The 57671-nt window shown below is 41.9% G+C and carries 49 protein-coding genes and 1 other annotated feature (2 of these 50 cut by a window edge); of the genes, 4 read left to right on the top strand and 45 right to left on the bottom strand.

Annotated features, from left to right (window positions below):
- From ffh to xerS, 4 genes are all read left to right on the top strand, one after another.
- On the top strand, positions 1-1209 hold the 3' portion of the coding sequence (gene ffh / locus LIZ08_RS03085; RefSeq protein ID WP_227038251.1) for a signal recognition particle protein. Its footprint begins 363 nt before the window's first position; only the last 1209 of its 1572 coding nucleotides appear in the window; its start codon lies off the left edge, out of view; its stop codon occupies positions 1207-1209.
- A 66-nt stretch (positions 1210-1275) separates the two neighbouring features.
- A complete protein-coding gene (locus tag LIZ08_RS03090; RefSeq protein ID WP_227038252.1) occupies positions 1276-2043 on the top strand; it encodes an alpha/beta hydrolase in 768 nt (255 codons plus the stop codon).
- Between the two features lie 105 nt (positions 2044-2148).
- A complete protein-coding gene (locus LIZ08_RS03095; protein ID WP_227038253.1) occupies positions 2149-3132 on the top strand; it encodes an acetylxylan esterase in 984 nt (327 codons plus the stop codon).
- Between the two features lie 193 nt (positions 3133-3325).
- Positions 3326-4396, top strand: a complete 1071-nt coding sequence (xerS, locus tag LIZ08_RS03100) for a tyrosine recombinase XerS (protein ID WP_003001539.1) — start codon at positions 3326-3328, stop codon at positions 4394-4396.
- A gap of 87 nt (positions 4397-4483) precedes the next feature.
- Here xerS and LIZ08_RS03105 read toward each other — a convergent pair whose 3' ends face one another.
- From LIZ08_RS03105 to LIZ08_RS03325, 45 genes are all read right to left on the bottom strand, one after another.
- A complete protein-coding gene (locus LIZ08_RS03105) occupies positions 4484-5125 on the bottom strand; it encodes a hypothetical protein (protein WP_227038254.1) in 642 nt (213 codons plus the stop codon).
- 108 nt (positions 5126-5233) lie between these two features.
- Positions 5234-6223 carry a lipoate--protein ligase gene (locus LIZ08_RS03110; RefSeq protein ID WP_070465922.1) on the bottom strand — a complete coding sequence of 330 codons (990 nt, stop codon included), beginning with the start codon at positions 6221-6223 and terminating at the stop codon, positions 5234-5236.
- Between the two features lie 68 nt (positions 6224-6291).
- Positions 6292-7998: a dihydrolipoyl dehydrogenase gene (gene lpdA, locus LIZ08_RS03115; protein WP_227038255.1), complete on the bottom strand. Its 1707-nt coding sequence runs from the start codon at positions 7996-7998 to the stop codon at positions 6292-6294.
- Between the two features lie 41 nt (positions 7999-8039).
- A complete protein-coding gene (locus LIZ08_RS03120) occupies positions 8040-9083 on the bottom strand; it encodes a dihydrolipoamide acetyltransferase (protein ID WP_227038256.1) in 1044 nt (347 codons plus the stop codon).
- A 531-nt stretch (positions 9084-9614) separates the two neighbouring features.
- Positions 9615-10607, bottom strand: a complete 993-nt coding sequence (locus tag LIZ08_RS03125; RefSeq protein WP_227038257.1) for an alpha-ketoacid dehydrogenase subunit beta — start codon at positions 10605-10607, stop codon at positions 9615-9617.
- A 16-nt stretch (positions 10608-10623) separates the two neighbouring features.
- Positions 10624-11592 carry a thiamine pyrophosphate-dependent dehydrogenase E1 component subunit alpha gene (locus tag LIZ08_RS03130; RefSeq protein WP_049475000.1) on the bottom strand — a complete coding sequence of 323 codons (969 nt, stop codon included), beginning with the start codon at positions 11590-11592 and terminating at the stop codon, positions 10624-10626.
- Positions 11593-11810: 218 nt separating this feature from the next.
- Entirely contained in the window at positions 11811-12977 is a 1167-nt protein-coding gene (locus tag LIZ08_RS03135) for an ATP-grasp domain-containing protein (RefSeq protein ID WP_125826992.1), read from the bottom strand.
- Positions 12978-12998: 21 nt separating this feature from the next.
- Positions 12999-13739 carry an esterase family protein gene (locus LIZ08_RS03140; protein WP_031573207.1) on the bottom strand — a complete coding sequence of 247 codons (741 nt, stop codon included), beginning with the start codon at positions 13737-13739 and terminating at the stop codon, positions 12999-13001.
- Positions 13740-13776: 37 nt separating this feature from the next.
- Entirely contained in the window at positions 13777-14604 is an 828-nt protein-coding gene (locus LIZ08_RS03145; protein ID WP_031573204.1) for an alpha/beta hydrolase, read from the bottom strand.
- A gap of 93 nt (positions 14605-14697) precedes the next feature.
- Entirely contained in the window at positions 14698-16032 is a 1335-nt protein-coding gene (gene trmFO / locus LIZ08_RS03150; protein WP_227038258.1) for a methylenetetrahydrofolate--tRNA-(uracil(54)-C(5))-methyltransferase (FADH(2)-oxidizing) TrmFO, read from the bottom strand.
- A gap of 141 nt (positions 16033-16173) precedes the next feature.
- Positions 16174-17130 (bottom strand): hypothetical protein, encoded by a 957-nt coding sequence (locus tag LIZ08_RS03155; RefSeq protein ID WP_227038259.1) that lies wholly within the window; start codon positions 17128-17130, stop codon positions 16174-16176.
- A gap of 132 nt (positions 17131-17262) precedes the next feature.
- Complete coding sequence (locus LIZ08_RS03160) at positions 17263-17967, bottom strand: DUF3307 domain-containing protein (RefSeq protein WP_227038260.1); 705 nt, start codon at positions 17965-17967, stop codon at positions 17263-17265.
- A complete protein-coding gene (locus tag LIZ08_RS03165; RefSeq protein ID WP_227038261.1) occupies positions 17951-18628 on the bottom strand; it encodes a SatD family protein in 678 nt (225 codons plus the stop codon). The genes LIZ08_RS03160 and LIZ08_RS03165 overlap by 17 nt, the downstream gene beginning before the upstream one ends.
- 106 nt (positions 18629-18734) lie before the next feature.
- Positions 18735-20816, bottom strand: coding sequence for a type I DNA topoisomerase (gene topA, locus LIZ08_RS03170; RefSeq protein ID WP_031573190.1), 2082 nt, complete (start codon positions 20814-20816; stop codon positions 18735-18737).
- Positions 20817-20902: 86 nt separating this feature from the next.
- Positions 20903-21751, bottom strand: a complete 849-nt coding sequence (gene dprA, locus LIZ08_RS03175) for a DNA-processing protein DprA (protein WP_227038262.1) — start codon at positions 21749-21751, stop codon at positions 20903-20905.
- Positions 21752-21812: 61 nt separating this feature from the next.
- Positions 21813-22742, bottom strand: coding sequence for an ROK family protein (locus LIZ08_RS03180; RefSeq protein ID WP_129299244.1), 930 nt, complete (start codon positions 22740-22742; stop codon positions 21813-21815).
- Between the two features lie 3 nt (positions 22743-22745).
- Complete coding sequence (locus LIZ08_RS03185; protein WP_155169754.1) at positions 22746-23513, bottom strand: ribonuclease HII; 768 nt, start codon at positions 23511-23513, stop codon at positions 22746-22748.
- Complete coding sequence (gene ylqF, locus LIZ08_RS03190) at positions 23500-24351, bottom strand: ribosome biogenesis GTPase YlqF (RefSeq protein ID WP_023918177.1); 852 nt, start codon at positions 24349-24351, stop codon at positions 23500-23502. The genes LIZ08_RS03185 and ylqF overlap by 14 nt, the downstream gene beginning before the upstream one ends.
- A 113-nt stretch (positions 24352-24464) precedes the next feature.
- Positions 24465-24803: an ATP cone domain-containing protein gene (locus LIZ08_RS03195; RefSeq protein ID WP_006597242.1), complete on the bottom strand. Its 339-nt coding sequence runs from the start codon at positions 24801-24803 to the stop codon at positions 24465-24467.
- 71 nt (positions 24804-24874) lie between these two features.
- Positions 24875-25810 (bottom strand): 4-hydroxy-tetrahydrodipicolinate synthase, encoded by a 936-nt coding sequence (dapA, locus tag LIZ08_RS03200; protein WP_118228155.1) that lies wholly within the window; start codon positions 25808-25810, stop codon positions 24875-24877.
- A 139-nt stretch (positions 25811-25949) separates the two neighbouring features.
- Positions 25950-27026, bottom strand: a complete 1077-nt coding sequence (locus LIZ08_RS03205) for an aspartate-semialdehyde dehydrogenase (RefSeq protein ID WP_031573177.1) — start codon at positions 27024-27026, stop codon at positions 25950-25952.
- A 145-nt stretch (positions 27027-27171) separates the two neighbouring features.
- Positions 27172-27726, bottom strand: coding sequence for a LemA family protein (locus LIZ08_RS03210; protein ID WP_155169752.1), 555 nt, complete (start codon positions 27724-27726; stop codon positions 27172-27174).
- Positions 27723-28724, bottom strand: a complete 1002-nt coding sequence (locus LIZ08_RS03215) for a DUF3137 domain-containing protein (protein WP_155169749.1) — start codon at positions 28722-28724, stop codon at positions 27723-27725. Before LIZ08_RS03215 ends, LIZ08_RS03210 begins: the two co-directional genes overlap by 4 nt.
- 283 nt (positions 28725-29007) lie before the next feature.
- Positions 29008-29667, bottom strand: coding sequence for a DNA alkylation repair protein (locus LIZ08_RS03220; RefSeq protein WP_031573169.1), 660 nt, complete (start codon positions 29665-29667; stop codon positions 29008-29010).
- Positions 29668-29682: 15 nt separating this feature from the next.
- Positions 29683-31257 carry a cardiolipin synthase gene (gene cls / locus LIZ08_RS03225; protein WP_031573167.1) on the bottom strand — a complete coding sequence of 525 codons (1575 nt, stop codon included), beginning with the start codon at positions 31255-31257 and terminating at the stop codon, positions 29683-29685.
- Between the two features lie 129 nt (positions 31258-31386).
- A complete protein-coding gene (locus tag LIZ08_RS03230; RefSeq protein ID WP_031573164.1) occupies positions 31387-31896 on the bottom strand; it encodes a GNAT family N-acetyltransferase in 510 nt (169 codons plus the stop codon).
- Between the two features lie 145 nt (positions 31897-32041).
- Positions 32042-33820, bottom strand: coding sequence for an ABC transporter ATP-binding protein (locus LIZ08_RS03235; protein WP_031573162.1), 1779 nt, complete (start codon positions 33818-33820; stop codon positions 32042-32044).
- Positions 33821-33833: 13 nt separating this feature from the next.
- Positions 33834-35570: an ABC transporter ATP-binding protein gene (locus LIZ08_RS03240; protein ID WP_227038263.1), complete on the bottom strand. Its 1737-nt coding sequence runs from the start codon at positions 35568-35570 to the stop codon at positions 33834-33836.
- 177 nt (positions 35571-35747) lie between these two features.
- Entirely contained in the window at positions 35748-36200 is a 453-nt protein-coding gene (locus LIZ08_RS03245) for a lipoprotein (RefSeq protein ID WP_227038264.1), read from the bottom strand.
- Positions 36201-36396: 196 nt separating this feature from the next.
- Positions 36397-36840 (bottom strand): hypothetical protein, encoded by a 444-nt coding sequence (locus tag LIZ08_RS03250; protein WP_155169738.1) that lies wholly within the window; start codon positions 36838-36840, stop codon positions 36397-36399.
- Positions 36841-37089: 249 nt separating this feature from the next.
- A complete protein-coding gene (gene rplL / locus LIZ08_RS03255) occupies positions 37090-37458 on the bottom strand; it encodes a 50S ribosomal protein L7/L12 (RefSeq protein WP_003016256.1) in 369 nt (122 codons plus the stop codon).
- 73 nt (positions 37459-37531) lie between these two features.
- Positions 37532-38032 (bottom strand): 50S ribosomal protein L10, encoded by a 501-nt coding sequence (gene rplJ / locus LIZ08_RS03260; RefSeq protein WP_003001722.1) that lies wholly within the window; start codon positions 38030-38032, stop codon positions 37532-37534.
- 38 nt (positions 38033-38070) lie between these two features.
- Positions 38071-38205, bottom strand: a sequence feature (ribosomal protein L10 leader region).
- A 60-nt stretch (positions 38206-38265) separates the two neighbouring features.
- Positions 38266-39063: a formate/nitrite transporter family protein gene (locus LIZ08_RS03265; RefSeq protein ID WP_031573115.1), complete on the bottom strand. Its 798-nt coding sequence runs from the start codon at positions 39061-39063 to the stop codon at positions 38266-38268.
- Between the two features lie 158 nt (positions 39064-39221).
- Positions 39222-39926: a glucosaminidase domain-containing protein gene (locus tag LIZ08_RS03270; protein ID WP_031573113.1), complete on the bottom strand. Its 705-nt coding sequence runs from the start codon at positions 39924-39926 to the stop codon at positions 39222-39224.
- Between the two features lie 149 nt (positions 39927-40075).
- Positions 40076-40678 carry a ribosome biogenesis GTP-binding protein YihA/YsxC gene (gene yihA / locus LIZ08_RS03275; RefSeq protein ID WP_003016353.1) on the bottom strand — a complete coding sequence of 201 codons (603 nt, stop codon included), beginning with the start codon at positions 40676-40678 and terminating at the stop codon, positions 40076-40078.
- A gap of 11 nt (positions 40679-40689) precedes the next feature.
- Positions 40690-41922, bottom strand: a complete 1233-nt coding sequence (clpX, locus tag LIZ08_RS03280) for an ATP-dependent Clp protease ATP-binding subunit ClpX (protein WP_003007442.1) — start codon at positions 41920-41922, stop codon at positions 40690-40692.
- A gap of 208 nt (positions 41923-42130) precedes the next feature.
- Positions 42131-42640 carry a dihydrofolate reductase gene (locus LIZ08_RS03285; protein ID WP_003007444.1) on the bottom strand — a complete coding sequence of 170 codons (510 nt, stop codon included), beginning with the start codon at positions 42638-42640 and terminating at the stop codon, positions 42131-42133.
- A gap of 146 nt (positions 42641-42786) precedes the next feature.
- Positions 42787-50730: a CshA/CshB family fibrillar adhesin-related protein gene (locus LIZ08_RS03290; RefSeq protein WP_227038265.1), complete on the bottom strand. Its 7944-nt coding sequence runs from the start codon at positions 50728-50730 to the stop codon at positions 42787-42789.
- A 203-nt stretch (positions 50731-50933) separates the two neighbouring features.
- Positions 50934-51773, bottom strand: coding sequence for a thymidylate synthase (locus LIZ08_RS03295; RefSeq protein WP_227038266.1), 840 nt, complete (start codon positions 51771-51773; stop codon positions 50934-50936).
- A 78-nt stretch (positions 51774-51851) separates the two neighbouring features.
- The gene (locus tag LIZ08_RS03300) at positions 51852-52811 is read right to left on the bottom strand and encodes an ROK family glucokinase (RefSeq protein ID WP_031573100.1); all 960 of its coding nucleotides are present in this window, start codon (positions 52809-52811) and stop codon (positions 51852-51854) included.
- Positions 52812-52897: 86 nt separating this feature from the next.
- Positions 52898-53416, bottom strand: a complete 519-nt coding sequence (locus LIZ08_RS03305) for a hypothetical protein (RefSeq protein ID WP_003007452.1) — start codon at positions 53414-53416, stop codon at positions 52898-52900.
- Between the two features lie 9 nt (positions 53417-53425).
- Positions 53426-55294, bottom strand: a complete 1869-nt coding sequence (locus tag LIZ08_RS03310) for an ABC-F family ATP-binding cassette domain-containing protein (protein ID WP_227038267.1) — start codon at positions 55292-55294, stop codon at positions 53426-53428.
- The gene (locus LIZ08_RS03315) at positions 55291-56502 is read right to left on the bottom strand and encodes a CCA tRNA nucleotidyltransferase (protein ID WP_227038268.1); all 1212 of its coding nucleotides are present in this window, start codon (positions 56500-56502) and stop codon (positions 55291-55293) included. The genes LIZ08_RS03310 and LIZ08_RS03315 overlap by 4 nt, the downstream gene beginning before the upstream one ends.
- On the bottom strand, positions 56499-57266 hold the full coding sequence (gene dapB, locus LIZ08_RS03320) for a 4-hydroxy-tetrahydrodipicolinate reductase (protein ID WP_070466007.1): 768 nt from the start codon (positions 57264-57266) through the stop codon (positions 56499-56501). The genes LIZ08_RS03315 and dapB overlap by 4 nt, the downstream gene beginning before the upstream one ends.
- Before the next feature lie 10 nt (positions 57267-57276).
- On the bottom strand, positions 57277-57671 hold the 3' portion of the coding sequence (locus LIZ08_RS03325) for a DegV family protein (RefSeq protein WP_003007460.1). It continues 454 nt past the right edge of the window; the window shows 395 of its 849 coding nt (coding positions 455-849); its start codon lies off the right edge, out of view; it ends in the stop codon at positions 57277-57279.

Consider the following 57671-nt stretch of genomic DNA (forward strand, 5'->3'; position numbering starts at 1 on the left):
GCTAACAAATTGGTCAAGGAAGAAAACGCACGTCCTTTGATGATTGCAGCCGATATCTATCGTCCAGCAGCCATCGACCAGTTGAAGACCCTTGGTCAACAGATCAATGTTCCTGTCTTCTCACTTGGTACAGAAGTCCCTGCGGTAGAGATTGTTCGTCAAGGTTTGGAGCAGGCGAGAGCCAATCACAATGACTATGTCTTGATCGATACGGCTGGTCGTCTGCAAATCGATGAAAAACTCATGGGCGAATTGCGAGATGTCAAAGCCCTTGCTGAGCCAAACGAAATCCTCTTGGTTGTCGATGCCATGATCGGTCAAGAAGCGGCCAATGTGGCGCGTGAGTTCAATGAACAACTCGAAGTAACCGGAGTCATTTTGACCAAGATCGATGGGGATACCCGTGGTGGTGCAGCCCTTTCTGTCCGTCAGATTACTGGGAAACCAATCAAGTTCACTGGTACTGGTGAAAAAATCACTGATATCGAAACCTTCCACCCAGACCGTATGTCTGGTCGGATCCTCGGTATGGGGGATATGCTGACACTGATCGAGAAGGCTTCTCAAGAATACGATGAGAAACGCTCCCTTGAACTCGCTGAGAAGATGCGGGAAAATACCTTCGATTTCAACGATTTCATCGATCAGTTAGACCAAGTTCAAAACATGGGACCAATGGAAGATCTGCTCAAGATGCTTCCAGGGATGGCCAACAACCCAGCTATGAAGAACCTTAAGGTTGATGAACGCGAAATTGCTCGCAAACGTGCGATCGTATCATCCATGACCCCAGCTGAACGGGAAAATCCAGATCTCTTGAATCCAAGCCGTCGTCGTCGTATTGCTGCTGGATCAGGAAATACCTTTGTCGAAGTCAATAAATTCATCAAGGACTTTAACCAAGCCAAGCAGATGATGCAAGGTGTCCTCTCTGGTGATATGAACAAGATGATGAAACAAATGGGGCTCAATCCAAATAATATGCCGAAAAACATGCCTGGTGGAATGCCTGATATGTCTGCTCTTGAAGGGATGATGGGACAAGGTGGGATACCTGACTTGTCAGCTCTTGGCGGAGGCGCTGGAATGCCTGATATGAGCCAAATGTTTGGCGGTGGTCTCAAAGGAAAAGCCGGTGAATTTATGATGAAACGGGCGATGAACAAGATGGCCAAACAAATGCGCAAAAATAAGAAAAAACGGAAATAATCGTTTCTAATAAGGGCCTGGAACACACTGTTCTGGGTTCTTTTAGAAACTACTACTAGAGGAAAGATGTTAAAAAAACTATTTCAACAAGTCATTCGTTTCTTTGCAAGATTGTTTTCTTCGCACAGCAAGCCCTTTGAATTTCCAAAAGGGTCGAAGAAACCTCCGATCAGACCAATCATCCTTGTCCCTGGGAGTTCAGCCAGTATCCAGCGATTCAATGGAACCATCCGCATGCTCCATCGCTTTTCTAGAAAAAAACAGAGTCTCTTAAAAATAAAAGTCAACAAAGATGATTCTATAGAGATGGAGGGAAGACTGAATACGAAAGAGCCGAATCCGATGATTGTAATTGGCTTCGAGAACAATCGAGATGGCTACAGCAATATCAAGCAGCAAATCGAATCCCTTAAGATCGCTTTAACCTATCTTCTTGATCACTATCATTTTACAGAGTTTAAGGCAGTCGGGCATTCCAATGGGGGACTGGTTTTGACTGGTTTATTGGAAAGTGGCTTTTTAGAGAAAAAGAAGGTAACCGTCAGCAAGTTGGCTATTATTGGCAGTCCTTACCAATTCAATCAAGAAATGTTTGACGATTTTCAAAAATGGAAGCATCGCCTGGGAAAAGAAGTAGAGGTCCTTAATTTTGTCGGTAGCTTTGCTGGAAAATCAGATGGCATCGTCCCTCTTTCTAGCGCACAAGCAGCACAATCTATTTTTGACAATCAGGCCTATACAGAAGTGAATTTAAACGGTCGTAAGGCTCATCATTCAGCTTTACCCACTAATCCAGATCTAGTGAAACAATTAAGTCTATTTTTGAATCTATAATTAAATTACATAATTTCGGTTATGTAATTTTTATTTGTCTCTTGCAATCCTTAGGTAAATATGGTACATTTTTGGTAGCGATTACACATACCTAAGGAGGATTTTATGAAAGATCCTAAATTACTAGAGACAATGAAAGCATACAAGGGACGAGATGACGTTCCTGTTGATTTTGATAGCTTTTGGAATCAAGCCCTAGCAAAGATGACTGAACTGCCAGAATACAAGCTCGAAGAACGAGATTTCAGCATTCCAAATGTGATTTGTTATGAATTAACCTTTAAAGGAACCAGAAATGGCCTTGTCTATTCAAGAATGATCCTCCCAAAAACGGATCAAAAGGTTCCCGTTGTTTTCCATTTTCACGGCTATATGGGCCGTTGTTGGGATTGGTCCGACATGCTGGCTTATACAGTAGCTGGCTATGGTGTTGTGTCTATGGACGTAAGAGGGCAATCAGGCTATTCAACGGACGGAGATCGCTCACCACTTGGGAATACGGTAAAAGGACAGATTATCCGTGGAGCCGTGGAAGGTCCGGATGAGCTCTTTTATAAAGATATCTACTTAGACCTTTACCAGTTAATTGAAATTGTAGCCAACCTTCCTCAAGTAGATGACAGCAAACTTGCCAGCTACGGAGCCTCTCAAGGTGGTGCCCTGGCCCTGATTGCTGCTGGATTAAATCCCCGAATCCAACGAACAGTCGCCATTTATCCATTCTTATCGGATTTCAGACGGGTATTAGAGATCGGAAATACCAGTGAGGCCTATGACGAGCTTTTCCGTTATTTCAAGTTCCATGATCCATTCCATGAAACGGAAGATCGTTTGATGCAGACTTTGGCCTATATTGATGTGAAAAATTTTGCCCATCGTATCAAAGGACAGGTTCACATGATTACAGGTCTAGATGATGATGTCTGTTATCCTGAAACGCAGTTTGCCATTTATAATCGATTAGAAGGTCCAAAAGAGCATTTAATCATGCCAGAATATGCCCACGAAGCTATGAATGTTCAAGTCAATGATCGAATCTATAATTGGCTCTGTGGTAGCAAGATTCCATTTCGATATGTAGAAAAATAAGTTAGAAAAGAAAAACAATCAGTAAATCCATGAGATTTGCTGATTGTTTTGTGTTTAAAAGGGATCTAGTATAGAAAGGGATACAAAACAGTCCTATATAAACCCTATAACATCTTTCCGAAAAACTATAATTTTCTTGAAAAATATATCTGGCTATGCTATACTACTAGTATAGAAAGATTTGGAGAAAAACATGAAACGCGAGATCTTATTAGAACGTATCGATAAACTCAAACAAGTCATGCCCTGGTATGTATTGGAATATTACCAATCAAAATTGGCCGTTCCATACAGTTTTACAACCTTGTACGAATACTTAAAGGAATACGATCGATTTTTCACCTGGGTCTTGGAATCTGGTATATCGGATGCTGACACCATGGCCGAGATCCCCTTAGACGTTCTGGAGCACATGACCAAGAAAGACATGGAGTCCTTTATTCTTTACCTACGTGAACGTCCTCTGCTTAATGCTAACACAACTAAAAATGGAGTTTCTCAAACGACAATAAACCGTACCCTTTCTGCACTTTCCAGTCTCTATAAATACTTGACTGAGGAGGTTGAGAATGAGCAAGGGGAACCTTATTTCTACCGTAATGTCATGAAGAAGGTTGCTACCAAAAAAAAGAAAGAAACTTTGGCTGCTCGAGCTGAGAATATCAAGCAAAAACTCTTTTTAGGAGATGAAACAGAAGGTTTCCTAAACTATATCGACCAGGAGTACCCTCAAACACTCTCAAATCGCGCCTTATCCTCCTTTAATAAGAATAAAGAGCGAGATTTAGCCATTATCGCACTCCTTCTTGCCTCTGGTGTCCGTCTCTCTGAAGCAGTCAACTTGGACCTTCGTGACCTCAATCTTAAGATGATGGTCATTGACGTCACTCGAAAAGGTGGAAAACGAGACTCAGTCAATGTTGCTGCCTTTGCTAAGCCTTATCTCGAGCAATATCTTGCTATTCGAGACAAACGTTACAAGACAGAAAAGACTGATACAGCTTTATTCTTAACCTTGTATCGAGGTGTTCCAAACCGGATTGATGCTTCTAGTGTTGAAAAAATGGTGGCCAAGTATTCAGAAGACTTCAAAGTCCGCGTGACGCCCCATAAACTACGCCATACATTAGCAACGCGTCTCTATGATGCAACCAAATCACAGGTTTTGGTCAGCCACCAGCTGGGACATGCTAGCACACAAGTTACCGACTTATATACCCATATTGTCAATGACGAACAAAAGAATGCCTTGGATAGTTTATAAGATTACATAACGGAAGTTATGTAAAATGTATTCTATTAGAAAAAGAGCGTAGATTTTTATATGGAATCTTACGCTCTTTTATTCTTTCTATAAAAATTCAATCCAATAATTACGGTGTGGTTCAATAATGACTGGTTTTCCCCAAAATGATTTTAGATAAGCCAGGTTTGCAGGGGTGACCGGTCTTTTTTCACCATTGTACTTCTCTGCACTCTCTTCTGTTAAAAAGCATTTCACTGCTTCATATGGTGTTCCGTCACTCGCTATTCGATCAATTCCTAAATAAGCAATTTCATCACCGGCCTTCGGAAAATCTGTAAATAGTTTACCAATAAAATAAACCGTCTTATCTTTCATTAATTCATAAGCTTTACTATTTTCCAATCTGTTATTCGCTGCAGCGTACATAATACAAAAGCTATCCACGATATCTTTCAAAGGCATTAATTCTTCTTTACTGACTATAATTTCGTCGGGAGCAAGACCACCAATGATTAGGTTTTCATAATGTGGTTGCTGGATGACGTTATCTAAAGCCATTCCTAAAGGGATTTGGATAGCTTGATAGCCTATTGGCTCTAATTCTTGTTTTTTCATGTCAAAGTGTTCTTGTGTAATACTGACATTCAAATCATAAGGACTTGAAGGTTGTTGCTTGCTAAAAAAAGCCACTACTATACGATCTAACTGTTCAAATAAACCAAGATTTTCAACTGGAATTTTCATCATCGAATATGATCCCCTTTTTGTTCAGATTTCCTCTATATTCTACACTCATGGTATTTAAATATCAAGTTTAAGATAAAAGATATCCATGTTAAATGGATATCTTTTACTTTATTCCACCACTGCCTCAGCGATTTCCTCTGCAGTGATACCTGCAAAGTAACGACCTAGGTTAATGGTTTGAAGGGCTTTGAGGACGTCTTCACGTTCGTATTTAACGCCACGAAGAACATCTTCTACTGCTGCAACGTCTTCAATACCAAAGAAGTCACCGTAAATCTTGATGTCTTGAATTTTTGATTCAATGACATTAGCGAAGATTTCAACCTTACCGCTTGGGAATTTTGTGCCACGACGGATATTGTATTCAGGAGACTTTCCATAGTTCCAGTCCCAGGTACCAAACTTGGTTTCCTTGATACGATTGATTTCAGCCAATTCTTCATCCGAGAAGACATATTCTGTCATCTCAGGGTATTCTTTCTTCATGTAGTCCAAAAGGAGGTCACGGAACTCTTCAACCGTGATTTTTTCTGGCAATTCATCGATGATATTGGTCACACGAGCACGAACCGATTTAACCCCTTTAGACTCAAACTTGTCTTTAGACACCTTGAGAGCATTAGCAAGGACAGACAAATCCACGTCAAAGAGAAGGCATCCATGGTGCATGATCCGACCATTGATGTAAGCTTGGGCATTTCCACAGAATTTCTTGCCGTCAATCTCTAAGTCGTTACGTCCTGTAAATTCAGCCTTAACCCCAAGTTGAGCCAAGGTGTTGATCACAGGAGTTGAGAAGCTCTTGAAGTCAAAGGCTTTGTTTTCATCTTCTTTTGAAATAATGGTGTAGTTGAGGTTGTTCAAATCGTGATAAACAGCCCCACCACCACTGATCCGGCGAACCACTTCAATCCCATGCTCCCGAACATAGTCACGGTTGATTTCTTCGATGGTATTTTGGTGACGACCAACGATAATCGAAGGTTTGTTAATCCAAAGAAGGAAGATTTGATCCTCATCTAAAAGGTGTTTGAAGGCATATTCTTCCAAAGCAATATTAAAAGCAGTATCATTTGAATAATTAATAATGTATTTCATAAGATTCCTTTATATACGATAGAGACTGGTCCAGCATTTGCTGTCCAGCCATTCTATCATTTCAAATACTATTTCTTCTTAGGTGAATGAACAGCCAAGCCAAGTACATCCGCAAAGGCTTCGTACATCACTTCTGAGAAGGTTGGGTGTCCGTGGATGGTCTTGAGCATTTCTTCTACAGTGATTTCCATCTCAATGATGGTTGAAGCTTCGTTGATCAATTCAGCTGCTGCTGGACCAATGATATGAACCCCAAGAACTTCACCGTATTTCTTATCTGCAATAACTTTAACAAATCCTTGAGCCGCATCTGATGCAATGGCACGTCCGTTCGCCGCAAAGTTAAATTTACCGATTTGAACATCGTATTTTTCACGAGCTTGTTCTTCTGTCAAACCAACAGCCGCAACTTCAGGAAGTGTATAGATGGCTGCAGGAGTCAAGTTCAATTTGGCAACAGCATGGTTTCCTTTAAGGGCGTTTTCAGCTGCCACTTCACCCATACGGAAGGCAGCGTGAGCCAACATCTTGGTACCGTTGATATCACCTGGCGCATAGATACCTGGAACAGATGTTTCCATGTATTCATTGACCTTGATCCGTCCACGATCCAATTCAAAATCAACTTCACCGATTCCTTCAAGATCCGGAACACGACCGATTGAAAGAAGAGCTTTGTTGGCGATGATATCGTCTTTTCCTTCAACCTTGATACGGAGTTTTCCGTCTTCTTCAATGATTTCTTGCAGTTTTGTATCGGTCAAGATGGTCATCCCCTTGCGTTCAAGAATCAAACGAAGGTTCTTAGATACTTCCGCATCCATAGCTGGAACGATGCGGTCCATCATTTCGATGACTGTTACTTTTGAACCAAAGGTCATGAAGGCTTGACCAAGTTCGATCCCGACAACACCACCACCGATGATGACAAGGCTTTCTGGAACTTCATTCATTTCAAGAATATCGTCACTGGTCATGACAAGGGATGATTCCATACCTGGAACGTTAATCTTGCTAACTTTTGAACCACCGGCAAGGATGATTTTCTTCGTTTCAAGCAATTCAGAACCATTAACCAAGACATTCTTATCTTTCGTAATGGTACCGATACCCTTGTGAACATCCACTCCGTAGCTGCGAAGAAGTCCTGCAACACCACCGACGAGGGTATTTACGACCTTGTTCTTGGTTTCAAGAACCTTATCCATATCCACTGAGAAACTTGGATTTTCAATGATAATACCACGGTTGGCTGCATGACCAATATTTTCGATAATTTCAGCGTTGTGAAGGTAAGTCTTAGTTGGGATACATCCGCGGTTCAAACATGTTCCACCAAGTTCAGATTTCTCAACAAGAGCAACCTTACCACCTAATTGAGCTGCCTTAATAGCAGATACGTAACCAGCAGGACCACCACCGATTACTACGATATCATAAGCGTCATCGCTCTTATTGTCATCGTTTGAAGCACTTGCTGCAGTTGGTGCTGGACTCGTTTCTGGTGCTGCTGCTCCAGCGGTTGGGATGTTTTCCCCTTCTTCACCAAGGTAACCGATCACTTCTGTTACAGGAACAGTTTCTCCATCCCCTTTCAGGATAGCAATCAAGTAACCGTCTTCTTCCGCTTCCAACTCCATGCTGACTTTGTCTGTCATGATTTCAAGGAGCACTTCTCCTTCTTTTACAAATTCGCCGACTTTTTTATTCCACTGGACGATTTGTCCTTCGGTCATATCTACGCCGGCTTTTGGCATAATTACTTCTAAGGCCATTTTATTTCCCTCTTTTTCTTGTTTCTATTCTCTCTCGTTGATTAGACCAACATTGAAATCGGGTCTTCAATCAAGGCTTTCAAGTCTTTCATGAATTTGGCACCAGCCATCCCATCGACAACGCGGTGGTCAATGGTCAAGCCCAAGCTCATGATTGGACGAATGACAATTTCACCATTCACAACAACTGGTTTTTCAACCGTTGCGCTAACTCCAAGAATGGCAGAGTTTGGTTGGTTGATTATCGGTCCAAATGATTGAACACCAAACATCCCCAAGTTACTGATGGTAAAGGTTGAGTTTTGCAATTCAATTGGAGTAAGTTTACCATCCAAGGTACGTCCGATAACGTCCTTGAAGGCTACGACCAACTCTGACAAGGTCATTTTTTCTGCATTATAGACAACTGGTGTCATCAGTCCATTGTCCATTCCAACCGCCATCGCTAAGTTGACATAGTTGTGAGTAATGATGGTTTTGCCATCTTCCGTCAATGATGCATTGATGTAGGGGTGTTTCATCAAGGTCTTAACCACTGCTAAAGAAAGCAAATCTGTTACAGTGACTTTCTTGCCAGTAGCTTCCATGATTGGATCCAATACTTTCTTACGAAGGGCCAACATTTGAGACATATCAACGTCATAGTTCAAAGTAAAGGTTGGTGCTGTCAAGTAAGATTCCACCATCCGTTGAGCGATTACCTTACGCATTGGTGTCATTGGAATCCGCTCGATCTCACCATAAGGTGTCACATTATCAGGAACTTCTTCGACTTTCTCAATTTGAGCAGGTGACTTAATGGTCTCATTCTCAATATTTTCAGGAAGGAAAGCAAGGACGTCCTTCTTCATAATCTTGCCACGATGACCAGTTCCTTGGATTTCTTGCCAAGCAATATTGTGTTCTAAAGCAATTCGTTTTGCAAGTGGTGAAATGCGAACCACATTTGTGTCTTTATAGGTTTCCACGTCTTCTTTGTGGACACGACCGTTTGCGCCTGAACCAGAAACATCATAGAGGTTGATCCCAAGATCATCCGCTAATTTTCTAGCCGCAGGAGTCGCTCTTAGCTTATCATCAGCCATGACCTCTCCTATTCTATTATAAGATATCAAGGACGTAGAGGACAAAGAAAAAATAGGAGATTTACGCTGTGTTCGATGAACACAAGGAAATCTATCTTTTTTTCACAGTCCTCCGTCCGGATTCAGTTATAAGATACTAAGGGCGTTTAAAAGCGACAGAAAAATAGGAAATCGATGCAGACTTCGATGAAGTCAAGGAGATTTATCTTTTTTCCGAGCTTTTAGCCCGTGCTCTAATTTAAGATATTAAGGACGTAGAGGACAAAGAAAAAATAGGAGATTTACGCTGTGTTCGATGAACACGAGGAAATCTATCTTTTTTTCACAGTCCTCCGTCCGGATTCAATTCTACAAGCAACTTGGATACACACGTATCTCAAGTTGCTACGGTTGCCGCTATCAGGCGGTCAACCTAGTAGACTTACTAATTCGTTCGTCGAATATCATCAATTCGACTCACTCATATCGCATTTTATCAATTTCAAAATGAAAGATAAAACCACGAATATGTTACATAATTTAGGTTATGTATTATTCTTTGTTGTATGTTTTACGAATAGCATCTTTGATGCTTTCAACTGTTGGAATCATTGCATTTTCAAGGTTTTGTGCGTAAGGCATTGGCACATCTTCCCCCGCACAACGGCGGATTGGTGCATCCAAGTAATCAAATGCTTCTGATTCAGAAATAATAGCTGAAATTTCACCAATATAGCCACTTGTTTTGTGGGCATCATTGAAAAGGACTACTTTTCCTGTCTTCTTGACAGAATTAATGATGATCTCTTTATCAAGTGGAACCAAGGTACGTGGGTCTACTACTTCTACTGAGATCCCTTCTTCTGCTAATTCTTCAGCAGCTTGCATCACGCGACGAAGCATTTTTCCGTAGGTTACGACAGTGACGTCAGTTCCTTCGCGTTTGATTTCTCCGACACCAAGTGGAATCGTGTAGTCTGGATCAACTGGCACTTCCCCTTTTTGGTTGAATTCTGATTTGTATTCCAGAATGATAACGGGGTTGTTATCACGGATAGATGACTTGAGAAGTCCCTTCATATCCGCTGGCGTACCAGGAGCAACAACTTTCAAACCAGGAATATGAGTAAACCATGATTCCAAAGATTGGGAGTGTTGAGCTGCAGATCCAACTCCATTCCCAGCAGCACAGCGAATGGTCATCGGTACTTGACCTTTCCCGCCAAACATGTAGCGAGTCTTAGCAGCTTGGTTGACAATAGCATCCATGGCAATTACTGAGAAATCCATGAAGGTCATATCAACGATTGGGCGAAGTCCAGTCATGGCTGCACCAGCTGCTGCACCTGAAATTGCAGCCTCAGAAATCGGACAGTCACGGACACGTTCTGGACCAAACTCTTCCAGCATCCCTACAGAAGTCCCGAAGTCTCCACCGAACACTCCGACATCTTCTCCCATCAACAATACATTTTCGTCGCGACGCATTTCCTCAGACATAGCAAGGATAATGGTATCGCGGAAAGACATTAATTTAGTTTCCATAATTCTCTACTCCCCCTTAGTCTGCGTAAATATCTTCGAAAGCTGATTCGAGTGGAGGGAATGGGCTTTCTTCCGCAAATTTCACTGAAGCTTCCACTGCTTCTTTTACTTCTTCTTGGATCTGATCCAATTCTTCTGCGCTCGCAATCTCATTTTCAAGGAGATACTTGCGAAGGTTTTCGATTGGATCTTTCTTCTTCCACTCTTCGACTTCTTCACGGGTCCGGTATTTACCAGGGTCTGAAGATGAGTGACCAAGCCAACGATAGGTGACACTCTCGATCAAGACAGGGCCTTTACCAGAGCGGACGTGATCGACTGCCTTCTTAAATCCTTCATAGACATCAATAACGTTGTTCCCATCAGGAATAAACATTCCAGGAATGCCGTAAGCAGCACTACGCTCGTGGATATGCTGGATATTGGTCATTTTCTTGATATCAGCAGAGATTCCGTAACCGTTATTGATACAGTAGAAAATAACTGGCAGATTCCAAATCGAAGCCATATTGACCGCTTCGTGGAAGACACCTTCGTTGGTTGCTCCGTCCCCAAAGAAGCAGACGACAATCTTACCAGTCTTTTTCATTTGTTGAGTAAGGGCAGCACCTACTGCGATTCCCATACCACCACCTACGATACCGTTAGCACCAAGGTTACCCGCATCTAGGTCGGCGATATGCATAGATCCACCCTTACCTTTACAAGTTCCCGTATATTTACCAAGGATCTCAGCCATCATACCGTTAAGGTCAATACCTTTAGCAATAGCTTGTCCGTGACCACGGTGATTTGAGGTGATGAGGTCATCTTCATTTAGAGCTAACATAGCCCCAACGTTTGCAGCTTCCTCACCAACAGAAAAGTGCGTCATACCGGGCACTTTTCCTTTTTTTACTAATTGAGCAATTTTTAAGTCCATGCGACGGATTTCTTCCATCTTACGGAACATATCCAATAAGAGACTTTTATCTAATGTTGCCATCATTTCGCCTTTCTTAACATTTATTCATACTCTTTTATTCTAGCCAAAAATGAAAGCACTGTCAAAAATAATGCTCAAATGATTTCACAAACTTTATTCCTTGGAAGAAGGTTTTATAGGCTTTTTTTAATATAAATTCAATATTTCACAAACTTATTTCTCATAGTTTTACTATACATATAAAAAACCGATAGGATCCTATCCTACCGGTCGGCATCTTATGATTGGCGTTGGCCAAAGTCGTGAATCATTTGTTCTAACTCTTCACGACTAGGTGTTGTAAGCATATAGAGGTAATCTCCCTGAAGTTCTGCAAAGGCAGCAGGCATGTCTTTCTTCACACGGAATTGATCACGGTATTTGGCCAAAACTTCTTCCTCTGAAAGGACATAAGTTGCATTGGCACGGCGAGAAGTCGCCAAGCAATAAAGTGGCTCAAACTCAGAAGCTGGGAAAGGTTCTCCTGCTACGATGGCAGCATAACCACGGTACAAATCAATGGAGTGAGCATAATTGTAGACATCGATCGTAAAGCCACCTGCTGGACGATTATTGTACTCGATTGCAATATAGTCATCCCCGTCGCGGAAGAACTCGATATGGAAGAAACGCTCTTTCATTCCAAAGGCTTTGACAATCGCTTCCCCGTATTGACGCAATTTTGGATCCATCTCTTTAAGGACATAATAAGAGTTATCCATCTTGTAGAGCATCAAATCTAATGGCGTATAGGCATAGTCAAAAGTCGTTGAGAAGACAATGTTACCATCGCGATCAACCAGACCATCAAAGGTACAAATCTCGCTAGAAGTGACGAATTTCTCAAAGAAGTACTCCGTATGTCCATCCCATTCTGCCTTGAAATGATCTACATCTTCTGGTGTTTCAAGTTTAAAGGTCGCTGCTGCACCTACTCCATTGTCAGGTTTGGCAATCAATGGCAACCCGATCTTCTTCACAGCCTTGTCGATATCTTTTTCTGTTTTAACCACGGCACCCGGAACGACTGGGACTCCAGCCTTCTTGAAGAGTTTCTTCATTTCGGATTTGAACTTAGTTTTCTTCAGATCTTTTGGCTTAGCTCCGAAGACATTGAATTGCTCCCGAAGCGCCGCATCTAATTCCAACCAGTACTCGTTATGGGACTCGATGCGATCGATTGGGCCGTGTTTATAGAAGAGGAAGGCTGCTGCACGCTTCACTTCATCTAAGTCTTCCATATTTTCTACACGGAAATACTCTGTCAAACTATTGCGCAAAGGCTCATCTAACTGTTCGTACGGCTCTTGACCAATCCCCAAGACGGTGATTCCCTTGTTAGCTAGTTCAATGGTGAATTGTTGGAAATTTTGTGGATAATAAGGTGAAATAACAAGATAATTCATAGAGGTCTCCTCCCTTTTGACTTATAGATACATTTGTCCTAGGAAATAGGGCATTTGCTTGCGCCACCATTCCCAATCGTGGGCTACATCATGGCCCCATTCAGCGAACCATGCAGGAATATTTTTGTGATCAAAGGCTTCTTTCAGTTTATAGAAAGATGGAAGTCCATCTTGTTCCCAAGCTCCTAAACCAGTACAAATAACGATTTCGGCCTGACGGTAACGATCGATAAACCAGCCATCATTTTGGTTCCAAATATAATCAGATGGAGAATTTTGGTAAATGGCTTCATCGCCTCCAAAATCACCAACAAAGAAACGAGCGTCATAGACACCACTCAAGGCAATCACTTTGTTGAAGACATCTGGATGTTGCAAGAAGAAATTAAGCGCGTGGTAAGCTCCCATTGAGCAACCAGTTGTCATCATCGGATCAAACCAGCCTGTTTTGTGTTTGATAAAAGGAATGGCTTCTTCAATCACATAACGTTCATACGCTCGGTGCATTTCGGCACGATCGTGAGGATTCTTCCAATTACAAAGCCAGCTATCACTATCCACACTAGAAAGGGTAAAGAATTGAACCCGTCCTTCTTCGATAAACCGAGCACAAGCATCAATCATACCAAAGTCATAGTATTCGTTATGGCTTCCACCTGATGAAGCAAAGACCACAACAGGAATACCTGCATGCCCATAACGGTTTAGATACATTTCGCGGTTAAGTTGGCCACTCCAGTGGCTTAGATGTTCAATATTCATAGGTTCCTCTTTCTTTATTATAAAAATTTAAAATCTTCTAGTCCCACTTCTCTGCTAAGAAACGAAGACATTCCGGTAAATGCTCTGCCCAGGCTTCTTCATGGTGGATAGCCCCAGATTGAATCCGAATGGCAATATTTTCTAAAGCAACTCCTTGTTGGATAACGTCGTGATAATAACGAAGGGATGAATCAATATAGGCTTGCTTGATATTTCCCGCCATCAGCGTTTTATCTGTATCATCCGCCTCTTCAGTCCCTACATAGATGTAGATCCGTTGATCTGCATATAATTTTTTGCGTTCGATATAATGATTGAAGGCATCTTGGTGTAGCCAGTTAGCAGATGAAAAGACCCCTAAACAACCAATTTGATCTTGGTACTCTAAGCCCAAGAATTGGGTAATATTCCCACCCAAGGAAGATCCAATCATGGCCGTATGTTCTCGATCAGCAAGAGTCCGGTATTCTTGGTCGATAAAAGGTTTCACCACCTCCATGACAAATTCGCCGTACTCAACTCCCTTGCCACCAAATTGCATGCCAGGAATATTGGATTCCTTGTACTTCCAGGCAGAGTATTCATTCATGCGTTGGAAACCATCATTATCGATCGCAACAACAATCATGCGACTAATATCGGGATTCCGCTTAATGGCTGGAATCACCTTCCAGGAATGACCCGCATAAGCTTCCTTGCTGTACAAAACGTTTTGCCCATCGTGGAAATAAACCACAGGGTAACGTCTATCTGTATCCGTTTCATAATTCTTAGGTAATAAGACTCGCACACGACGGAGTTTTCCGGTATAAGGCACTTTCAACTCGTGTGTCTTCATATCTAAATAAAAATAGGATTTGTTCATTGTCAGAAAACTCTCTATATTCTAAATTTTATTCATTATACCATTTTTAGAAGAAAAAGTCTGGATTTTCTCCAAACTTTTTCCTTTCTTGGGTTATTTTTCCATAAACTGAGCCAAATCTTGTAAAGAACGTTCGGCAATTTTCTCATAACGTTCCTTTTTATCCCGAATGCGTGGTCCTTCTAGCTCTTTGATAATCCCGAAGTTGACATTCATGGGTTGGAAATGCTTGCTATCTGCATGGGTGATATAGTGAGCCAGGCTTCCGATAGCTGTCGTTTCAGGGAAAATCGCTGCTTCTTCTCCTTTGAAAAGGCGAGCGGCATTGATTCCAGCTACCAAACCTGAGGCCGCTGACTCAACATAGCCTTCTACACCTGTCATTTGACCTGCAAAGAAGAGATTTGGTTGTTTCTTCGAGCGGTAGGTTTGTTCCAGCAGATTTGGAGAATCCATGTAGGAATTGCGGTGCATGACGCCGTATCTGACAAACTCCGCATGTTCCAAACCAGGAATCATTTGGAAGACCCGTTTTTGTTCGCCCCATTTAAGGTGAGTTTGGAAGCCGACGATATTGTAGAGGCTGGCAGCCGCATTGTCTTGGCGCAACTGAACGACTGCGTAGGGTATCTTAAACTCCCCATCACGTGGCCCTTTGTAATCATCTGGATACTCGAGTCCAACTGGCTTCATAGGACCATAGAGCATGGTTTTGATACCACGTTTGGCCATGACTTCAATGGGCATACAGCCTTCGAAATACTTTTCTTTTTCAAAAGAGTTGAGCGGGGCTTCTTCAGCATTGACCAAGGCCTCGTGGAAGTCCATAAACTCTTGCTTGGTCATTGGGCAGTTGAGATAAGCTGCTTCTCCCTTGTCATAGCGTGACTTGAGATAGACCTTGTTCATATCGACAGTATTGACATCGATGATTGGAGCTGCTGCATCATAAAAATAGAAACCATCGCCACCATTAAGGGCGTGAATCTTTTCTGCCAAGGCATCGCTGGTTAGAGGCCCCGTTGCGACCACTGTGATGGCATCTGTCGGCAATTCAGTAATTTCATCACGAATGACTTCAATAAGCGGGTGTTGGGACACCTTCTCCGTCACCCGGCTAGCAAAACCTTCTCGGTCCACAGCAAGTGCTCCACCGGCTGGTACACGAGTCGCTTCCGCTGCTTCAAGGATGACAGAACCCAGACGACGCATTTCTTCTTTGAGGAGCCCGACAGCATTGGTGAGAGAATCCCCACGAAGAGAGTTGGAACAAACTAGCTCCGCAAAGTTGTCTGTTTTGTGTTGCGGAGTGGATTTAACCCCCCGCATTTCATAAAGCTTGACCGGAATTCCCTGTTGGGCAATCTGGTAAGCTGCTTCTGAGCCGGCGAGGCCTGCACCGATCACATTGATATAAGATTGAGACATGACACTAATACCTCTTTGGGTATCAAAACACCTCACTGAACTGTTAGACACCCACAAATCTTTCTAATTTTCTACTTGGTCCATTATACCAAAAAGCCAAGTAAAAAGACAAACAGGAAAAACCCTGACTGTCTTCGAAAATCATTGTTTATTGAAGCTGAATGATCTATAAGCATTCAGCTGATTTTTGTCTTCGTAACTAATGCTAAAGCCCACTTCTGTATTCCTAGGTAGTTTATCAACTTGAAGTATTTGAGCAAGTAAGTATTGAAAATCAGAATCCGTCCAATTTTCAATATCTTCATTAGTTACTTGTAGGTTTTGTTTTCGTACCTCTTTTATATCAATGTCTATATCAATTCTAAAGGTCGAACGATTATCAGCAACTCTATTTAAGAGTATTTCGCGATTACGAATAAGTATATCATCATCTAGATTTTTTTCTCTTCTTGGGTCTAGCTGCTTGATCAACGGAGCTAGTTCTTTGATATCCGTCTTTAAAATGGCCTCTCTTTTTTCTTGCTCCTCAAGATAAGTTTCTGGATTTCCACTATATTCTTCTTTTGGTACCAAAGAAGACCTCGAGTTAAAGAACTTCAATTCAATTGAGTTTTTAATATAAAGTTTCCTAATCGCATCATCGCTTAAAAATGTCGAAATCAAGCTACCGCTCTGAAGTAGCTTATTGTATGCTTCGTCTAGCCTATCATAATTGTCATCACCAGAAACATACTCCATTTCTAGGCGATAGACTTTTTTCTTCGAAAAACCTAGGAAAATTTTCTTCTCGACTTCTTTAAGTTTCGGATTATATCTGAGGACTGGAGTTTTCTCAACATAATCTTTTTCAAAATCTACATAGACATCAACAAATTTTTCAGTTCCTTCAATGTAAATTGGAGATCCCTGATAGCCGAACGTATCAGCTGTCGAGTATCCTTCCGCTTTTAGCCCTGCAGCTTCTACTACGGAACGAATATTTGACATAGCCGCATTCGCTAAATCATTATCTACTCCGTTGTTACATGATGACAATATTAATAATGTCAGCATAGGTAAGAGTACACTAATTACTTTCTTAATCGCTTTTCTTTTCATTTCTCCTCCTAGCATGCAATTTAAACAAAATCCTTATTTTCGTTACAGTTAGAATCTTAAAGGGATCAATTTCCAGTTGATTGGTGATCTTATAAAATTATCTATATTTTTTGACATAGTATCCTTCCAGATTCATAGACACAACCAGGCTGCTAGGAGGGCAGAGAGGATACTGAATAAGGATCCAATCAAGTAATACTCCGCAAAGGCTGGATTTTCCGAAATTTTATTGTAGCGGGCGATAGATTTGGCCGTAAATACTAGGCCGATAGAAGCAAATTGCCCATAGACGAGACAGGCACCAATCACCAAACGCTCTAAAAAACCAATCATGGAACCAGCCCCAGTGATCGTATCCATTTTCTTCTTGCTGGTGGGTTGATACTTAGCAAACATAATTTTAAAGGAAATATTGCTTGGTTTCCCAACTAGAAGAACATAAAAAATCAGATTTAAAGTGTCTATTGGCAGATAGGTCGTGCCATTCTTCGCTCCTAAAAGGACTAGACAGCTAATGATGGCGATATGCAAGACTTGATCCAAGGCAAAGGTCCAGGCGGTTGGTAATTTCAATCCCTTCTGCACGATCGGTTTTAAGAAATCTATTCCAGCATGAGTCAGTAAAATGACCAAGCAAATCCACCACAAATCTAGATGACAGAGAGAAACCACGATCAGAGGCAGAGCTACATATAGAATGTGAAGCCCTAGCACCTTCTTATCCTGATCCTTGCGATCCGCCATCTTTTGGCTTTGAAAATAATAATCTGATAGTAAATGACAAATCAACAAGAGAATCAAGTATGGATTCACTACGATACTAGACAATCCGCTCATTTTCCTCTCCTTTCACTATGCTTTGTATACTGGCCAGGGCACCTGCTCTCCCCCGTAAATAAACACGGACACTGCTACTCTTCAACCGTTTAGAGAGGGCACTTGGGTTGATAGCTAGTGATTGGGCCAAATCCTGCTGACTAAAGGACTCGCTATATACGGATCTCTTTAGAAGATTGAGCAAGATCTCTTCCTGACTATCCCGCCAACCTGAACGAATGGCTTCTCCAGAAGCGATGAGGGCGTTCACAAAAAAGTCTTGGTTTTCCTTCCCGCTTGAAAAATAAATCTGTGTATTGCCATAGTCATTTTTCTGATGAACAAAATTGATGGCTGCGCGTGCATTCCAATAAGCTGGACCATCTGCTCCAACACTTTGCAAGGGATCAATAGCTGTTACAATCTCCCCAAGGCCAATTCCAAAACGAAGCTGAGTAGGGGTTAGTTCTGAACGTAAGGTATCGATGATTTGAAAAACTGGAGCCTCCACTTTTAAAAGCGCCTGAAACTCATCCCCCAAGGTCAAAGTAAAACGGGATGCCAGGTAATCTCCAAATAATTCGTTCATCTTTTGAAGCGTTTTTTCTACCTGTTTTTGCAGGTCAAGACGTTCTTGAACCATTTTGGAATCAATGACATCTGCAATCAAAGCAAGATACATAAGCCCACCTCCTTATGTCTATTATAACGAAAAAAAGCAAAAATGTCTATTATAACAGACATTTAAGAAAATTGCCGTTATAATAGACATCGAATCATTTAAAAGATTATTTCACTTTTTCTTCTTCGTAGTCACCGTTGCTACAAACGACTTGTTTACCACCGCCACGGACTTTCTTCTCAACTAAGTAATGACCACATTTTGGACAGTCACGGCCGATTGGCTTGTCCCAAGAAGTAAATTCACAGTCTGGGTAGCGATTACAGCCATAGAAAATACGATTTCGTTTGGTTTTACGCTCGATGATTTGTCCCTGATGACAGTTTGGACATTCCACCCCGATTTCTTTGACAATGGCTTGAGTATGACGACAATCTGGGAAATTACTACAAGCATAGAACTTACCAAAACGTCCTAATTTAATCACCATCGGGCTGCCACAGACTTCACAATCAAAACCAGCTGGTTCGTCTTTGATTTGGATTTTTTCCATCTCTTCTTCAGCCTTGGCGACTTCTTTAGAGAATGGTTTGTAGAAGGCATCAATGACTTTTTGCCACTCTTCTTTTCCGAGTTCGACATCATCGAGTTTCCCTTCCATCTCCGCTGTGAAGGTCACATTGACAATATCTGGGAAAAACTCAACAATCAGTTTATTAACGATCTCCCCTAATTCCGTTGGTTCAAAGCGTTTAGCTACCAGCTTCACATAATAGCGTTTTTGAATGGTCTCAATCGTCGGAGCATAGGTTGAAGGTCGTCCAACACCGTTCTCTTCCAAGGTCTTAATCAAGGTTGCTTCAGAATATCGAGCAGGTGGTTGGGTAAAGTGTTGCTCCGGCTTGCTATTGACCTGCTTGACGATATCGCCTTCTACCATGTCCGGCAACATCTTGTTCTTATCTGAGTCGTTATAAATAGCCAAATAACCGTCAAACTTTACCTGACTCCCATTCGCTGTATATTGAACCCCATTTTGACCTAAACGGACATTCATAGTATCAAAAACAGCTGCCGTCATCTGGCTAGCGACAAAACGATTCCAAATCAAGGTGTAGAGTTTCAATTGGTCTTTGTCCAAGTATTTAGCAATGCTCTCAGGAGTATTGAAGACGCTAGACGGACGAATCGCTTCGTGGGCATCTTGGGCACCAGAAGCATTCTTCACACGGCTTCCATGCTTAGAATATTTCTCACCGAAGCGATCCACGATAAAGTTAGCTGCCTCATTTTGCGCAACCGGACTGATCCGTGTGGAGTCGGTACGCATATAGGTAATCAAACCTTGAACACCAGAGCCGATATTGATTCCTTCGTACAATTGCTGAGCGACCATCATGGTCTTGCGTGTACGGAAGTTGATCTTATTGGCTGCATCCATCTGCATAGAAGAGGTGGTGTAAGGAAGTGGTGCATTCCGACGACGTTCTTTCTTTTCAACTTTTTCAACAGTAAAATCTTTGCCATCTAAGCGTTCAAGAACAGCTTTCACCTCTTCATTGGTGTTGAGCTTCATCTTCTTGCCATCAATCCCATAGAAGCTAGCTTGGAATTGTTTGGTCCCTTTTTTGAAGACACCATCAATGGTCCAATATTCTTCCGGCTTGAAATCATTAATTTCGTTTTCACGATCAATAATTAATTTGAGGGCAACTGATTGCACGCGCCCTGCAGAAAGTCCTTTTTTAACCTTTTTCCAAAGAATAGGCGAAATTGAATACCCTACAATCCGGTCCAAGACACGACGGGCTTGTTGGGCATCGACCAAGTCCATATCGATTTGGCGCGGTTCTTTAAAGGCATTTTTTACTGCATCCTTGGTGATTTCGTTAAAGACCACGCGGTTCTTTTCTTTGGCATCCAAGTTCAAAATATGCGCTAAATGCCAAGAAATAGCTTCTCCTTCTCGGTCCGGGTCACTTGCGAGAAAGACTTGTTTGGCTTTTTTAGCTTCTTTTTTCAAATCATTGATCAAGGGACCTTTTCCGCGAATATTGATATACTCCGGTTCATAGTTATTGTCGAAGTCAATAGACATCGTAGATTTTTTCAGATCCCGAATATGGCCAACACTAGCCATGACTTTGTAGTTACGACCAAGGTATTTTTCGATTGTTTTCGCCTTAGCAGGAGACTCCACAATCACCAAATTTTTCTTGGTTGTACTGCTTTTCTTTTTTGTTACCACGTTTTATCCCTCTGTATTGTATAAATCTCATTGAGTTTAATACATTTTAAGAAAGATGTCAACTAGGAACTTCTCCTATAGGAAAATCACAATTCGTATTTCAATTCATCAAGAATGTCCTGGCCTGAGGTGACAAGCTTTGCACCTTCTTGAATCAGATGATGGCAGCCTGCAGATTTTCCATCTAAAATATTTCCTGGAATAGCAAAAACGTCTCGGCCTTCTTCCATAGCACGCTCACAAGTAATCAAACTGCCTGAACGGAGTCGCGCCTCTGCCACAATCACTGCCTGACAGAGACCTGCAATGATGCGATTTCTCTCAGGAAAATGAAACTTAAGTGGGGCCTGCCCTGGACCATACTCGCTCAAGATCAGATGGTTTTCCCCCATATGTGCCTGCAGTCTTTGATTGCTTTTAGGATAAAAGACATCCAGTCCCGTTCCTATCACTCCGATGGTCTTGCCACCATTTCGTATACTGGCATAATGAGCTGTCGCATCAATTCCCTTAGCAAGTCCACTAACGATGACCAGTTCATTTCCAAGTTCTTTAATAATCTTCTCTACAGATCGCACCCCTTCTCGCGTCGTTTCCCGAGCTCCTACGACTGCAATCTTCGGTTTGGTTAACAGCTCCAAATCTCCTTGGTAAAAAAGGAGTACAGGAGGATTGTAGATCTGTAGCAATTCCTCCGGGTATTCAGGATCAAAAATGGATAGAGATGGGAACCGTTCAAACTCCTTGTGTAAATGCTCTTCATCCAGCTGCCGGTATTTGTCTACAAAATGAATAATACTGCGACAGCGAGCGATCCTTGCTATCTCTTCTAAGCTTGGTAAGGCTTGGTCTTTCCTACAGTAGTCCAAAATTCTCAAGACTTGCTCATTTGATAAACCAGCTTCTTTTAATTTAAAGATTTCAAATTTCTCCATGGTCACCTTCTACTTCCTCTCACTTATTTATTCGAAAAAGAATGGAAAAAAAGCTCTATTTCTAGAACTTTTTTTGATATGTAGAAGAATAAAAGTAAGATGCGGCACCAATCAAGTTGCTTTCATTATGGAAGCGAGCCGCTTGGATCGGCAAGGCCTCAAATTGTTTATGCCCTTTTTGAGAGAGTAGGTTATGGTATTGTCGACTGATCTCATCGATCAGTAGCGGTTGGCTACTAATGCCCCCTCCAATTGTCACCTTCTCAAGCAGGAGCAATGATTGAAGATTAAAAATCAGAATAGCAATATCATGACAATACTCCCGAAACAAGGATTTCAGCTCCTCATGGCCTCCTTGATCAAGAGCCTTGAAAACGGCTATACCATCTGCCTTTTCTAGGTTTAAGATGTGACTAGCCTTCTCAACAAATTGAACAGCTGAACCGGTGTTTTCCAAAAGATTGGAAATACCTTGCAAAAAGAGTCCGCGATGAAAGCGGCGATTTTCTGGTGTTCTTTCTGCCTTATCAATAGTCCGAATGTATTCTGTCAGTTGCCATCCTCTCAATAGATCACCGTTAGAAAGAAGAGCAAGGCCGACTCCTGTCCCTAAGACCAAGGTCGCACCGCAAGAACAATCTTTTAGATTGCCAAGCCTTGCTTCCGCTAGACCAGCAGCTTCTCCATCATTAAGAACGGTGACGGGTACTTGAAATGTTTGTTGCAATCTACTAGCTAGAGGAATGCCTCGCAAATATGGAATGAGACCACCTCGAAAGACAAAGCCAAGGCTCTTTTGGATCTCACCAGGGCATGAAATGGCGATTCCCTCGATTTCTTCCCGTACAGGAGCAACGATTCCTTCTAATCCTTGCCAAAAGTCCTCAATCGTAGATGGTGTTGGGATCTTGTCTGTACGGATCAATTGATAGTCTGCATCCATCAGACCGTACTTTATAAAGGTCCCTCCGATATCGATGGTAAATAGCATAGCCTAATCCTCACACATTGATTTGACGGGTTCAAATGAACGCCGATGGATAGGAGTCACTCCCAGCTTGTCGAGGCCAGCCAGATGGTTAGCCGTCCCATAGCCAGCGTTCTGCGTAAAATCATAACCCGGATATTCGCAATCAAACTCTTCCATCATCTGATCCCGAGTCACCTTGGCTACGATGGATGCTGCAGCAATGGATAAGGAGTTGGCATCCCCTTTGATGATACTAGTTTGGGGAATAGGAAGATCCAACTTCATGGCATCAATCAAAAGATGCTGGGGTTGAGGCTCTAACTGACCAATGGCCTCCATCATGGCTAGCTTCGTAGCTTCATAGATATTAACCTGATCAATCACTTGATTGTCCTTGATGCCGATTCCGATCGCAATGGCGTTTTGGAGCACAGCCTCATAGATTTCTTTGTGTTTGGATTTTGGAATCTTTTTACTATCGTTGAGTCCCGGAATTTTACAAGCTTTCGGCAAGATCACGGCAGCTGCAACAACTGGACCCGCTAATGGGCCGCGTCCCACTTCATCCACACCTGCAATAAGATCAATCCCTTGAGCATAAAGTTCTTTCTCATAGGCTAGCATTTTTTCCAAACGCAAGTCTTCATCCACTTGTTTTTGGAGTTCGCGTTTTCGTTTGCTGATAGCCGCTTGAACCCCCGCTCGACCATCAAGGATCAATTCTTCAAATAAGGGATGATCTAGATCGTCAATCGTTGCCAAACGCTCTTTGATTTCTTTAATCGTTGGCATCTATTTCACCTACACGATCAAGGGAATAGCGTCCCAAACGACCATCACGTACATCCTTGACAAACAAACTGTAAAAACGGTCGTAATCCTCTCGAAATCCTAATTTCTGGGTCATTTCCATAATGATTTCAGGAGCTTCTTGTTCCAGATCCATTTGTTTAAAACGTTCCTGCAAAACAGCTGGATAGTGCTTTTTGAAATAGTTAAGACCAAAGATGGTCACTTCATCCATTGGAAGCAACTGGTCTTTGATGGCACCTGTTAAAGCGAGCTTTAAGGCCACTTCTTCATCTTCAAACTTGGGCCAGAGAATCCCAGGAGTATCCAAGATTTCAAGGTCTTTGTTGGTTTTCAACCACTGTTGCCCCTTGGTCACCCCTGGTTTATTCCCAACAACAGCAATCTTTTTCCCTGCTAAGCGGTTCATCAAAGTTGATTTCCCGGCATTAGGAATTCCGATGATCATGGTCCGAAGGGTTTCAATCTGAATTCCCCGTTCCTTTTGACGGGCAATTTTATCGGCCATCAAGCTCTTAGCAGCATCTGTGACCTTCTTAACCGTAGATTGCTCTTTGGAGTTGATAGCCAAGGTTTTGATGCCTTGAGACTCAAAATAGTCCTGCCATTCTTTTGTTGCTACAGGATCTGCCAAGTCTACCTTGTTCAAAATCATTAATTTAGGCTTATCACCAACAATTTTCGTTAACATAGGATTTTGGCTTGATAGGGGTAAACGAGCATCTACCAGAACCGTCACAAAATCCACAAATTTTAAATTTTCTTGTACTTGTCTTCTAGCTTTGGACATGTGTCCAGGAAACCATTGTATAGTTGCCATGTTCTCCATTCCTTTCCAGTTCAATCTCTTCTATTATACCATGTTTTCTGAAATCACTGTGATTAAGAAAAATACTAAAAAAGAAGCTACCTAAGTAACTTCTATTTTATATTCTAGCGAATTTGCTCAAAATGCAAATGCACGGCGATATGATCACCATAGCCGCTCCGTTCCAAATCACGTTGCAAGCGATAAGAAATATAGTGTTCAGCAATGGTAATATAACCAGCACCAAGTAAACGGTGCTCAACCATTGACTGGATCATGCTGATCGTCGCACGTTCCACTTTAGCTTCTTCCAAATCCATCACAACTTTCTTGGTCACTTGCGCCAAGTTTTGGCGAAGATCATCCGTCAAGACATAAACTGTTTGTGCTGCCTTCAAAACAGCTTGATAGATTTTATCTGGGTCAAATTCTACAACTTCACCACTACGTTTAATGACTTCCATCTTATTCTCCTTGATCATCAATATACTTCTATTATCTTAATAAATAGGGGATTTGTCAAGAATCTAAGACATCAATAATCCGGGCGAAGAACTCCCGTAATGATCTCTTTAGTAGCATGGTAATCCCCATCTACTACAACCTTGATGATACGTTTCGCTTCTTCTGCCGGTGCTGGCACCAATGGCAAACGAGTTGGCCCTGCTTCAAAGCCCATATAGTTCAAGACAGCTTTGACAGGAGCTGGACTCGGATATGAGAAGAGTGCATTGACTTTAGGGATAAACTGACGTTGGATAGCCGCAGCCTTTTTAATATCGTTGTGCTCAATGGCTTGTAACATCTCATACATTTCATCTCCATTTGTATGAGAAGCCACCGAGATCACTCCATCAGCCCCAAGGTTCATCGCATGGAAAGCATCTCCATCTTCCCCAGTATAGACGAGAAATTCTTCTGGCTTGTGTTCAATTAAGTAGGCCATATTAGCAAGGGTTGTACACTCTTTGACCCCAATGATATTTGGGTGCTCTGCCAAACGAAGCATGGTTTCAGGCGTCATTTCCACGACCACGCGTCCAGGAATATTGTAGATAATAATCGGAAGATTAGATGCATCCGCAATCGCTTTAAAGTGTTGATACATTCCTTCTTGAGATGGTTTGTTGTAGTAAGGGACGATAGCCAATCCTGCTGCAAAGCCACCAAAAGCATCTACTTCTTTGACGAACTCAATCGAGTCGCGGGTTTCATTGGTTCCGACACCAGCGATCAAAGGAACTCGACCATTGACAATCTTTTGAACAGCCGCAAAGAGTTGCAATTCCTCATCGTGGGTCAGAGTTGGACTTTCTGCAGTCGTTCCAGCTAAGAGAATCCCATCTGTATGATGAGCCAAGAGGTGCTCGATCAAGTCAGGAAGAGCGTCAAAATTAATGCTCCCATCTTCATGGAAGGGGGTGATAAATGCAGTGATGATTTTACAATCTTTTAAATCTTGATAAGACATAGAAAAACCTTTCTCTATATAAGAAAGAGGCTGGGGCTTGCTTGCCTTTGCCTCATGATCTGTTCATAAAACAAGTTGATTTGTTAGTTAGCTACGGAAGAAATCAAACTCTTCGAGTTACTGATTTCTGTTCCGTTGCCTACTTCAACTCAAATTTCAATTCAGCTGTTGGACGTACGAGCCCACGTTCGTGAAGGGTTTCTGCGATTTGGACTGAGTTCCAAGCAGCTCCTTTAAGGAGGTTATCTGAAACCACCCACATATGGATTCCTTTTTCAGCATCCAAGTCTTTACGAATCCGTCCAACGAAGGTATCGCGTGATCCGACCGCATTAACGGCTTGTGGGTAGACTTGGTGAGCAACATCGTCTTCAAGAACTGCACCTGGGAATTCTGCAATAGCAGCTTTCACTTCATCAATTGGTGCCACTTCTTTTGTTTCAATGTAGACTGACTCTGAGTGAGCTGACAAGACTGGAATCCGCACACAAGTTGCTGACACGGCAATGCTATCGTCTTCCATAATTTTCTTAGTCTCGTTTGTCATCTTCATTTCTTCGTAAGTATAGTCATTTTCTGTGAAGACGTCAATTTGTGGAAGAGCGTTGAAAGCAATTGGGTAATGTTTTTTATCACCACCTGAAGGCAAGATTTCAGCTTTGACATCGCGTGGGTTGACCCCATCATTCAAGACTTCCTTCAACTCACGTTGGGTTTCAAGAATAGCTCCCATACCGGCACCTGAAACAGCTTGGTAAGTAGATACGATGATACGGTCCAAGCCCCATTTTTGACGAACTGGCTCAAGAGCGACCATCATTTGGATTGTTGAACAGTTTGGACAAGAGATGATTCCGTTGTGAGCATCAAGAGCATGTGCATTCACTTCAGGAACTACCAATGGGACATCCGGATTTTGACGGAAATAAGAAGTGTTATCAACCACTACTGCGCCTGCTTTCACCGCATAAGGTGCATATTTGGCAGATGTTGAACCACCAGCTGAGAAAAGAGCAATATCAACGCCTTCAAAAGCATCTTCAGTCGTTTCCTCAATGGTCACGTCTTGCCCTTTAAATTGCAAGACTTTTCCTGCAGAACGTGCTGACGCAAGGTAGCGAATTTTATCGATTGGAAGAGTAGATTCTTCCAACATTTTGATCATTTGAGCACCAACGGCACCTGTAGCACCGACAACAGCAACTGTGTATCCCATAGTAAATCCTCTTTCAAAATTTTCTAAAAATTGAGTATTTGTACTATTATACAATTTTTTGGCATAAATGAAAAGTACCAACAGTAGGAAAAAATCCTGATTCTAAGACCAGGATTCTTGATGGTTATTTATCATAAATAGCTCTTTAGTTCAGGTCATAGTTCAAGTCGCTTAAATCTTTCTTACCTTGTGTTTCTTCAGCAAGAAATGGAACTTGATGGATCCCCTTTAAACCTGCTACGATAGACGCCGGAAATGAAACAATTTCTTGATTAATGTGGCTGACATTACTGTTGACAATTCGCTTCGCTGCAGCAAGATCTTCATTTTCGTCAGCGATTTCCTTTTGCAAGGCTAAGAATTGATTAGAAGACAAGAGCTCTGGATAATTTTCACCAACTGCACGAATTTGTGCCAGGACATCGTTTTGATTGGTAATAACTTGGTTGGATTCTTGAATTGTTGCTCCTTGGCGTAAAGCAACTAAATCAGTGAAAATCTGTTGCTCATGTTTGGCATAGGCTTTGGCTACTTTTAGCATTTCCGAAATGGTATCATAGCGTTTTACAAGAACGATATCGACCGTTCTCTTTGATTCTTCAATGGTTACTAGATAGCGATTGAGGCGATTTCCTACACTAATAAACCAAATGGCCAATAGGACAAGAAATAATAGGATGATTCCAATAATGACGTTCATGATGCTTCTCCTTCAAAAATTGCTGTTATTTCTTTAATTAAAGCTAGTTCTCTGCATAATTTATGATATTCAGTCACCAAAGATAGTTGATCAATATCTTCTGGTTTTTGGGGAGTCGGAAAGATATAGCGATCAGTATACAAAGAAATAAAAAGTTTATTGTCTTTCAAAAATACACACATGGCATTTTGAAAAATTTGTCGATCAAACCATTCTAACATCTTAGGGGTGAGAAATTTTCGGGCAGACAGTTCATCCGTGCAGTAGATATTGTAATTCTCGTTATTGCGAATATCCTCTGTTTCAATCTGAACTTCATCCCCTCTGGCTCCAGGATAAACCCCATTCACCTCCCTCTTAAAAAGAAATGATTTCTTGGTTGGCACAACCCGAAGATGACCGGAGAAATTGATCGGTAGACATAAAGAGAACACTTGTCCAAGGAAATCTGTAACTTCCACATGTTCCGTCCTCGTATGTCCATTAGATGTCCGGTAACGAGTCTCCGTATGATGGGCATAGAGATTTGACACTGTCAGCTCTTTGTCATCATGAAATGATAGCTCTTTGAAACATAGAAAATCAGTCGACCGAGGACATAAATGCGAGAGAGCTTCAGAAGGGATGGAACCGTCCTCTTTGATCGAAGCTCGAGGAAAAACTTCCTTTAATACAGGCGAAAGGATATCATCAAGATAGATCTCATCGTTCGAACGAATTCGATCCCCAAACAAGGCTTTTCGTTTTTTATATTGTGGCCAATAATACAAACCAACAACTAAAAGGATCAAAGGAATAGCTGCAAAACGCAATAAAATGAGAGACAGTATGGCGCAAATAATACCAAAGGATCGCAAAACATTCCACTGAAGATTGTTCTTCATCTGTTCTCGGATCAATCCGATGGCATCCTGAAATTGTTTGGAGTTTTCAAGCTCTTCAATTTTCTGCGAATAGTCTGTAGATGCTGAATCATTAGAATGATAGAAATCTCCCAATCAACTCCACTCCTTTCTGACCTAGGCACTTTACTATATTATAACACCAACATAACTTTGTAGCAACTGTATTATAATAGTTTCGGTCCTTTGAAGACACAAAAAAATCCTGATCCGAAGACCAGGATTTGAGGCACCTTTCGGTGAGAACAGCCGGTTCACACAACTGTTCAAGGTCCGCTCCTGCGTTACAATTGAATGTAGACCTCCTCAGCGCAAAAGGCTCCTAAGAGCCAATCGACTCATCGCATAAATCTAGTTTACCATGAACATCCACAAACTGTCAAGAAGGTAGGTACTTGCTTCCTTCTCGAATACTCAAAGGAGATAACTGCTCTCGATAGCGGTCGATAAAGGCCCCTACCCAATCCGGATTAACCTTGGAATAATTGCGTAAACTCCAGCCGATTGCCTTATTTATAAAGAACTCGCTTTGACCTAGATTATTGAGGATCACTTTTTCTAACAAATCCGTATCTGTTTTTTCTTTCCTCATAAGCTGGTGATCAATGGCAATCCGCCTCAACCAAAAGTCCTGATCCTTACTCCAATCTAGCATAACCTGCTTGGTTTCTGGATAGTGAAAAGTAATCTCTCCGATGATAAGGTCCAATTGATCTATACTGTCCCACCATGATTTGGTTTGAGCCAATTCCTTTAGCTTTGGAAAATCTTCAGGTCTAAGCTCCTTCTTCTTTTTATCCAGATAATCCATAGCAATATATTGGAACTCACGGTACGGTTGCTGCCAACACTCTTCCACAAAAGCCCAATCAATTGGATCCTTTATGAAAGGCTTAAAAAAATCTCTTTCAATCTTTTTGAGAATTGGTTTTTGAACGCCAAGAAAGCTGAATTTATTTTTCATATAAGCTTCCATTGCTGGGACTTTCTCTGGATCAGCTTGGTCTTCTAACAATTTCAAAAGAATTTTTGTATCCATATGATTCCTCCTTTTTTACATCAAAGGTCCAATCAGAGAAAAAAGATAACCGCCCAGACGATGAGCCATAGGCATTTTAGATAAACTTTCTAGAGTGACTTCCTCTGAGAGAGCCTGGGTTTTCTCAAAATCTTCTTCAATCTTTAGCACTTCCAGATTTTTGTAGAGATAAACCCCATCTTCAAAATTTTGATAAAGACTTCGGTAGTCTGTATTAATGGTTCCTACCACAGCTTGTTGGCTATCAGAAACATAAACTTTAGCATGGACAAAACCTGGGGTATAACGGAAAATACGGACGCCAGCATCCAAGAGCACTTTAAAATAGGTCGTCGCAATATCAAAGGCATATTGTTTATCTGGAATCCCTGGCATAATGATCCGAACATCTACTCCGCGTTTGGCCGCGAAAGTCATAGCTCTAACCAATTCGTCATCCAAGATCAAATAAGGGGTCATGATGTGAACATAATCGGTCGATGTATTCAGTAAATGAAGATAAACATCCTCAGCCACTTTGTGATAGGTCAATGGTGAATTGCCATAAGGGAGTACAAAGCCCTGACTCTTTCTTTGTTGAGGTTTTTCTTGTAGATAGCGCTCCATATCCCTTTTATCTTCTATTCCAGTCACTGTCCACATGGTCAAAAAGAGAGCTTTTAGCGTTTGAACTGCTGAACCATCTAATCGAAGGGCCGTATCCTTCCAATGACCAAAGCGTTCTCGTTTATTGACATACTCATCAGCGATATTAACGCCACCAGTATAAGCAAATTGACCATCAATCACTGTAATCTTTCGATGGTCTCGGTAATTGTAATAGGTTGATAGAATAGGCTTGACTGGTGAGAAGGCCTGAGCTTTAATGCCAACCTTGTGCAAGCGCTCGATATAATCGTAGGACAAGGTAGTCATCTCATTCATCCCATCAAACATGACACGAACATCCAGACCTGCCTTGGCCTTCTCCTCCAAAATGGCTAAAATCTCGCCCCACATGATCCCTTCGTCAATAATGAAATATTCCATAAAGATATAACGCTCCGCCTTTTTCAAATCCTCCAACAAGGCTGGTAGCATGTCATCTCCAAGTGGAAAATAGGTGACCTCTGTGTCTCTGTAGATAGGAAACTGGGCTGGACTATGCTCCAGAAAATAAGCTAATTTCTGTAATTGGCGATCACTTTGGGATAAATAATCAGCAACTTCTGGATCGGTGCTTAGATAGTCGGATACCTGCACTGTAGCATTCTCAAGTCGTTTCTTCAAGCGTCTTACACCCAAATCAGCTAACGAAAAATAGAGCAGAGCCGTCCCAAAAATTGGAAAGAGGGAAATGATAATTATCCAGGACAGCTTGGAACGAGAATCCATTGAACGATTGAGCAAGTAAAAGAAGGTAAAGACACTCAACAAGTGTTCCCATAAGATAACGGATGGGAAATGCTCTTGTAGGCTGAGATATGAAAAGACAAGAAAGGCCAATTCCAGTAAGAAGAACAGGAGAATGGGAACCTTTCGGTTAAGTAGAATTTTGGCCCATCTGGAGGGCTTTTGGGGTAACAGTCTAGCACTCTGTTCTTGAGTCATATAGGCTCCTTTCATGTAGGGGAGATCATCACAACTTTCCGGTCTCTTTCAGTAATTTTATTAGTATCATTTTAGCCTATGAAAAAGTCGGGGATAATTAGCTATTGCAATTTACAAATGTCGTGATTTCTACCGTATTTTCCTAACAGCACCGTCTATGGTCTTTTGCATCCAGACGATATCATGCCATTTGTTAAACTTATAGCCAATTTTTGGGAAGTGAGCGACTTGAACATAGCCCCGCTTTTCATGCATGGAAATGCTCGCTTCGTTCGGAACTGCGATACAAGCCAGAAAGCGTAAGTAGCCTCGTGCTTGCAACTCCTCTTCTAAGGCCGTATAAAGAGCCGTTCCAATCCCTTGTCCACGCGCCTCTTTGGCTACATAAATAGATAATTCAGTGGTCCAATCATAGGCAGCGCGTGCATAATAGGTCGAGGCATAGGCATACCCCACAACTTTCCCATCCACTTCTGCGACCAAATAAGGAAATTGGGTCAGCGTTTTTGCGATGCGGCTTTCAAATTCCTGGACAGTCGGCACATCAACCTCAAAGGTAATGGTTGTCTCTGTCACATAAGGTTGGTAAATCGCTCGGATAGCTGCTGCATCGCTGAGCTGAACGGGTCGAATCATCATGGTGGCCTCCTAATTAGATTATACCTAGTATACCGATAAGCCTTCTCACTGTCAATGAAGAGAGGCAATGATCTAATAGTTTCATTTTTTGCAAAAGGATTTATATAGAAAAGAGGTTGAGAAATCCAGTCTCAACCTCTTTAGCTTATTCCGCTTTTTTATTTGAAAATTGGCTATTGTAGAGCTCATAGTAGAATCCTTTGTCTGCCAACAAGGATTGGTGATTTCCTTGCTCGATGATTTGGCCATCTTTGAGAACAAGGATTTTATCTGCTTCTTGAATGGTAGACAGGCGGTGAGCAATGACAAAGCTAGTCCGCCCTTTCATCAAATTCTTCATGGCTTTTTGAATCAAGAGCTCTAAACGCGTATCGACAGAAGACGTCGCTTCATCCAAAATCAAGATTTTAGGATCCGCTAGGAGCGCACGCGCAATGGTTAGGAGTTGCTTTTGCCCTAGAGAAATATTGCTAGACTCCTGGTTCATTTCCATATTGTAACCACCAGGAAGCGTCCGGATAAAGTGATCGACATTGGCTGCCTTTGCGGCTTCCACAATTTCTTCATCCGTTGCCTCGAGATTACCAAAGCGAAGGTTTTCTTTGATGGTTCCTTCATATAACCAAGCATCCTGAAGCACCATTCCGAATTGTTTGCGGTAATCTTGGCGAGATAGATGGCGAATATCATGACCATCGACTGTAATCGATCCTGCAGTCACATCATAAAAGCGCATCAGCAAATTAATCAGGGTTGTTTTTCCTGCTCCGGTTGGTCCGACAATGGCCACCATTTCACCTGGTTTGACTTCTAGGTTGAAATCACGAATCAAGGGTTTGTCCGCTACGTATTGGAAATCAACGTTTTTAAAGCTGACTTGCCCTGTCAAATCTCCAGAGAGGGTTTCTGTCACATCTGCTACTTCATCTGGTTCATCCATGACTTGGAAAATCCGATCTAGAGACGACTTAGCACTTTGTAGCTGTCCTGCCAATTGGGTCAAGTTTTGAATCGGTTGGTTGATCTGCCAAACATATTGAACGAAGGCCTGCATATTCCCGACAGTCAAACGTCCTGCTATCACTTGCAAGCCACCAAACAAAGCGATAATGAGATAAGTCAAATCTGAAATCCCATGTAAAATCGGCATCATTAAGCCAGAAATGAAATTAGCCTTGAATCCTACTTTTTGAAGGTGATGGGTAATATCATGAAACTCTTCCTGAGAAGATTTTTCCCGAACGTAGAGCTTAAGTACATTAAATCCTGTTAAATTTTCTTGCACAAAGCCGTTCATTGCTCCCAAAACATCTGCCTGCTCTTTAAAGTAAGGTTGAGATTTTTTCATGATAAATCGAGCACTGAAATAAGTGATCGGAATGGACAAAATGACCACTAGCCCCAGCTGGATGTTTAAGTACAAGACCATGCTGATGACAAAGAGCAAGGTAAAGATAGCATTAACGATTTGTAAGAAGGACTGTTGCAAAGCATTAGAGACAGTTTCGACATCGCTAGTAAAACGTCCTAGCAAATCTCCGAACTGATGCCGGTCAAAAAAAGAAACGGGAATGTGATTGATTTTATGGGACAAATCATTTCGCATGTCCTGAACGGTCTTTTGAACAGCATTAGTCATGAAATAGTTGGAATAATAAGATCCCAACTCATAGAGGACCCCACGGAATAGATAGAGCGTCATAATGATCGCGATATAGGAGGTGTTAAGACCAGCTCCCGCAAGGCCTTTTGCCATATCCATGAGATTTTTTGTCAACTCAGTAATCGCAAGCCCCAAAACAAAGGGTTCGACAACACTCATGACGACACTCAGGATTTTTAAGAAAATGGACAAGCAAACTTCCAAGCGATAGGCTCTCAAGTAAGTCCATAGTCTACTAAAACTGTTTTGTTCTTGTTTCATCTGCTTCTCCTTTCTATTCCTCTGTCAATGATGGACTATCGAGCTGCGAATTAGCAATTTCACGATAGATCTCATTGCTTTCCATCAATTCATCGTGGGTTCCTCGACCGACAATTTCCCCTTGGTCCAAGACAATTATTTGATCCGCATCCATAATGGTTCCCACACGTTGCGCTACGATCAAAACGGTCGCATCTCCTGTAACTTCTTTGAGACGCTTCCGCAAAGTGGCATCCGTCTTGTAGTCCAAAGCAGAGAAGGAATCATCGAAAATAAAGATATCCGGATCTTTGACAACGGCACGAGCGATAGACAAGCGTTGTTTTTGACCACCTGAAAGGTTGCTACCACCTTCTGCCAAATGGGTATCAAAGCGTTCCTCACGGCTGTCGATAAATTCCTTGGCTTGGGAAATTTCAGCCGCTTGTTCTAGCTCTTGTACAGAGGCATCTTCTTTCCCATAACGAAGGTTCTCAGCAATGGTTCCCGTAAAGAGCAAGGCCTTTTGTGGAATAAAACCAATCTTTTGGCGAAGGGCTTTCAGATTGTAGTCACGGACATCCACACCATCGACCAAAATCTTCCCTAGGGTGACATCATAGAATCGAGGAATCAACTGCACAAGTGAAGATTTCCCAGAACCGGTCGAGCCGATAAAGGCAATGGTTTCGCCAGGTTTGGCTTGAAAGGAAATATTATGGAGAACTGGACTCTCCGTCTCACCTGGATAAGCAAAGGTGACATTGTCAAATTCCAAATAGCCACGAGATGCTGTTTCTGTTATCCCATTCTCATTTGGATCAATCGAAATGGGCATGTCCATGATTTCCTTGAGCCGACGGCTAGAGACCGCAGTACGAGGATACATGGTAAAGAGATTGGCTAAAAAGAGGAAAGATAAGAGCGCGTGAAAGCTATACTCAATAAAGGCAACCAGATCCCCAATTTTCAAACTACCGTCATGAAGAGGATCCAAAGCAAACCAGACAATCGCCACAATCATAGCAATGATGATCTGCACAAATAGAGGTTCTGTCAAACCAGTTAGTTTGAACAATTTATTCGAGTTTTCTGCGTAGACTTCATTTTCAGCCGCAAATTTATCCTCTTGGAATTCTTCGCGGGCAAAGGCACGAATCACTCGGAGACCTGTCAAATTTTCACGCGCAAACTGATTGAGATGGTCAAGGGTCTTTTGTTGCTTCTCAGAAAGTGGACGTGTCTTGACTGCTACATACCAGACAACGACAGCAAGAAATGGTACAGATACTGCTACAATCCATGCTAGAGAAGGACTGGTTGTCAGAATCAAGAGAACGCTGGAAACCATCATCAAGGGTGTGATGACGCCCATCTTCAACATAGAATCCGCAAACTGCATCAAAACAAAGGCATCCGAAGTCAAGCGAGTGACCAATGAGGATACCCCAATTTGCTCATACTCGCGATGCGAATACTCCTGTAACTTAGCATAGAGGTCATTGCGCATATCGCGGACCATGGTGGTCGTTAGCTGGCCAACCGCGTAAGACAAGATAATCCGTCCCACAATCCCAAGCAAAATAATCGCAAACATAACCCAGCCCCAGAAATACAGCCGATCCACATCACGCGGGTTAATCCCCTCATCAATCATGCGAGCTAGAATCGTTGGCAAGCCCAAATTGACAATAACAAACAGGACTGCTGAAAATAGATTCAGAGCTAGCCACTTGGGATACTTTTTCAAGTAAGACCAAATATAAAGCATAGATGATTCTCCTTTTCCATAAATAATAACCTTGATCACACAGAAAAGAGGGAGCGAGACGAAATCATTTTCAAAGAAAATCATTCCTGCCCCAGTCCCATCTGTAGTCTCATTTATTATATCAAACCAGTCATAAAAGTAAAGCAAAAGAGCAGGTTCCCCCGCTCTTCAGTCGTTTTATTTTGTACGTTTGAATTTAGCGTTTTTAAGAAGCGACGACGCAAATTGATTCGTCGATTCTTGATCTTTTGTAAAGTTCAATGTCAGGGTATCTCCTTTAATCTTATATTTAACCTTCTCACCCTTGCCTTCTAACGCACCGATTGTTTTAGTCTTTTGATTAACTTTAATTTCTGTTGAATCTACAGTTTTATGGCCGGGTCTTTCAGTTTTAATATTTAAATATCCTTTTGAATCGTTAATATCAATGGACAACTCCAAGGAATATTTATTATTTAGAGAATCAATATCTGAACTGGAAGCTCCTTGATCTTTAAGAATTTTCTTCATTTCTGCTGTAGATGGTTTGTAAACATAGGTTCCGTTGTCACCTTTTGCACCACACGCAGTTAAAAGAAAAATAGCAAAGAAAGCTACTAGAGCCAAAAGAAACTGTTTAAAGTTTTTCATAATTTCTCCTCATTTCATAGAATATCCCTATTATAGCAACAATTCCATTGCATCGCAATGAAATTGTTACATTATTTAGTTTGACTGGGTTCAAACTATTGCTATTAGATAAAAATCAAAAATTTAGTTAGAATTCTAATAGATAATCATAATAAATACACATAAAAAGGTAGGATTTAGATCCCACCTCTATTAACTATTTAACTTTTTTAAACTTAGCAATTTTCATGTAGTTATTAAACATGTCTGTGTCACCCATTAAAGAATTCTTCACATCCTTAATCGTTAACACATTTCCTGAAACTTGATAAGTAATTTCCGCTTTCCCATACTCATTTTCTGAGACAAGAGTTTTAGCTTTTTGGTCTACTTCCAACTTAATCACTTGATTAACATTTTGACCACCTGCATTCGTGTCTACTTTCATCTCGCCTTTCTTATCCTTAATTGTAATAGAAATAGTAAATGAGTAATTATCACCTATCAAAGATTGAAATTCACTTGGCATAATTTCTTTGATTTCATCTTTAGTAGGCTCAAACACGTAAGTACCGTTGTCGCTTTTTGCGCCACAAGCTACCAAAAAGACTGCTGCAAAGACAGCTACAACAGCTAACAAAAGACGTTTAAAATTTTTCATCATCTTCCCCTTTATGATATGATTTATAGCCATTATAGCAACAAATTAGCAACATCTCAAGGGAATATAGCAAATGTAAAATCATTGTAACATCATTAAAACTGCACTATTTAGTAGGTTTAGAGAAAATAAAGAGAGCTACACATGTTAGCTTTATAAAAGCCCTCTATTCACATTCTATCATCATTATTTTCAACGACAAAAAAACCGAGGCCTAAACCTCGGTTTTCGTTTTGATTGGAAACTCTATTATTTAAGAGTAACTGAAGCTCCAGCTTCTTCCAATTTAGCTTTGATTTCTTCAGCTTCAGCTGTAGCAACACCTTCTTTGATAACGCCAGGTGCACCATCAACAAGTTCTTTAGCTTCTTTAAGACCAAGACCAGTGATTTCACGTACAACTTTGATAACGCCGACTTTCTTGTCGCCTGCAGATGTCAATTCGATATCGAATGAATCTTTAGCAGCACCAGCGTCAGCAGCACCAGCTGCAGCAACAGCTACAGGAGCAGCTGCAGTTACACCAAATTCTTCTTCGATAGCTTTTACAAGGTCGTTCAATTCAAGGATTGAAGCTTCTTTAATTTCAGCAATAATGTTTTCAATGTTCAATGCCATTGTTATTTCCTCCAAATAAGTTTTAATTTTATGTTTTATTTTTTGTAGCTAGGCTACGCTGCGTAGCTTAAGATTAAGCTGCGTCTTCTTTGTTGTCTGCAACCGCTTTGACTGCAAGAGCAACGTTGCGCACTGGCGCTTGAAGTACAGAAAGGAGCATAGAAAGAAGTCCTTCGCGGTTTGGAAGAGTTGCAAGTGCAAGAATCTCTTCTTTAGATGCGACAGCGCCTTCGATTGCACCACCTTTGATTTCAAGTGCTTCAGCGTCTTTTGCAAAATCGTTCAAGATTTTCGCAGGTGCGATAACATCTTCGTTAGAAAATGCTACTGCAGAAGGTCCAACGAATACAGATGCAAGATCTTCAAGACCAGCTTTTTCAGCTGCACGACGCAAGATTGAGTTTTTGATAACTTTAAACTCAACTTCGCTTCCGCGAAGGTTGCGACGGAGAACTGTATCTTGCTCAACTGTCAAACCGCGAGAATCTACAACGACGATTGATGCAGCAGCTTTCATTTTTTCAGCTACTACGTCAACAAGTTCCGCTTTTTTAGCAATAATTGCTTCACTCATTAGTGTGTTCACCTCCGTAATTATTTTGCTTGGGGAATTTTTCCAAAAGAAAAACGCGCCCAAACCTAGACACGAAAGTACAATACGCTTCTTTTAATTGATACGTTTTGTCCTCGGTAGGATTTTTATGAGTCGAGCTCCCCTACTGTCTTAGGCAGTTTTTTCAAACCGTAGACTAGTTTATCACATATAAAAAAAGAATGCAAGTACTTTTGCAAACTTTTTTATATTTTTTAGTCGTTGTAAAGACTCTTGATATTATTCAACCAAGCATAGGCTAGTCCCATTAGGACTCCTCCTCCTACCCAGTTGGCAAAGAAGGTCACACCATAGTGACGTAAAATATTTAAAAATTCAAAATGTGGCAATTGGCTAGATACTGAATTAAAGCTTAATAATGAGAAAGAAGCAAAATTAGCCGCCAAGTGTTCATTGGTCATAAAGACAAACATATAAATAGCAGATAGGGCTAAGAGCACCTTCGCTGTTTCATCCTTGAAATATAGATAAGAAAGAATAGCAATATTTACAAAGATATTGGCAATAACCCCTTCAAAGAAAACCACTTGATTGCTCCGTTGGAGTTTATTTTCTGCCACCGTGGCTAGGAATCCTTTTGGATCGATATGTGCAAAGGCAGTTGTTTGATTGAAAAGAAAAGCTACAATTAAAGCACCAATTAAATTAAAGAAGGTACAATAAAGTAGAATCTCCAAAGCTTTCTTCCAATGAATTTTCTTTAGATAGGTTCCCGCCGTCAAATACATCATATTTGAGGTGGTTAATTCCGCATTTAAGAATAAGAGGTAAACCAACCCCCAGGCAAAGATGAATGGAAATAGGAAACGACCCGTTCCAGGTACAAAGGTATTTAATAAGTCAGCTGCAACTGCTCCGACCGCCGTACTTAAAGTAAGAAATCCTCCAGCAAAAATAGAGCGAACTGCATAACGCGTTTTAGATTTCTGATAGAGATCTTCCTTCTTATTACACGCCGCTCCAACTTTTTGAATAAAATTAGATTCAGACATACTATTCTCCTTATATAATGTTTGTGAATAAAATCATTATATCATAGACAAAACAGTTTGAAAAGGTTTTCAGGAAGAATTCTTAAATTCAAAATATATACGTTTTAAATCATATTCCGGGAAATAATAAAAAACAGGCATTTGCCTGCTTTTCTTTTTTAATAGTTTAAACGGTTTGCCCAAGCGATATCCAAATTCAAGATTTCTTGTGAAGTGAACTGTTGACGATATGGATTGTATACCGAACCAGTGATGCCACCCTGAACATTTGGTGAATCATATTGAGTCAAATTATAGGTTTCAATGATATTATTGAGCTTTGCGTAGTAGCTAGTATCTGTTGCATAAACACCTGTCAAAGCTGCTGTTGCGTCTTGATAACTTGATGTGTTACTCTTCCAAGCACCTGCAAAATGTCCCTGTTTCAAAACTACTACATAGTCTTGCAATGATTCATAGTAAGATGGGTATGAACGGAAAGCATCATTAATGGTATAGGCATTTCCAGCCCCGTCATCTTCCCAAGTTTGCATCACTGCAGATTGGCCAGCATAACTTCCTTTAATCCCGAAAAGGTTGTAATGCGGATAAGAAGACAAGCCAGACTGACCTGATCCACTTTCAAGGATGGCTTGTGCGATCATAACGGAAGCATAAAGGTCATTCTCTTGACCGAGCTGACGAGCTGACTCACCAATTTGTGAGATGAAAGCTTCAGTAGGGTCTGAATAAGCTTGGTAAGTTCCATCATTAGCACCAACTGATGTGACGTGCTCGCTCATAGCAGCAGCAAATGTCCCCACTGCTAATACAGAAACGAACAAACCAAATAATTTCGTTTTATTCCGTATTTTCTTTTTCATAATACAATTTATCTCCAATTAAATTTTTATCATCTTTTATCTTTATAGAAATTATACCATATAGATAGAAGAAAACAAAGCAACTTATATTACACTTGTATTACAATTGCGAGATAAATCCAAAACAAAAATGACATTTTCATGTCATTTCAATTTATTTCGTAAAACGCATTTTCTAAAATAGCATCCCATGACTTCTCTAGTCCTTCCCTGGTTACAGAAGAAAAGACAATAAAGGTGTCAGCTGGATCAAAATCTAGTTTTTTCTTGATGATCGATTCATGTTTATTCCATTTTCCACGCGGAATCTTATCTGCCTTGGTAGCAACTAAGATTACAGGAATTTCATAATATTTTAAGAACTCATACATTTGGACATCATCTGCAGAAGGTTCGTGACGAAAATCAACCAGGCTAACGACTGCTTTTAAGTTCTCACGACTAGTGAGGTATTCTTCGATCATCCGCCCCCACTTCTCTCGCTCTTTTTTAGAGACACGGGCATAGCCATAACCAGGTACGTCTACCAACCGAAGTTTATCATCAATATTGAAGAAATTGAGCAATTGAGTTTTTCCTGGTTTTCCAGATGTTCTGGCCAGGTTTTTTCGATTTAAGAGAGTATTAATAAAAGAAGACTTGCCGACATTGGATCGACCGGCAAGTGCAACTTCTGGAATCTCATCTTGAGGATAATGACTCTTATTTGCAGCGCTTAAGAGGATATCCGCATTATGTGTGTTAATTTCCATATTTTATCTTTCTAGGCTGTTTCGAGAATTGGTTTTTCAGTTCCATCTACAGCTTCTTTTGTAATTCGAACAAGTTTGACATTTTCTTGACTTGGAATTTCAAACATGACATCCATCATCGTTTCTTCGATAATCGAACGAAGTCCACGAGCTCCTGTTTTTCTTTCGATGGCTTTATTGGCAATCTCTTGAAGGGCTTCATCATCGAATTCCAATTCAACATTATCATAAGAGAGCAAGGTTTGATATTGTTTTACCAAGGCATTGCGTGGCTCTTTCAAGATACGGACAAGGTCGTCAACTGTCAATTGCTCAAGAGCAGCAAAGACTGGAAGACGTCCGATCAATTCTGGGATAATCCCGAATTTTTGAATATCTTCTGCCACGATTTCTTGCATGTAAGAGCTTGATTCATCAATAGCTTTATTGTTCTTACCGAAACCGATGACTTTTTCACCGAGACGTTGTTTGACAATTTCTTCGATCCCGTCAAAAGCCCCACCCACGATGAAGAGAATATTCTTGGTATCCACTTGGATCATCTCTTGTTGTGGGTGTTTGCGTCCACCTTGTGGTGGGACACTAGCGACAGTTCCTTCGATAATCTTCAAGAGGGCTTGTTGTACCCCTTCACCAGAAACGTCACGTGTGATAGAAACATTTTCACTCTTCTTAGCGATCTTATCGATTTCATCGACATAGATAATTCCTCGTTCAGCACGTTCGATGTTGAAATCAGCCGCTTGAAGAAGTTTCAAAAGAATATTTTCAACGTCTTCACCCACATAACCAGCTTCTGTCAAGGCTGTTGCATCTGCAATGGCAAATGGGACATTCAAGCTACGTGCTAAGGTTTGGGCTAAGAAAGTCTTACCTGAACCAGTAGGACCAATCATGAGGATGTTTGATTTTTGCAATTCAACATCTGTCTCGTCTTCGCGCGTATCGTGGAAGTTGATGCGTTTGTAGTGGTTGTATACTGCTACAGCAAGAGCACGTTTGGCACGATCTTGACCGATCACATAGTGGTTCAAAATATTGAGCAATTCGATTGGTTTTGGAACTTCGCTAAGGTCTGCAAGAACTTCTTCTGCTAGCTCCTCACGAATAATTTCTTGGGCTAACTCGACACATTCATTACAGATAAACGCGTTGTTTCCTGCAATGATTTTTTGGACTTCATCTTGACTCTTTCCGCAAAATGAACAATAAACCATCATATCATTATTTTGATTCGTTGGCATGTATTTCCTCTTTCTGTCATTTTCTGTTTCTATTTAGTTTAAAATAAGGTCATGTAAAAAGCGTGAATAGAATTCACAAGATTGGTAAAAGCATTTAGTAAGAATAAAATAGCGAGGCCAAACCGTTTTTTACGAAAGGTTTGTAAGGCGCAAATCAAACAGATGACACATAGGACAGCTGTAAAAAAACCAAAGACACTTCGCTCCATTAGTCTAAATCCTTTCTCTTATAATAGTTGACCGTAAAATCATATGGGTTCTTCTCATCTTTCGGATGATGGACTTGACGGACTCTTTCATAGCGGTTCTCTTCAAATTTTGGTGCCAATGTATCTCCATCAATCGTTGCATGAATCATGGTCTGGATCAATTCTTCTAACTGGTCAGAGAAGAGCTTTAAAATCTGACTACCTCCAATAATGTAAAGATTCTTCTCTTGGTTCTGATACCAGTCCAAGACTTCTTCCTTGCTGTGCATGACGAGTACAGCATCATTTTCAGGATCGTAGGCTTGGTCTTGCGTTAAGATAATGCTAGTCCGACCTGGTAGAACCCTTTTATTCATTCCATCAAAGGTTACTCTTCCCATGAGAATCACCTGCCCCATGGTTGTTTCTTTGAAATGCTGAAGCTCCGCTGGCAGATGCCAAGGCATGACTTGGTCCTTTCCAATAATGCCATTTTCAGTCTGAGCCCAGATACCAATTATCTTTTTCATTCTCTCATCCTTTACACTGATACTTCTATTTTATCAAATTTTCTTATAAAAGACTGATTTCAACTATCTAGTTTGTAGGATATTTTTTTAAATACAAACAGAAAAAACCGCGAGATTTTCGCGGTTTTTCTTAGCCACAAGTTAGCTTAGTCTTCTTTTTTGCGTTTTGCAAATCCGAATAATGAGAGACCTGCTAAAGCACTAAACATTGCAAGACCAGCAGTAGAAGATTCTTTTGTTCCTGTGTTTGGAAGTTGTGCAGTAGGATTTTGTGGATCAATATACTTCACTTCTTCTTTCGTTTCTGGAACGACAGGAATCGTTGGTTCTTCTGGTTTTGGTTGTGGAGTAGGTTGTGGTTCTGGTATTGGTTGCGGTTGTGGAGTAGGCTGTGGCTGTGGCTGTGGCTCTGGTGTCGGAGTTGGATCCGGCATTGGAGTTGGTGTCACAGTCTTCTTGTAGATATGTTGAGTGTTTCCATCTTTATCTACAACAGTCTTCACGAAGTCATAACCTGGGATATCCTTCTTCGGTTGTTCCCCATCTTCTGTTGGGTTACCTGGGATTGGGTCCCCATTTTCGTCTACATATGATGTCGTAACTTTTTCATAGACGTGTTCAGTATCCCCATTAGGCAATTTCTTGGTCTCCACAAAGCGGTAACCTGGAATTTCAGCTTTTGGTTCTTCTCCATCAACTGTAGGATATCCTGGGATTTCCTTACCTTCTTTATCAACAAACTTAGTGATTGGAAGGACAGTTGGTGTGTAAGTTGCAGAAGCTTTTGTTCCATTCACATCTTCGCGAACCACTGTTACAGCTGGTGCAGTTCCAGTAAATTCAGGTTCTGGAGTGAAGGTTACGGTTCCGTCTGCTGCCACTGTGTAAGTACCAACACCTGGAATTGTCTTCGTAGTTGAACCATCTTCAAATGTTGCTGGAACTTTGTCATTCATTGGTACACGGCTATCACCTTCTGTGAAGGTTGGTTTGCCTGTTTGGGTTTGACCCTTCTTACCAATTGAAGTAACTGATTCTGCAGTTGGTGTAACTGGTGTTACAGTTGGTGTGTAAGTAGCGGTAATTGGTGTACCGTTCTTATCAACACGTTTCACGGTTACGCCTGTACCTGTTCCTGTGAATGATTTCTCTGGAACGAAGGTTACTGTTCCGTCTGGAGAAACGGTGTAAGTTCCTTCTCCTGGAATAACTTTAGTTGTTGAACCATCTTCAAAGGTTGCTGGTACATCATCATCCATTGGCACACTTGGGTTACCAGGCGTGAAGCTTGGTTTACCAGATTGTGTTTGACCTTGGATATCTGTAGATGTTGCAGGATCAGCTGTTGGTGTAACTGGTGTTACGGTTGGTGTGTAAGTTGCGGAAGCTTTGGTTCCGTTCTTATCTTCACGAACCACTGTCACTGCTGGTGCAGTTCCGACAAATGATTTCTCTGGTACAAATGTAACTGTTCCGTCTGGGGCTACAGTATAAGTACCAACACCTTCAACTGTCTTCGTAGTTGAACCATCGTCAAATGTTGCTGGAACATCATCTTTCATTGGTACACGGCTGTCACCTTCAGTGAATTCAGGTTTACCAGTTTGTGTTGCACCTTGGATATCAGTAGATGTTGTTGGCTTAGCTGTTGGAGTTACTGGTGTAACTGTTGGTGTGTAGGTTGCAGTAACTGGAGTACCGTTCTTATCAACACGTTTCACTGTTACGCCTGTACCTGTTCCTGTGAATGATTTTTCTGGTACGAAGGTTACGGTTCCGTCCGGAGCAACTGTGTAAGTTCCTTCTCCTGGAATAACTTTTGTTGTTGAACCATCTTCAAAGGTAGCTGGTACATCATCATCCATTGGGATTGCAGGGTTACCAGGTGTGAAGCTTGGTGTACCTGTTTGTGTTTTACCTTGGATATCTGTAGATGTTGCAGGTTCAGCAGTTGGGACAACTGGAGTGATCTTCGGTGTGTAAGTTGTTTCAGCAACTGTTCCGTTTGTATCTTTACCTTGAACCTTAACTGGAACCACATCACCTGAGTAAGATTTATCAGTTGGTGTGAAGGTTACAAGGCCTGTTTCTTTATCAACTGTGAAAGTACCAATTTCTTTACCTTCTGGTGATTTAGCAACTACAGATTCTGCTGGTTGACCATTTTCATCAAGAAGAGTAATGGTATCTTTGTCAATTGGTGCAACTGGGTCACCTTCAGTGAAGGTTACTGTTCCAGTTTGAACCACACCTTGAGGTGCTTCTGATGTAGCTGGAGTCGCTGTTGGAGTTACTGGTGTCACAGTTGGTGTGTACTTAGCAGTAACTGGAGTACCGTTCTTATCGACACGTTTAACCGTTACGCCTGTACCTTCTCCAGTGAATGATTTTTCTGGAACAAATGTTACGGTTCCGTCTGGAGCAACTGTGTAAGTTCCTTCACCAGGAACGGTCTTCGTAGTTGAGCCATCTTCAAATGTTGCAGGTGTATCATCATCCATTGGAACATTTGGATTACCTGGTGTGAAGGTTGGTGTACCTGTTTGCTTTTGACCTTGTTTGTCAGTAGATGTTGTATCTTCTGCAGTTGGTGTAACTGGTGTTACGGTTGGTGTATAAGTTGCAGAAGCTTTTGTTCCGTTCTTATCTTCACGAACCACTGTTACAGCTGGTGCAGTTCCGATGAATGATTTTTCTGGTACAAATGTAACAGTACCATCTGCTGCTACTGTGTAAGTACCAACACCGTCTACAGTCTTAGTCGTTGAGCCATCGTCAAATGTTGCTGGAACATCATCGTTCATTGGCACACGACTATCGCCTTCAGTAAATACAGGTTTACCAGTTTGTGTAGCACCTTGGATATCTGTAGTTTCAACTGGTGTTGAAGTTGGAGTTACTGGTGTCACAGTTGGTGTGTACTTCGCTGTGATTTCAGTACCGTTCTTATCCACGCGTTTCACTGTTACGCCTGTAGCTGTTCCAGTGAATGATTTTTCAGGAACGAAGGTTACTGTTCCATCTGGAGCAACTGTGTAAGTTCCTTCACCATCGACAGTCTTCGTAGTTGAGCCATCTTCGAAGGTAGCTGGTGTATCTTCATCGATTGGAACATTTGGATTTCCTTCGGTGAAGGTTGGTTTACCAGATTGTGTTTGACCTTGAATATCTGTCGATGTAGCATCTTCAGAAGTTGGAACAACCGGAGTAATCTTCGGTGTATAAGTTGTTTCAACTGTAGTTCCATTTGCATCAGCTGCCTGAACCTTAACTGGAACCACATCACCTGAGTAAGATTTATCTGTTGGTGTGAAAGTAACTACACCTGTGTCTTTATCAACTGTGTATGTACCGATCACATCACCTGCTGGTGATTTCGCTTCTACTGATGCTGCTGGTTGACCATTTTCATCAAGAAGAGTAATCGAATCCTTGTTAATTGGAGCTACTTCATCACCTTCAGTGAAGGTTACAGTGCCAGTTTGAACAAGACCTTGAGGTCCAGTAGATTCAGCTGGTGTTGCAGTTGGAGTTACTGGAGTTACGGTTGGTGTGTAAGTTGCAGAAGCTTTGGTTCCGTTCTTATCTTCACGAACAACTGTTACGACTGGTGCTTTACCTGTGAATGATTTTTCAGGGACAAAGGTTACAGTTCCGTCTGCTGCTACTGTGTAAGTACCAACGCCTTCTACTGTCTTAGTCGTTGAGCCATCGTCAAATGTTGCTGGAACGTCATCGTTCATTGGTACACGACTGTCGCCTTCAGTAAATTCAGGCTTACCTGTTTGGGTTTGACCTTGTTTACCTGTTGTTTCAACTGGTGTAGCTGTCGGTGTGACTGGTGTCACAGTTGGTGTATAAGTTGCAGAAGCTTTGGTTCCGTTCTTATCTTCACGAACAACCGTTACGGCTGGTGCTTTACCTGTGAATGATTTTTCAGGGACAAAGGTTACAGTTCCGTCTGCTGCTACTGTGTAAGTACCAACACCTTCAACTGTCTTAGTCGTTGAGCCATCATCAAATGTTGCTGGAACATCATCGTTCATTGGCACACGGCTATCGCCTTCAGTAAATACAGGTTTACCTGTTTGTGTCGCACCTTGGATATCTGTCGTTTCAACTGGTTTTGCAGTTGGAGTAACTGGAGTCACAGTTGGTGTATAAGTTGCAGAAGCTTTGGTTCCGTTCTTATCTTCACGAACCACTGTTACAGCTGGTGCAGTTCCGACGAATGATTTTTCTGGTACAAATGTAACAGTACCGTCTGCTGCTACTGTGTAGGTACCAACACCTTCAACTTTCTTAGTTGTTGAACCATCGTCAAATGTTGCTGGAACATCTTCATTGATTTCAACAGTCTTCTCAACGCCATCAACCGTTACGGTTCCACCTTTGAATTCAGGTTTACCCGTTTGAGTGGCACCTTGAACATCTTTTGTTTCAGCTGATGTTGCTGTTGGGGTTACTGGAACGATTTCTGGTGTGTAAGTTGTATCCACCTTGATACCGTTTGAGCTTTCAGCTTGAACCTTGGCTGGTGTGACTGCACCAGTGTATGATTTATCAGTCGGTGTGAAAGTTACTTGACCCGTTGCTGGGTCGATTGTGAAGTTACCGATCACGGTTGTACCGTCTGCCGCATAAGCTGGTGTCGTTGAAACTTCGTTACCATCTTTATCTAGCAATGTGTAGCTATTGTCTTTTATGGTAATAGCTTTATCTTCACCATTTACTTGAACAGTAGTTCCTGCAAAGGTTGGTGTACCGGTTTGAGTCGCACCTTGGATATCTTTTGAAGTTGCAGGGTTTGCAGTTGGAACTGCTGGCACAACAGTTGGTGTGTAGGTCGCATCTGAAGTAATGGTTGCAGTCTTACCATTAGCATTTGTAATAGTAGCAGTTGCCTGAACAGTTACTCCTTTTGCAGTACCAACAAAGTCTTTTTCAGGTGTGAAGGTCACCGCTCCTGTAGTAGGATCGATTGTATAGCTACCTTCACCTGCTACTGTCACTGTTGTTTCATCAGTTGGTTGACCAGTTGCTGGATCTACCAGTTTCTTGCTAGTGATTTCAGCAGTCTTATCATTACTCAAATCAAAGGTTGGTGTTTGTGTTTGAGGAACATTTTGAACATTCTCAGAAACCTTGTCTGTAGGAGTCACTGTGATTGGAGTAACCGTTGGTGTGTATTTAGCGCTTGCTGTCTTAAGGTATTCATCACGGACGGTACCGTCTTTATCTTTTCCGACAGGAGCTGTTACAGATACGGTAACACCTTGAGCTGTACCTGTGAATCCTGGTTCTGGAACAAAGGTTACTTTACCAGTAGCATCATCAATGCTGTAAGTTCCTTCGCCCGCTACTGTTACAGAGGTTGCATTGGTTACTTGACCAGTCGCTGGGTCCACCAATTTAGCAGGGTATTCCAAGCTTGGAGTGACAGAGATCTTTTCGCCATTAGCATTCGTTGTAGTTGTGTTAAAGGTAGGTGTACCAGTTTGAGTCGCACCTTGGACATCTGATGAAGTCTTATCTACCCCTTCAATTTCCGTTGGTGTAACTGTTGGGATGTATAGACCGTCCATGGTATTGATGGCAGTATCGACATTGGCTTCATCGGCTGGGAATTTTGTTGACCAACCCGTATCGTAGCCATTGCTGTCTGTACGACGGATAGAGATACCGTCAGCTGTTCCAAGGAAGTGATCTTCGGGAATGAACTCAACATCCACAGAAGTTCCGTTTGAAGTGATCTTGTACTTCCCTTGACCAGCTACAGCATAGTAGCCATCTGCACCAGGTGTTACGACTTGCCCCGTACGGTTATCTATCATTTGTGGAGCTACTGTTTCATCAATTTTTGCTGACTCAGTTAGGCTATAGCCTTGCAAACCTCGAGCAGTAAAGGCTACGGTTGCTGTTTGTTTTGCACCTTGAGGGCCAGTTGTTTCTTTAAATTCCCCTTTTGGTGGGTGAGTGATTTGAGTCTTAAAGTCTTCAACCTCACCAGAGAAAGCCATCCCCGTTGGGCTTTCAATTTGATCAGCATCCTTAGCAATCCGGACACGAACACCTAATTCATTGACACTAGGATCAATATAGGTTTTACTCTTTGTAAATCTTAACGTAGCCGTTCCATCTTGGGTAATGGTTGTTAAATCAGACCGTTCATCTTCATCGAAGGTTCCGTTTTGGTTGAAATCTACCCAACCATAGATGTTAGCTTTTGCTGCTCCATCCGTATGAGCTTCCACTGAAATGGTGTAATTACCTGGACGTGTCCGGTCCATCTTGATCAGCTCATTGGTTTTCCCTTTGAGATCATTTGGAAGTAATTGGTCGATGCCTTCATCCGCAGTGGTCGCCTTGTCATCACCCGTCCAATCAAGCGTATTGTTTTCATCCATATCAGGGCTTAAGTGACCTAGATAAGGTTGGTTTACTTTCTTACCTGTTACACCATCTACAGTTGCAATCGAATGAATCGCCTTCCCATAAGACTCTGGTGCATCCCCTTCATCGAGCGGGAAGAATCCAAGCATGGCTGATTGTTTACCACTTGAAGCAATGTAAAGACCAACTTCAGAAGCTCCTTTTGTCATAACAAGGGGAACGGCAGAAGGACCTGCAGAAATATTTGGCCCGAAGACCCCTGTTCCGAGGCCTCCAGTTGTTAAATCAGCACTTCCAAAGTACTTCCAAGCAACCGCTTTTTTATCTGGCCCCACTTCATTTGCACGTTTAAGTAGGTTAAGGTTCGTCGAATAGTAATTCGTACCTTCTATATTAAAGGTAGGATTTGGGCCAAATAAATTGTCTGTATCTTGTGGAATAAAGGTTTTAGTAGATCTACTTCCATATTTATACCACTCCCCAATTTGTTGCCAACCTTCTCCGTTTGTGGTGAAAATAACCGATTCACCAGGATTAGCGGACTCACCATCTGCCATGACTACAGCAGGTTTGACGGCTTTGCCACGGAAGGTAGCAGAAATTTCAAACTGAACCCCAATATTGCCACCATCAAACTCGGAACTGATGGTTGTTTTTTTAGTGCCAGTATCGATGCCTTCACCTTTTATTTCTGTCCAACGGTTTTGAGCTTCGGCAATAATTTTAGCTTCTTCACCATTATTAAATGCTTTGTTAGTTGCAGCACTAGTAGTTGTTCCTATATATCCGTTCTTAGCATTTGGGTCATAGGTAGCCTTTTCAGCTTCAGTCGCTCCACGTTCTTCTAAGCGCTTTTTGTAGATTTCTGTCGCTTGGAAGGGTTTTAAGGATTTAACTTTGATAGTAACCACATAGCCAGGCATGATTTCCTTGGTGTAGGTTGAGCCCACTTGAAGGGCCAGATTTCCGCTTGATGTAGTCGTCGTTCCTGTCCAGCTAGCTGTATCGCCAAAGTCCAACCAAGAGATTTGGCTGGCCAAGTCTGTAGCCTTGATATTTGTTGTGAAACCTGGTTTTGCTTCTTTCGGAGTTGAAGTGGCATCTTGGACATCATCTCCGATGAGGTTTGGATCGTTTGGATCCCCAATTGAACGACGACTACGACGTTTACCAGAAGTTTGTGCTGTCTCTTCAGTGGCTAGTGTATTGTTTGTTGGTACACCTTGACCAGCTGAAAGAGTTGGTGTTTCTTTTTTATCTGCACTTGTTGCAGCTGCTTCTACTGCCTTGTTTGCTGACGTAGCTGCTTCTAATTTTGGTGTTGCAGCGGTTGATGTTTCCGGTGCAGTTGAGGCAGCAGATGTTGCTGTGCTCGTGCTACTTGCTTCACTAGTTGAAGCAGGTGCTGTTGAAGTTGATGCTGCAGTAACAGCCGGCTTTGCTTCATACGTTGTGGCTGCTGTACTAGTTGTTTCAGCAGTTGATGCTGTTGAAGTAGCTGCTGAAGTTGCTGGCGCTTCTGACGCTGTTGCAACTGCTGCTACACTTTCACTTGTCGTATCTGTATTTTCTTCTGCGGCTGCACTTGCGGCTGTACCAACCATAACAAGTGTTCCCAAAAGTACTGAGCAAACACCCACATTCAGTTTACGAATTGAGAATCTGCTAATACGATCATTAAATAAGTCTTTCCCCATCTAATGGACCTCCATTTTTATCTATAAATTAACATTCTTTTTAAAACTGTTTAGTTTTTCCAAACCTTATCTATTTTAACAAAACCCGAACGATTTTCAAAACATTTTGACTCAAAAATGAGTAAAAATTTTTAGCTAAAATTGTTTTAATTCTGAAAGGATTTTACCAATAGATCAGGGCATCAAAAAAACTTGATTGATCACTAAATGGCAAGATCGAACTTTAATTGTGGCTTCACTGGATCGTAATCGACCAGTTCAAAATCTTCTGGTTTGATGTCAAAGAAATTGGTTCCATCTGGTACATTCAAAACCAAGTGTGGCCGACAATCTGAAGGCTCCCGACGGAGCAATTCTTCTGCTTGTTTAAATTGGTTGTCATAGATATGAAGGTTATTAATGAAGTAAAAGAACTTCCCAACCTTCCAGCCAAAATGTTTGGCAATCATCATCTGAAGAGCTACATATTGCATGGCATTGATATGGTGGGCTACCAACATATCATTTGAACGCTGGGTCAGGGTCGCATCTAGATAGATCTCTCCATCAACCCGACGCACATCAAACATGGTCTGAAAAGCACATGGCAAAAGTCCTTCTGTCTCCTCAAAAGCATCATAATCCCAGAGCGAGATGATATTGCGGCGATTCCAAGGATTGGCTTCTAATTGGTTGAGGATTTTATTCGTAATGTCATGCTTTTTGACGACAGCTCCATAGCGCTGACCGATTGTCCGGCTATCTCCCACTTCCCAGTCATTCCAGTAGTGGACATTGTACTTGTCTTCTAAAAGGTCCAAGCTATTCGACTGATCCTGGTAGATCCAGAGCATCTCTTTGATGGCGGATTTAATCGCGATGGGACGAAGGGTCGTAATGGGAAACTCGCCTTTTGCAAGATCAAACTCCATAAAGGCACCCGTGATGTATTTGGAGTTGGCCGTTCTACCATCCTTGTATTTAGGTCGGGCCTGTTCAGACCAAACACCTTCTTCCATGATTTTCCGAATATACTCTTTAAAAATGGTATCTGCTTTTGTCATATCTCCTCCTTTAATCTACTATTGCTTTCATTATATCACAGGATAAAGAAAAAAGGAGAGGCAAATCTCCTTTTAATCTTATTGTAATACTAGAGATGCGGCACCGATGACACCCGCATCATTTCCCAATGTAGCAAGCGCCAATTGTGTTGATTCACGCACTTGTGGGAATGAGTTTTCTTCAAAGACCTTGCGCACACCATCCAAGAGGAAGTCTCCAGCAGCGGATACCCCACCACCGATAACGATCTTAGACGGGTTCAAGGTTGAACCAATATTGGCTGCAGCAAGTCCAAGGTAACGTGAGAAGTTCTTGTAGACGATCAAAGCAAGAGCATCGCCTTCTTTTGCTAGGTCAAAGACCGTTTTAGCTGTTACTTCTTCTCCGTTGTCGATCAAGACTTTCAATTGAGCGTCTCCTTCGTACTCATCGGCGTAACGACGAGTCAAGTTAACGATCCCAGTTGCTGAGGCAACCGTTTCAAGACAACCTTTCTTACCACAGGTACATTGGATTGGATCATCAAAGTCAACAGTAATGTGACCAAGCTCACCAGCAGCTCCACGTACACCGTGCAGGAGACGACCTTCAGCGACGATCCCACCGCCGACACCTGTTCCAAGTGTCATGAAGACAACGTCTGGTTGGTTTTCACCAGCCCCTTTCCAACGTTCACCCAAAGCAGCAACGTTGGCATCATTATCGATAAAGAATGGAATATGAAGGGCAGTTTCGATCTTTTCTTTGACTGGTTGAAGGGTCTTCCAGTTCAAGTTGTAGGCACCGATAACTGTACCTTTTTCACGGTCAACGACACCAGGTGATCCCATTCCAATTCCTTGGAACTCAGAAGCATCCAGCTCAAGCATTTTCAAACGATGCGCGATGGATTCGATCATATCATCTACGATATGGCTACCTTCATCCAAGATATTTGTTTTAATAGACCATTTTTCTTGAACTTCCCCATCCAAAGTGAGGATAGCAAACTTAATTGAAGTTCCCCCAAGGTCAATCCCAATAATTTTTTTAGACATCTGTAACTCCTTTCAAACTTGTAAACACTTACAGATCTATTATATCAGACTTTTTATCAAACGCAAAGGTTTGCACGTAACTTTTCTTAACTTTTTAACAAGAGACTAAAGGATTGAAATCCTAAAATGAGGAAAATCAAACCAATAATATTTAATAGAAAGACGCTAATCGAAAGCGGACTAACGATTAAGAATAAGCCGACGAAGAGCTGTAGCAAGGCAAAGAAAATATAACGCTTAGACAGTTCCTCAACCTTCCTCGAGTAGAAATTGGCTTTCCGGAAGTTCAAAATCGAACGGTAGATCAGCCAAATTCCTAAAGTGACTGGAAAGACAATCGGCAAGGTCTTGTAGCCATAAAGCAGTAAGTAGACCGCAAAAACCAAGGCGACCATACTGTGAAAGAGCTGTTGCTGCTGAATTATACCAGCCTGACGCAATCGGTAATAGCGTGAAAAACGCGAAAGGGAGATTAAAAAGAAGCCACAAGATATCAACCAGCTAAACGAGCCAATGTGCTCAATTGGATTGATAAACAAGACGATACCGATAATGGTAAAAATAGTGGCTGAAATCCCAAGGGATATCCGGTTCAATTGATTCATAGGGCCTCCTTATTCATCTAATTCGCTCAGATATTCATAGCGATCGTACTTCTCAAGTAGTCGCTCATTTTCCTGATCCAATTCCTTTTGAAGAGCTGACAATTTGCCAAAGTCAGAGCCGTTTTCATTCATCTCCACTTCAATCTCTGCAATCCGATTTTCAATGGCTTCGATATCTGCTTCAATGCTTGCCCACTCCTGCTTCTCCTTGTAGCTCATGCGTTTCTTCTCTTCTTTTGGCTTAACAGGTTTCTCTTTTTCAACCTTGTGACTAGCCGTTACCTGGGCTGCTTCAAAGGCTTTTTCATCCAGGTAATCCGTATAATTGCCAAAGAACTCACGAATGCCCCCATTTTCAAAAGCCAGGATCTTGCTTGCGACCTTGTCTAGGAAATAGCGATCATGGCTAACGGTAATGACTGGCCCTCCAAAGTTTTGAAGAAAGTTTTCCAAAACCGTCAAGGTAGCGATATCCAAGTCATTGGTTGGCTCATCGAGAAGAAGCACATTGGGTTTTTCAATCAAGAGTTTTAAAAGAAAGAGGCGCTTCTTCTCACCACCGGAGAGTTTTTCGATCAAGGTTCCGTGCATGGAACGTGGGAAGAGAAATTGCTCCAAGAGATCAGCAATCGAAGTCGTCCCAACGGTCGTCTTCACTTCTTCAGCAACTTCCTGGAGGAAATTAATCACGCGTTTGCTCTCATCCAAACCATCAATCTGTTGTGAGAAATAAGCCACCCGCACGGTTTCTCCGATAATGACTTGCCCAGACTGTGGCTGTAGTCGCTCAGCGATCAAATTGAGTAAGGTGGACTTGCCGACACCATTATCCCCAACGATCCCAATGCGGTCCTTATTTTGCACCAAGAGGTTAAAGTCCTGTAAAATTGGCTTGTTTTCAAAAGCAAAACTCACATCTTTAAACTCGATGACTTTCTTTCCGATCCGGCTAGTCTCAAAGTTCATCTCCAAATCCGTCTGGTTGCTTTGACCAGACAAGTCTTGCTTGAGATCATGGAATCGATTGATCCGTGCTTGTTGCTTGGTCGCACGCGCCTGAGGTTGACGCCGCATCCAGGTCAACTCCTGCTTATAGAGTTGCTGCTTCTTATGAAGAAGGGCCGCATCACGCTCATCCTGCTCAGCCTTTAAGCGGACATAATCCTGGTAGTTGCCCTGATACTCGATCAAGCTAGCTCGATCCAACTCAAAGATCCTTGTCGAGATATTATCCAAGAAATAGCGATCGTGGGTAATGAAGAGCACAGTTTTCTTAGAGTTCTTCAAGAAATTGGTCAACCATTCGATGGTATCAATGTCTAGGTGGTTGGTTGGCTCATCTAGTAAGAGCAGGTCGTGATGAGACAGCAAAACCTGTGCCAATTGCACCCGACGACGCAAGCCCCCAGATAGATCCCCAACTTTGGCGTTCAAATCTTCAAGCCCAAGTTTGGAAAGGACCGTCTTGACCTGACTCTCAATTTCCCAAGCATTGAGCGAATCCATCTCCGCCATGACCTTCTCAAGACGTGCTTGGTTCTCTTCTCGGTAATCCGCCATCAAGTATTCATAATCTCGAATCAGTTGCATTTCTCGCAAATCACTAGATAGCACCGTATCCAGAACCGTCTTTTGATCATCAAAGTCTGGTTCCTGCGTTAAGTAGCCAATCGTATAATCACTCTTGGCAGAAAAAGGACTCACATCTCCATCAAAGCCAGAGCGACCTGACAAGACATCTAACAGCGTGGTTTTTCCAGTCCCATTGACCCCGATCAATCCGATCCGATCCAAGTCGTGAATGATAAAGGAAATCTCACGAAAGACGGTCTTATCTCCGACAGATTTGGTTAATTTATCGACAATAAAATCGCTCATTTTTCCTCCTCTTTTGCTTGCTGGATATAGGCGATGATGGCCTCTTTCTCATTGGCCAGTTCCCCATCGACAATGGCATATTCAATTTTTGTCAAAATCTCTCCTAAAGCTGGACCTGGTTGAAAGCCGTAGTCTTTGATCAGCATACCGCCATTGACCACCACTTCATGCTTATCATGAATGGTCAAGCTATCATAGACCTGCTCAATCGCTAGGTAATCGACGCTTAATTCAGAAGCTTCACGTAATTCTTCCGCTAGTAGCAACAAGCGCTTTTCATACTTGTAACATGCACGCTTGTCTAGACTTCCTTTTTCTCTAAGCTTAAGAATCTCCACGATCTGCTCCACCGTCTTGGCAAAGTCTCTTGAGGTCTTCCATTTTTTAAAGAATTTTGGAATGTCTTGAATGTCTAGTGCTAAAACCAGAGCAGCCCAAGCTTGCTCAGAAGTTGAAAAGGTAAATTCAAGCTCTATGTCAAACAAACGCTCAAGTGCTTCTTTGCGATCCTTCATTTCTGGTAGATAGTGAAAGGCTTCGCTTGCAAGCATGGCCTCCAAGCCTTGTCTCCAGTATGGAGAAAGTAAGAGCTTATCAAACTCGATGAAAGTGCGCTCAACAGAGATCTTCTCTAGCAAAGGAGCACACTCCTTCATAGCATCAAAGGTTGCGTCTTCTAATTCAAAGCCAAGACTGGCTTGAAAACGAAAGCCTCGCATGATGCGGAGCGCATCTTCATGAAAGCGTTCATGAGGAAGCCCAACCGCCCGAAGAACCTTGTTTTCTAAATCTGCTAACCCCTGAAAGAGATCGACAATTTCTCCTTTTTCATTTAAGGCAAAGGCATTGACCGTAAAATCACGACGCTTGAGGTCTTCTTCTAGCGAGCGTACAAAAGACACGGAGCTTGGACGGCGATAATCTACATAGACATCCTCCGTCCGGAAGGTCGTAATTTCATAATCTTGACCATTTTCAAGGACCAAGACGGTCCCATGTTCGATACCGACATCTACTGTGCGATCAAAAATCGCCTTGGTCTCTTCTGGGTAAGAGGAGGAAGCGATATCGACATCGTGAATGGGACGATCCAAGAGGGCATCTCGGACAGATCCCCCAACAAAATAGGCCTCAAAACCAGCTGCTTTAATCTTCTCTAATATTGGTAAAGCCTCCTGAAACTCAGAAGGCATCTTTTCTAATCTCATAGTAAGTGTTCCAAACCATAAACAAGCTCATGACGCTTGACAACTTCTTTAATCCCTAGATTTACTCCTGTCATGAAGGAAACACGATCATAGGAATCATGACGGAGAGTCAACCCTTCGCCTTGGCTACCAAAAATCACCTCTTGGTGAGCGACTAGGCCAGGCAATCGAACCGAATGGATGCGCATCCCTTCAAACTCTGCCCCTCTTGCCCCAGGCATCAACTCTTCTTCATCTGCTGCACCTTGCTGGATCTTCTCGCGCTTCTCAGAGATCAACTCAGCGGTCTTAATTGCTGTTCCACTCGGTGCATCTTTTTTCTTATCGTGGTGCAATTCAATGATTTCCACATTCGGGAAATACTTGGCTGCTTGCGCTGCAAATTGCATCAAGAGTACGGCTCCAATGGCAAAGTTCGGCGCGATCAAGCCACCCAAATCCTTTTCACGTGAAAGGTCTGTCAATTCTTGGATCTGCTCAGGAGTGAATCCAGTCGTTCCCACAACAGGCGCAAAGCCATTTTCAATTGCAAAGCGAGTATTCTCGTAAGCGACCTTGGGCATGGTAAAGTCCACCCAAACATCTGCCTCTAGACCCACAAGATCTTCTTTGCGGTTAAAGACAGGGACTCCTGCAACCTCTGTCTCATCAGTAAATGGATCGATCAAGCCGGCTAATTCTAGCTCAGGATCTTCTGAAACCATCTTGTAGGCTGCTTGTCCCATTCTTCCCTTGAAACCCGCGATAATGACTTTAATTGACATAGAATTCTCCTTAAACGATGGGGATATACCCGACTGCTAAGCTATGGTCACCTAAGTGCGTCCCAATCACCCCTCCAAAGGTAGCAAAAGGAATATCACCTTCCACTCCTTCTTCGATGAGTAGTTGGCGAAGTGCCTCTGCTTTTTCAGGGACATTGGCATGGATGACAAAGACTTGGTAATGACCATCTGCGATATCTGATACAACAATCTCTACCAAGCGTTTCATGGCTTTCTTTTCCGTCCGGACTTTCTCAAAGACCTCAATCACGCCTTCATCATTAAAATGAAGAATAGGCTTGATGCTTAAGAGGTTCCCAAGAATGGCAGCCCCATTTGACAGACGACCACCTTTGACCAAGTGGTTCAAATCATCCACCATGATATAGGCGGAGGTTCCATCAA

Source organism: Streptococcus sp. 210928-DFI.4.42 (assembly GCF_020554365.1).
Taxonomy (GTDB): domain Bacteria; phylum Bacillota; class Bacilli; order Lactobacillales; family Streptococcaceae; genus Streptococcus; species Streptococcus parasanguinis_S.

Bases quoted from the DNA above. Each gene is read 5' to 3' on its own strand.
- LIZ08_RS03285 (WP_003007444.1), bottom strand. From the start codon at position 42,640: ATGAAAAAGATAATTGGTATCTGGGCTCAGACTGAAAATGGCATTATT.
- LIZ08_RS03315 (WP_227038268.1), bottom strand. From the start codon at position 56,502: ATGAGATTAGAAAAGATGCCTTCTGAGTTTCAGGAGGCTTTACCAATA.
- LIZ08_RS03105 (WP_227038254.1), bottom strand. From the start codon at position 5,125: ATGATGAAAATTCCAGTTGAAAATCTTGGTTTATTTGAACAGTTAGAT.
- LIZ08_RS03210 (WP_155169752.1), bottom strand. From the start codon at position 27,726: ATGAACGTCATTATTGGAATCATCCTATTATTTCTTGTCCTATTGGCC.
- trmFO (WP_227038258.1), bottom strand. From the start codon at position 16,032: ATGTCTCAATCTTATATCAATGTGATCGGTGCAGGCCTCGCCGGCTCA.
- LIZ08_RS03180 (WP_129299244.1), bottom strand. From the start codon at position 22,742: ATGCTATTTACCATCGATATCGGAGGGACCTTTATAAAGTACGGTCTG.
- LIZ08_RS03230 (WP_031573164.1), bottom strand. From the start codon at position 31,896: ATGATGATTCGACCCGTTCAGCTCAGCGATGCAGCAGCTATCCGAGCG.
- LIZ08_RS03125 (WP_227038257.1), bottom strand. From the start codon at position 10,607: ATGGAAACTAAATTAATGTCTTTCCGCGATACCATTATCCTTGCTATG.
- LIZ08_RS03145 (WP_031573204.1), bottom strand. From the start codon at position 14,604: ATGAACAAATCCTATTTTTATTTAGATATGAAGACACACGAGTTGAAA.
- LIZ08_RS03140 (WP_031573207.1), bottom strand. From the start codon at position 13,739: ATGAATATTGAACATCTAAGCCACTGGAGTGGCCAACTTAACCGCGAA.
- LIZ08_RS03195 (WP_006597242.1), bottom strand. From the start codon at position 24,803: ATGGAAGTCATTAAACGTAGTGGTGAAGTTGTAGAATTTGACCCAGAT.
- LIZ08_RS03310 (WP_227038267.1), bottom strand. From the start codon at position 55,294: ATGAGCGATTTTATTGTCGATAAATTAACCAAATCTGTCGGAGATAAG.
- lpdA (WP_227038255.1), bottom strand. From the start codon at position 7,998: ATGGCCTTAGAAGTAATTATGCCAAAAGCCGGCGTAGATATGACCGAA.
- LIZ08_RS03135 (WP_125826992.1), bottom strand. From the start codon at position 12,977: ATGAATTATCTTGTTATTTCACCTTATTATCCACAAAATTTCCAACAA.
- rplJ (WP_003001722.1), bottom strand. From the start codon at position 38,032: ATGAGTGAAGCAATTATTGCTAAAAAAGCGGAACTTGTTGACGTAGTA.
- LIZ08_RS03235 (WP_031573162.1), bottom strand. From the start codon at position 33,820: ATGAAACAAGAACAAAACAGTTTTAGTAGACTATGGACTTACTTGAGA.
- LIZ08_RS03165 (WP_227038261.1), bottom strand. From the start codon at position 18,628: ATGTATCTTGCTTTGATTGCAGATGTCATTGATTCCAAAATGGTTCAA.
- ylqF (WP_023918177.1), bottom strand. From the start codon at position 24,351: ATGGCAACTATACAATGGTTTCCTGGACACATGTCCAAAGCTAGAAGA.
- dapA (WP_118228155.1), bottom strand. From the start codon at position 25,810: ATGTCTTATCAAGATTTAAAAGATTGTAAAATCATCACTGCATTTATC.
- LIZ08_RS03155 (WP_227038259.1), bottom strand. From the start codon at position 17,130: ATGAAAAGAAAAGCGATTAAGAAAGTAATTAGTGTACTCTTACCTATG.
- LIZ08_RS03160 (WP_227038260.1), bottom strand. From the start codon at position 17,967: ATGAGCGGATTGTCTAGTATCGTAGTGAATCCATACTTGATTCTCTTG.
- LIZ08_RS03245 (WP_227038264.1), bottom strand. From the start codon at position 36,200: ATGAAAAACTTTAAACAGTTTCTTTTGGCTCTAGTAGCTTTCTTTGCT.
- dprA (WP_227038262.1), bottom strand. From the start codon at position 21,751: ATGGAGAAATTTGAAATCTTTAAATTAAAAGAAGCTGGTTTATCAAAT.
- LIZ08_RS03205 (WP_031573177.1), bottom strand. From the start codon at position 27,026: ATGGGATACACAGTTGCTGTTGTCGGTGCTACAGGTGCCGTTGGTGCT.
- LIZ08_RS03305 (WP_003007452.1), bottom strand. From the start codon at position 53,416: ATGAATCAATTGAACCGGATATCCCTTGGGATTTCAGCCACTATTTTT.
- xerS (WP_003001539.1), top strand. From the start codon at position 3,326: ATGAAACGCGAGATCTTATTAGAACGTATCGATAAACTCAAACAAGTC.
- LIZ08_RS03290 (WP_227038265.1), bottom strand. From the start codon at position 50,730: ATGGGGAAAGACTTATTTAATGATCGTATTAGCAGATTCTCAATTCGT.
- LIZ08_RS03295 (WP_227038266.1), bottom strand. From the start codon at position 51,773: ATGACAAAAGCAGATACCATTTTTAAAGAGTATATTCGGAAAATCATG.
- cls (WP_031573167.1), bottom strand. From the start codon at position 31,257: ATGACTCAAGAACAGAGTGCTAGACTGTTACCCCAAAAGCCCTCCAGA.
- dapB (WP_070466007.1), bottom strand. From the start codon at position 57,266: ATGTCAATTAAAGTCATTATCGCGGGTTTCAAGGGAAGAATGGGACAA.
- clpX (WP_003007442.1), bottom strand. From the start codon at position 41,922: ATGCCAACGAATCAAAATAATGATATGATGGTTTATTGTTCATTTTGC.
- LIZ08_RS03300 (WP_031573100.1), bottom strand. From the start codon at position 52,811: ATGTCTAAAAAAATTATTGGGATTGACCTTGGGGGAACTTCAATTAAG.
- LIZ08_RS03120 (WP_227038256.1), bottom strand. From the start codon at position 9,083: ATGGCTGATGATAAGCTAAGAGCGACTCCTGCGGCTAGAAAATTAGCG.
- LIZ08_RS03265 (WP_031573115.1), bottom strand. From the start codon at position 39,063: ATGTCTGAATCTAATTTTATTCAAAAAGTTGGAGCGGCGTGTAATAAG.
- LIZ08_RS03250 (WP_155169738.1), bottom strand. From the start codon at position 36,840: ATGAAAAATTTTAAACGTCTTTTGTTAGCTGTTGTAGCTGTCTTTGCA.
- LIZ08_RS03090 (WP_227038252.1), top strand. From the start codon at position 1,276: ATGTTAAAAAAACTATTTCAACAAGTCATTCGTTTCTTTGCAAGATTG.
- LIZ08_RS03240 (WP_227038263.1), bottom strand. From the start codon at position 35,570: ATGCTTTATATTTGGTCTTACTTGAAAAAGTATCCCAAGTGGCTAGCT.
- LIZ08_RS03095 (WP_227038253.1), top strand. From the start codon at position 2,149: ATGAAAGATCCTAAATTACTAGAGACAATGAAAGCATACAAGGGACGA.
- rplL (WP_003016256.1), bottom strand. From the start codon at position 37,458: ATGGCATTGAACATTGAAAACATTATTGCTGAAATTAAAGAAGCTTCA.
- yihA (WP_003016353.1), bottom strand. From the start codon at position 40,678: ATGGAAATTAACACACATAATGCGGATATCCTCTTAAGCGCTGCAAAT.
- LIZ08_RS03130 (WP_049475000.1), bottom strand. From the start codon at position 11,592: ATGGCAACATTAGATAAAAGTCTCTTATTGGATATGTTCCGTAAGATG.
- LIZ08_RS03220 (WP_031573169.1), bottom strand. From the start codon at position 29,667: ATGGATACAAAAATTCTTTTGAAATTGTTAGAAGACCAAGCTGATCCA.
- LIZ08_RS03270 (WP_031573113.1), bottom strand. From the start codon at position 39,926: ATGAAAAAGAAAATACGGAATAAAACGAAATTATTTGGTTTGTTCGTT.
- LIZ08_RS03110 (WP_070465922.1), bottom strand. From the start codon at position 6,223: ATGAAATACATTATTAATTATTCAAATGATACTGCTTTTAATATTGCT.
- LIZ08_RS03185 (WP_155169754.1), bottom strand. From the start codon at position 23,513: ATGCCAACGATTAAAGAAATCAAAGAGCGTTTGGCAACGATTGACGAT.